The organism is Allobosea sp. WAO (assembly GCF_001509835.1).
Classification (GTDB): Bacteria; Pseudomonadota; Alphaproteobacteria; order Rhizobiales; family Beijerinckiaceae; genus Allobosea.
Genome location: NZ_JXTJ01000001.1, coordinates 1 through 54,662, shown reverse-complemented (window position 1 = coordinate 54,662; position 54,662 = coordinate 1). Strand labels below are relative to the sequence as shown.

The 54,662-nt window shown below is 67.4% G+C and carries 55 protein-coding genes and 1 pseudogene; 33 read left to right on the top strand and 23 right to left on the bottom strand.

Annotated elements, in window-relative coordinates; translation table 11 throughout:
* Positions 1–131: 131 nt before the first annotated feature.
* On the bottom strand, positions 132–2,495 hold the full coding sequence (locus DK26_RS00285) for a xanthine dehydrogenase family protein molybdopterin-binding subunit (protein WP_066467183.1): 2,364 nt from the start codon (positions 2,493–2,495) through the stop codon (positions 132–134).
* Positions 2,496–2,603: 108 nt separating this feature from the next.
* Entirely contained in the window at positions 2,604–3,104 is a 501-nt protein-coding gene (locus tag DK26_RS00280) for a (2Fe-2S)-binding protein (RefSeq protein ID WP_066467181.1), read from the bottom strand.
* Between the two features lie 331 nt (positions 3,105–3,435).
* Here DK26_RS00280 and DK26_RS28795 point away from each other — a divergent pair, with 331 nt between their 5' ends.
* Positions 3,436–4,779 (top strand): methyl-accepting chemotaxis protein, encoded by a 1,344-nt coding sequence (locus tag DK26_RS28795; protein WP_066467179.1) that lies wholly within the window; start codon positions 3,436–3,438, stop codon positions 4,777–4,779.
* A gap of 157 nt (positions 4,780–4,936) precedes the next feature.
* On the opposite strand, the gene DK26_RS00270 is transcribed toward DK26_RS28795, so the two are convergent.
* Positions 4,937–5,389, bottom strand: a complete 453-nt coding sequence (locus DK26_RS00270; RefSeq protein WP_066467177.1) for a carbon monoxide dehydrogenase subunit G — start codon at positions 5,387–5,389, stop codon at positions 4,937–4,939.
* A 214-nt stretch (positions 5,390–5,603) separates the two neighbouring features.
* On the opposite strand from DK26_RS00270, the gene pcaB reads away from it, so the two are divergent.
* Genes pcaB through pcaC form a run of 5 tightly spaced genes read left to right on the top strand, consistent with a single transcriptional unit; the run spans position 5,604 to position 9,843 of the window.
* Positions 5,604–6,977, top strand: a complete 1,374-nt coding sequence (gene pcaB, locus DK26_RS00265) for a 3-carboxy-cis,cis-muconate cycloisomerase (protein ID WP_066467172.1) — start codon at positions 5,604–5,606, stop codon at positions 6,975–6,977.
* A complete protein-coding gene (locus DK26_RS00260; protein WP_083532862.1) occupies positions 6,970–8,229 on the top strand; it encodes an aconitase X catalytic domain-containing protein in 1,260 nt (419 codons plus the stop codon). Before pcaB ends, DK26_RS00260 begins: the two co-directional genes overlap by 8 nt.
* 5 nt (positions 8,230–8,234) lie before the next feature.
* On the top strand, positions 8,235–8,651 hold the full coding sequence (locus DK26_RS00255; RefSeq protein ID WP_066467393.1) for a DUF126 domain-containing protein: 417 nt from the start codon (positions 8,235–8,237) through the stop codon (positions 8,649–8,651).
* A 13-nt stretch (positions 8,652–8,664) separates the two neighbouring features.
* Positions 8,665–9,444 (top strand): 3-oxoadipate enol-lactonase, encoded by a 780-nt coding sequence (pcaD, locus tag DK26_RS00250; RefSeq protein ID WP_066467171.1) that lies wholly within the window; start codon positions 8,665–8,667, stop codon positions 9,442–9,444.
* A 3-nt stretch (positions 9,445–9,447) separates the two neighbouring features.
* Positions 9,448–9,843 (top strand): 4-carboxymuconolactone decarboxylase, encoded by a 396-nt coding sequence (gene pcaC / locus DK26_RS00245; RefSeq protein ID WP_066467169.1) that lies wholly within the window; start codon positions 9,448–9,450, stop codon positions 9,841–9,843.
* Between the two features lie 2 nt (positions 9,844–9,845).
* Here pcaC and DK26_RS00240 read toward each other — a convergent pair whose 3' ends face one another.
* Entirely contained in the window at positions 9,846–10,361 is a 516-nt protein-coding gene (locus tag DK26_RS00240) for a flavin reductase (RefSeq protein ID WP_083532861.1), read from the bottom strand.
* Positions 10,362–10,504: 143 nt separating this feature from the next.
* Positions 10,505–11,197, bottom strand: coding sequence for a GntR family transcriptional regulator (locus DK26_RS00235; protein ID WP_066467167.1), 693 nt, complete (start codon positions 11,195–11,197; stop codon positions 10,505–10,507).
* Positions 11,198–11,490: 293 nt separating this feature from the next.
* Between DK26_RS00235 and DK26_RS00230 the strand changes: the two genes are divergently transcribed.
* From DK26_RS00230 to DK26_RS00205, 6 genes are all read left to right on the top strand, one after another.
* The gene (locus DK26_RS00230) at positions 11,491–11,817 is read left to right on the top strand and encodes a cupin domain-containing protein (protein WP_066467166.1); all 327 of its coding nucleotides are present in this window, start codon (positions 11,491–11,493) and stop codon (positions 11,815–11,817) included.
* Entirely contained in the window at positions 11,814–13,046 is a 1,233-nt protein-coding gene (locus DK26_RS00225; RefSeq protein ID WP_066467164.1) for an FAD-dependent oxidoreductase, read from the top strand. Before DK26_RS00230 ends, DK26_RS00225 begins: the two co-directional genes overlap by 4 nt.
* A 6-nt stretch (positions 13,047–13,052) precedes the next feature.
* A complete protein-coding gene (locus tag DK26_RS00220; RefSeq protein WP_083532860.1) occupies positions 13,053–13,655 on the top strand; it encodes an AAA family ATPase in 603 nt (200 codons plus the stop codon).
* Positions 13,652–14,059: a DUF3574 domain-containing protein gene (locus DK26_RS00215; protein WP_066467163.1), complete on the top strand. Its 408-nt coding sequence runs from the start codon at positions 13,652–13,654 to the stop codon at positions 14,057–14,059. The genes DK26_RS00220 and DK26_RS00215 overlap by 4 nt, the downstream gene beginning before the upstream one ends.
* Positions 14,060–14,068: 9 nt before the next feature.
* Positions 14,069–15,079, top strand: coding sequence for a 4-hydroxyproline epimerase (locus tag DK26_RS00210; RefSeq protein WP_066467158.1), 1,011 nt, complete (start codon positions 14,069–14,071; stop codon positions 15,077–15,079).
* 141 nt (positions 15,080–15,220) lie between these two features.
* Entirely contained in the window at positions 15,221–16,099 is an 879-nt protein-coding gene (locus tag DK26_RS00205) for a bile acid:sodium symporter family protein (protein WP_066467156.1), read from the top strand.
* A gap of 80 nt (positions 16,100–16,179) precedes the next feature.
* On the opposite strand, the gene DK26_RS00200 is transcribed toward DK26_RS00205, so the two are convergent.
* Entirely contained in the window at positions 16,180–17,427 is a 1,248-nt protein-coding gene (locus DK26_RS00200; RefSeq protein ID WP_066467155.1) for an FAD-binding oxidoreductase, read from the bottom strand.
* Between the two features lie 262 nt (positions 17,428–17,689).
* Here DK26_RS00200 and DK26_RS00195 point away from each other — a divergent pair, with 262 nt between their 5' ends.
* The 3 genes from DK26_RS00195 (at position 17,690) to rpe (ending at position 20,160) form a co-directional block, all read left to right on the top strand.
* Positions 17,690–18,658: a hypothetical protein gene (locus DK26_RS00195; RefSeq protein ID WP_066467154.1), complete on the top strand. Its 969-nt coding sequence runs from the start codon at positions 17,690–17,692 to the stop codon at positions 18,656–18,658.
* Positions 18,659–18,705: 47 nt separating this feature from the next.
* Positions 18,706–19,383: a glutathione S-transferase family protein gene (locus DK26_RS00190; RefSeq protein WP_210312444.1), complete on the top strand. Its 678-nt coding sequence runs from the start codon at positions 18,706–18,708 to the stop codon at positions 19,381–19,383.
* Between the two features lie 96 nt (positions 19,384–19,479).
* Positions 19,480–20,160: a ribulose-phosphate 3-epimerase gene (rpe, locus tag DK26_RS00185; RefSeq protein WP_066467151.1), complete on the top strand. Its 681-nt coding sequence runs from the start codon at positions 19,480–19,482 to the stop codon at positions 20,158–20,160.
* Between the two features lie 170 nt (positions 20,161–20,330).
* Here rpe and DK26_RS00180 read toward each other — a convergent pair whose 3' ends face one another.
* Complete coding sequence (locus DK26_RS00180) at positions 20,331–20,681, bottom strand: DUF1428 domain-containing protein (protein WP_066467149.1); 351 nt, start codon at positions 20,679–20,681, stop codon at positions 20,331–20,333.
* 178 nt (positions 20,682–20,859) lie between these two features.
* Between DK26_RS00180 and purB the strand changes: the two genes are divergently transcribed.
* From purB to DK26_RS00160, 4 genes are all read left to right on the top strand, one after another.
* The gene (purB, locus tag DK26_RS00175) at positions 20,860–22,167 is read left to right on the top strand and encodes an adenylosuccinate lyase (RefSeq protein WP_066467144.1); all 1,308 of its coding nucleotides are present in this window, start codon (positions 20,860–20,862) and stop codon (positions 22,165–22,167) included.
* A gap of 78 nt (positions 22,168–22,245) precedes the next feature.
* Positions 22,246–22,497 (top strand): type II toxin-antitoxin system prevent-host-death family antitoxin, encoded by a 252-nt coding sequence (locus DK26_RS00170; RefSeq protein ID WP_066467142.1) that lies wholly within the window; start codon positions 22,246–22,248, stop codon positions 22,495–22,497.
* Complete coding sequence (locus DK26_RS00165; protein WP_066467140.1) at positions 22,494–22,910, top strand: type II toxin-antitoxin system VapC family toxin; 417 nt, start codon at positions 22,494–22,496, stop codon at positions 22,908–22,910. Before DK26_RS00170 ends, DK26_RS00165 begins: the two co-directional genes overlap by 4 nt.
* Before the next feature lie 9 nt (positions 22,911–22,919).
* Positions 22,920–23,495 (top strand): alpha/beta hydrolase, encoded by a 576-nt coding sequence (locus tag DK26_RS00160; RefSeq protein WP_066467138.1) that lies wholly within the window; start codon positions 22,920–22,922, stop codon positions 23,493–23,495.
* On the opposite strand, the gene DK26_RS00155 is transcribed toward DK26_RS00160, so the two are convergent.
* The 8 genes from DK26_RS00155 to DK26_RS00120 form a co-directional block, all read right to left on the bottom strand.
* Positions 23,473–25,827 (bottom strand): DUF2235 domain-containing protein, encoded by a 2,355-nt coding sequence (locus tag DK26_RS00155; protein ID WP_066467136.1) that lies wholly within the window; start codon positions 25,825–25,827, stop codon positions 23,473–23,475. The two genes, DK26_RS00160 and DK26_RS00155, sit on opposite strands and share 23 nt — an antisense overlap.
* Positions 25,828–26,012: 185 nt before the next feature.
* Positions 26,013–26,678: a hypothetical protein gene (locus tag DK26_RS00150; RefSeq protein WP_066467133.1), complete on the bottom strand. Its 666-nt coding sequence runs from the start codon at positions 26,676–26,678 to the stop codon at positions 26,013–26,015.
* 267 nt (positions 26,679–26,945) lie between these two features.
* Positions 26,946–28,061, bottom strand: coding sequence for a branched-chain amino acid ABC transporter substrate-binding protein (locus DK26_RS00145; RefSeq protein WP_066467131.1), 1,116 nt, complete (start codon positions 28,059–28,061; stop codon positions 26,946–26,948).
* Between the two features lie 149 nt (positions 28,062–28,210).
* Complete coding sequence (locus tag DK26_RS00140) at positions 28,211–28,564, bottom strand: DUF6867 family protein (RefSeq protein WP_066467386.1); 354 nt, start codon at positions 28,562–28,564, stop codon at positions 28,211–28,213.
* 28 nt (positions 28,565–28,592) lie between these two features.
* Positions 28,593–29,324: an ABC transporter ATP-binding protein gene (locus DK26_RS00135; RefSeq protein ID WP_066467129.1), complete on the bottom strand. Its 732-nt coding sequence runs from the start codon at positions 29,322–29,324 to the stop codon at positions 28,593–28,595.
* On the bottom strand, positions 29,321–30,220 hold the full coding sequence (locus DK26_RS00130; RefSeq protein ID WP_066467127.1) for an ABC transporter ATP-binding protein: 900 nt from the start codon (positions 30,218–30,220) through the stop codon (positions 29,321–29,323). The genes DK26_RS00135 and DK26_RS00130 overlap by 4 nt, the downstream gene beginning before the upstream one ends.
* On the bottom strand, positions 30,220–31,602 hold the full coding sequence (livM, locus tag DK26_RS00125) for a high-affinity branched-chain amino acid ABC transporter permease LivM (protein WP_157089431.1): 1,383 nt from the start codon (positions 31,600–31,602) through the stop codon (positions 30,220–30,222). The genes DK26_RS00130 and livM overlap by 1 nt, the downstream gene beginning before the upstream one ends.
* A 4-nt stretch (positions 31,603–31,606) precedes the next feature.
* Positions 31,607–32,524 (bottom strand): branched-chain amino acid transporter permease subunit LivH, encoded by a 918-nt coding sequence (locus DK26_RS00120; protein WP_066467126.1) that lies wholly within the window; start codon positions 32,522–32,524, stop codon positions 31,607–31,609.
* A 384-nt stretch (positions 32,525–32,908) separates the two neighbouring features.
* On the opposite strand from DK26_RS00120, the gene DK26_RS00115 reads away from it, so the two are divergent.
* From DK26_RS00115 to DK26_RS00105, 3 genes are all read left to right on the top strand, one after another.
* On the top strand, positions 32,909–34,048 hold the full coding sequence (locus DK26_RS00115) for a dipeptidase (protein ID WP_066467125.1): 1,140 nt from the start codon (positions 32,909–32,911) through the stop codon (positions 34,046–34,048).
* Between the two features lie 134 nt (positions 34,049–34,182).
* Complete coding sequence (locus DK26_RS00110; RefSeq protein WP_066467124.1) at positions 34,183–34,986, top strand: RNA methyltransferase; 804 nt, start codon at positions 34,183–34,185, stop codon at positions 34,984–34,986.
* A 135-nt stretch (positions 34,987–35,121) separates the two neighbouring features.
* Positions 35,122–35,685 (top strand): NAD(P)H-dependent oxidoreductase, encoded by a 564-nt coding sequence (locus tag DK26_RS00105; protein WP_066467123.1) that lies wholly within the window; start codon positions 35,122–35,124, stop codon positions 35,683–35,685.
* Positions 35,686–35,756: 71 nt separating this feature from the next.
* Here the strand turns inward: DK26_RS00105 and DK26_RS00100 are convergent, their stop codons facing one another.
* Positions 35,757–38,057 (bottom strand): TonB-dependent hemoglobin/transferrin/lactoferrin family receptor, encoded by a 2,301-nt coding sequence (locus tag DK26_RS00100; protein WP_157089430.1) that lies wholly within the window; start codon positions 38,055–38,057, stop codon positions 35,757–35,759.
* A 441-nt stretch (positions 38,058–38,498) separates the two neighbouring features.
* Here DK26_RS00100 and DK26_RS00095 point away from each other — a divergent pair, with 441 nt between their 5' ends.
* On the top strand, positions 38,499–39,812 hold the full coding sequence (locus DK26_RS00095; RefSeq protein ID WP_066467120.1) for an NAD(P)/FAD-dependent oxidoreductase: 1,314 nt from the start codon (positions 38,499–38,501) through the stop codon (positions 39,810–39,812).
* Between the two features lie 21 nt (positions 39,813–39,833).
* Here the strand turns inward: DK26_RS00095 and DK26_RS00090 are convergent, their stop codons facing one another.
* Entirely contained in the window at positions 39,834–40,760 is a 927-nt protein-coding gene (locus tag DK26_RS00090; RefSeq protein ID WP_066467118.1) for a helix-turn-helix domain-containing GNAT family N-acetyltransferase, read from the bottom strand.
* Between the two features lie 141 nt (positions 40,761–40,901).
* Between DK26_RS00090 and murI the strand changes: the two genes are divergently transcribed.
* The 4 genes from murI to DK26_RS00070 all read left to right on the top strand — a co-directional run bounded on the left by murI (position 40,902) and on the right by DK26_RS00070 (position 43,960).
* Positions 40,902–41,759, top strand: a complete 858-nt coding sequence (gene murI / locus DK26_RS00085; RefSeq protein WP_066467116.1) for a glutamate racemase — start codon at positions 40,902–40,904, stop codon at positions 41,757–41,759.
* Between the two features lie 113 nt (positions 41,760–41,872).
* On the top strand, positions 41,873–42,103 hold the full coding sequence (locus DK26_RS00080) for a hypothetical protein (RefSeq protein ID WP_066467115.1): 231 nt from the start codon (positions 41,873–41,875) through the stop codon (positions 42,101–42,103).
* A gap of 196 nt (positions 42,104–42,299) precedes the next feature.
* Positions 42,300–42,917: a 30S ribosomal protein S4 gene (gene rpsD / locus DK26_RS00075; RefSeq protein ID WP_066467114.1), complete on the top strand. Its 618-nt coding sequence runs from the start codon at positions 42,300–42,302 to the stop codon at positions 42,915–42,917.
* Between the two features lie 353 nt (positions 42,918–43,270).
* Positions 43,271–43,960, top strand: a complete 690-nt coding sequence (locus DK26_RS00070; protein ID WP_066467112.1) for a hypothetical protein — start codon at positions 43,271–43,273, stop codon at positions 43,958–43,960.
* 114 nt (positions 43,961–44,074) lie between these two features.
* Here DK26_RS00070 and DK26_RS00065 read toward each other — a convergent pair whose 3' ends face one another.
* From DK26_RS00065 to DK26_RS00050, 4 genes are all read right to left on the bottom strand, one after another.
* A complete protein-coding gene (locus tag DK26_RS00065; protein WP_066467110.1) occupies positions 44,075–45,556 on the bottom strand; it encodes a serine protease in 1,482 nt (493 codons plus the stop codon).
* Between the two features lie 144 nt (positions 45,557–45,700).
* Positions 45,701–46,135 carry a hypothetical protein gene (locus DK26_RS29540; RefSeq protein ID WP_248309828.1) on the bottom strand — a complete coding sequence of 145 codons (435 nt, stop codon included), beginning with the start codon at positions 46,133–46,135 and terminating at the stop codon, positions 45,701–45,703.
* A gap of 172 nt (positions 46,136–46,307) precedes the next feature.
* On the bottom strand, positions 46,308–47,024 hold the full coding sequence (locus DK26_RS00055; protein WP_066467107.1) for an MgtC/SapB family protein: 717 nt from the start codon (positions 47,022–47,024) through the stop codon (positions 46,308–46,310).
* A 121-nt stretch (positions 47,025–47,145) separates the two neighbouring features.
* A complete protein-coding gene (locus DK26_RS00050; protein ID WP_066467105.1) occupies positions 47,146–47,811 on the bottom strand; it encodes a Spy/CpxP family protein refolding chaperone in 666 nt (221 codons plus the stop codon).
* A gap of 366 nt (positions 47,812–48,177) precedes the next feature.
* Here DK26_RS00050 and DK26_RS28790 point away from each other — a divergent pair, with 366 nt between their 5' ends.
* Positions 48,178–48,498 (top strand): hypothetical protein, encoded by a 321-nt coding sequence (locus tag DK26_RS28790; protein ID WP_066467104.1) that lies wholly within the window; start codon positions 48,178–48,180, stop codon positions 48,496–48,498.
* Positions 48,495–49,955, top strand: a complete 1,461-nt coding sequence (locus DK26_RS00040) for a methyl-accepting chemotaxis protein (RefSeq protein WP_066467103.1) — start codon at positions 48,495–48,497, stop codon at positions 49,953–49,955. The genes DK26_RS28790 and DK26_RS00040 overlap by 4 nt, the downstream gene beginning before the upstream one ends.
* Positions 49,956–50,021: 66 nt before the next feature.
* Here DK26_RS00040 and DK26_RS00035 read toward each other — a convergent pair whose 3' ends face one another.
* The gene (locus DK26_RS00035; RefSeq protein WP_066467102.1) at positions 50,022–50,279 is read right to left on the bottom strand and encodes a YjhX family toxin; all 258 of its coding nucleotides are present in this window, start codon (positions 50,277–50,279) and stop codon (positions 50,022–50,024) included.
* Between the two features lie 282 nt (positions 50,280–50,561).
* Between DK26_RS00035 and DK26_RS00030 the strand changes: the two genes are divergently transcribed.
* Together DK26_RS00030 and DK26_RS00025 are read left to right on the top strand one after the other, a co-directional pair.
* Entirely contained in the window at positions 50,562–51,350 is a 789-nt protein-coding gene (locus tag DK26_RS00030; RefSeq protein ID WP_066467381.1) for an ATP12 family protein, read from the top strand.
* Between the two features lie 5 nt (positions 51,351–51,355).
* Positions 51,356–51,745, top strand: a complete 390-nt coding sequence (locus DK26_RS00025) for a DUF1801 domain-containing protein (RefSeq protein ID WP_066467101.1) — start codon at positions 51,356–51,358, stop codon at positions 51,743–51,745.
* A gap of 39 nt (positions 51,746–51,784) precedes the next feature.
* Here DK26_RS00025 and DK26_RS00020 read toward each other — a convergent pair whose 3' ends face one another.
* Positions 51,785–52,381 (bottom strand): LysE family translocator, encoded by a 597-nt coding sequence (locus DK26_RS00020; protein ID WP_066467098.1) that lies wholly within the window; start codon positions 52,379–52,381, stop codon positions 51,785–51,787.
* A 77-nt stretch (positions 52,382–52,458) separates the two neighbouring features.
* Here DK26_RS00020 and DK26_RS00015 point away from each other — a divergent pair, with 77 nt between their 5' ends.
* Together DK26_RS00015 and DK26_RS28335 are read left to right on the top strand one after the other, a co-directional pair.
* Complete coding sequence (locus DK26_RS00015) at positions 52,459–53,847, top strand: PLP-dependent aminotransferase family protein (RefSeq protein WP_248309827.1); 1,389 nt, start codon at positions 52,459–52,461, stop codon at positions 53,845–53,847.
* 241 nt (positions 53,848–54,088) lie between these two features.
* A pseudogene (locus DK26_RS28335) lies at positions 54,089–54,662 on the top strand (carboxyl transferase domain-containing protein); the annotation flags it as partial.

The window sequence follows — 54,662 nt, the reverse complement described above, 5'->3', positions numbered from 1 at the left end:
GATCCCCTATTGAATTTCGTGGGCGTCATCCCGGCCGGAGCGAAGCGGAGAGCCGGGATCCATGCCTGAACCGTTCAGGAATGGATCCCGGATCGGCGCCGCTTCGCGGCTTGTCCGGGATGACCGCGAGATTATTCAGCAGCCATCCTAGAAAGCGTCTTCTGCGCCGCGCGCCAGACCGCCTGCGGCGTCGCCGGCATGGCGATGTCCTCATGGCCGAGCGCGTCGGTGATGGCGTTGATCACGGCGGGGGGCGAGGCGATGGCACCCGCCTCGCCGCAACCCTTGATGCCAAGCGGGTTGGACGGGCACGGCGTCACCGTCATGCCAACCTGGAAGGACGGCAGATCGTCGGCCCGCGGCATGCAGTAATCCATGAAGCTCGCGGTCACGAGCTGGCCATCGGCATTGTAGCGGGCGCCTTCGAGCAGCGCCTGGCCGACGCCCTGGGCGATGCCGCCATGGACCTGCCCCTCGACGATCATCGGGTTGATGACGTTGCCGAAATCATCGACCGCAGCCCAGCGCTCGATCCGGGTCACGCCGGTATCGGGATCGATCTCGAGCTCGCAGATATGGACGCCGGCCGGGAAGGTGAAATTGGTCGGGTCGTAGAACGCCCCTTCCTTCAGCCCCGGCTCGAGATCCTGGCCGTTGAACTTATGCGCGACATAGGCCTGCAGCGCACAGGAGCCGAAATCGAGCTTCCGGTCGGTGCCCTTGACCAGGAAATTGCCGTCCTTGAAGTCGATATCGGCCTCGTCGGCCTCCAGCACATAGGCGGCGACCTTCTTGCCCTTGGCGATCACCTTGTCGAGCGCCTTGGCGATCGCCGACATGCCGACGGCGCCGGAGCGCGAGCCATAGGTGCCCATGCCCATCTGGACCTTGTCGGTGTCGCCATGGACGATCGAGACGTTTTCCAGCGGCACGCCAAGCCGATCGGAGACGAGCTGGGCGAAGGTCGTCTCATGACCCTGGCCGTGGCTGTGCGAGCCGGTCAGCACCTCGATCGTGCCGATCGGATTGACCCTGACTTCCGCCGATTCCCACAGGCCGACGCCGGCGCCGAGCGAGCCGACCGCCGCCGAAGGCGCGATGCCGCAGGCCTCGATATAGGAGGAGAAGCCGATGCCGCGCAGCTTGCCGTTGCGGCCGGAATCGCGCTTGCGCTTGGCAAAACCCTTATAGTCGATCAGCTCCAGCGCCTTCTTCATCGAGGCGCCGTAATTGCCGGTGTCGTACATCATGATCACCGGCGTCTGATGCGGGAACTTCTTGATGTAGTTCTGCATCCGGAACTTGGCCGGGTCCTTGCCGAGCTGACGCGCCGTGACCTCGATCAGGCGCTCGACCACAAAGGTCGCCTCCGGCCGCCCGGCGCCGCGATAGGCGTCGACCGGCGCGGTGTTGGTGTAGACCGCGTCGACCTCGCAATAGATTGCCGGGATGTCGTACTGACCCGAGAGCAGCGGCGCGTAGAGATAGGTCGGCACCGAGGAGGAGAAGGTCGAGAGATAGGCGCCGAGATTGGCCGTCGTCTTGACCCTCATGCCGAGGATCTTGCCCTCGGCGTCGGTCGCAAGTTCGGCATGGGTGACGTGGTCGCGGCCATGCGCGTCGGAAAGGAAGGCCTCGGTGCGATCCGAGGTCCATTTCACGGGACGGCCGACCTTCTTCGCCGCCCAGACGCAGACCGTCTCCTCGGCATAGATGAAGATCTTCGAGCCGAAGCCGCCGCCGACATCCGGCGCGATGACTCGCAGCTTGTTCTCCGGCGCGATGCCGATGAAGGCCGAGAGCACGAGCCGCGCGACATGCGGGTTCTGGCTGGTGGTGTAGAGCGTGAAGGCGCCCTCGCCCTGGTCGTAATCGCCGACCGCGGCGCGCGGCTCCATCGCATTCGGCACCAGCCGGTTGTTGACGAGATCGAGCTTCGTCACATGCTTGGCGGCCTTGAAGGCCTTCTCGGTCGCGTCCTTGTCGCCTAGATGCCAGTTGAACACCGTGTTGCCCGGCGCCTCGGCATGGAGCTGTGTCTTGGCCTGCGCCGCCGTCGCGGTGTCGACCACCGCCGGCAGCACGCCATAGTCGACTTCGATCGCCTCGGCCGCATCGCGCGCCTGCGCCAGCGTCTCGGCCACCACGACCGCGACATGGTCGCCGACATAGCGGACCTTGCCTTGCGCCAGTGCCGGATGCGGCCCGGCCTTCATCGGCGAGCCGTCCTTGTTGTGGATCATCCAGCCGCAGATCAGCCCGCCGATCTTGTCGGCGGCGAGGTCGTCGCCGGTGAAGATGCCGAGCACGCCCGGCATCGCCGCGGCGGCTTTCGTGTCGATCTTCTTCAGCGTCGCATGCGCGTGCGGCGAGCGCAGGAAATAGGCATGGGCTTGGCCCGGCCGGTTGATGTCGTCGGTATAGCGGCCCTGGCCGGTGATGAAGCGATGATCTTCCTTGCGGCGGACGGGAGCGCCGATTCCGGTGGCGGACATGGATTCCTCCTGGCGTGGCGCCTCTTGGCGGGCGCTCTCAGCATGTTTCGGGGATCGCATTGGAAGAAGGCCGCGCCGGTCCTGCCGGTCCCGGCCTTCCGGAAACCGTTACTCGGCAGCCTGGCGAACCGGCGCGGCACCCTTGCCCATCGCCTCGGCGCCGGCAGCGACCGCCTTGACGATGTTGTGATAGCCGGTGCAGCGGCAGATATTGCCGTCGAGATCCTCGCGGATCGTCTTCTCGTCGAGCGCGTGGCCGCGGCGGTTCACCATGTCGACCGCCGACATGATCATGCCCGGCGTGCAGAAGCCGCACTGGAGGCCGTGATGCTCGCGGAATGCCTCCTGCATCGGGTGCAGCGCGCCGCCGCTGGCGAGCCCTTCGATAGTGGTGACCGACGCGCCTTCGCAGGCGAGCGCGAGCGTGGTGCAGGATTTCACCGCCTTGCCGTCGAGATGCACGACGCAGGCGCCGCACTGGCTGGTGTCGCAGCCGACATGCGTGCCGGTCAGCCGAAGATGTTCTCGCAGGAACTGCACCAGGAGGGTGCGCGGATCGACATTCGCGGTGACGGCTTTGCCGTTCACCGTCATGGTCACGTTGGCCATGGGGCACTCCCTCCAGAAGCCTGTTTTCGCAGCCTGGCGGAAGACAACTCGACCGCCGGCCCATTCGCGTTTCCGGCGCGTCTGCACCGAAGACGATTTTTCCTTGGAACAACTTCAAATTGAATGTGGACCCGGGATTTTCCGCGGTCAAGCGGGAGACGGGTCGCCGGGAGCCCCGTTTTCGCGACGTTTTCACGTCGTTTGGGCCCTATCGCGGAATTCCCCTCGCAAACTCGGTTAGAGCGGCTGTTTTTGGAGTTTCTTAACCTCGCCTGCGCAGGATCAGCTGTCGAACGACGACCTGAGATCGTCGCCATCACGGATCGTGCCATTGGCTACGCTTCTCGATCACGTCCAGCGCCGGCTCGGCGCGATCGGCTACGATGAGGCGCAGCGCAAGCGCCTGCGCCGCTATCGCGACATCGTCGAGCGCGTCATCGGCAAGGTCGTCGAGGAGGACTTCGACCGCGCGTTCTCGATCCATCCACGCCTGCGCGAAGGCGTCGAGCCGCTCTCGGCGGAACTCTACCTCGCCGAGGCCGATCATTTCCGCCTGACCTTCGACGGCGATTTCGACCAGCGCTATTGCGACTCGCTCGAGCGGCTGACCGTGCTGGAGCGCCGCGCCGGCGTCGGGGCCCGTGCCCGCGCCTCGATCGCCTTCACCCTGTTCCGGATCTTCCTGGAGGAGAGCCGGACAAGGCTCGTCTTCTCGCGCCGCGACATCCCGCGCGATCTCTTCATCATCGAGCGGGTGCTGACCTACGACGTCAACACCGCGATGTCGCTCGACCGCGAGTTCGAGGCGGCCGAGGCGCAGCGCCGTGGCGTGACGCTCGACGAGGTCGCGGCCACGCTGACCTCGCGGATCGGCAAGCTCGACACAAGGATCAGCGGCGCCGTCGAACAGTTCATGGCGACCGCCAGCGAGACCGCCGAGGCAAGCAGCTTCATCAAGAGCCAGGTCGGCTCAGTCGCCCGAACCTCGATGCTGGTCCGCGAGAAGGCGATGCAGACCGCCGCAGCCTCCGAGGAGATGGCGGTCAACATCGCCGAGATCGGCCAGCGCGCCCGCCAGAGCCTCGAGATCGCCAACCGCGCCGTGGCGGATGCCAGCGCGATGAACGAGGCGATCGCCAAGCTGCGCGAGGTCACCGGCAATATCGGCACCGTCGTCGGCATGATCGCCGACATCGCCGCACAGACCAACCTTCTGGCGCTCAACGCCACGATCGAGGCTGCGCGCGCCGGCGAGTCGGGCCGCGGCTTCGCCGTCGTCGCCGCCGAGGTGAAGACGCTGGCGACCCAGACCGCGAACGCGACGCAGGACATTTCCAGCCAGATTGCCCAGCTCACCGCCAGTGCCGCGGCCTGCAGCGAGAGGGCCGCCTCGATCGGCATGACGATCGGCGAGATCAAGGCCGATTCCGAGGCGATCTCGGAGGCCGTCGCCCAGCAGAGCTACGTCACCACCGGCATTTCGCGCGATGCCGCCGATGTCGCCAGCAGCTCCGACGAGGCGATCGGCAGCGCCAACCGCGTCAATGACAGCCTGGAGACGACCGAGAAGGCGCTCGGCCGCGCCAATGCAGCCGCCGCCGACATCGCCCAGCAGGTCGGCGCCGCCGAGGCGACGGTCAGCGAGGCGCTCGCCGCCCTGCGCAAGGCTTCGTAGCTCCCAGAAATACGCCCCCTCAAAGCCCTCATCCTGAGGAGCCGCGTGAGCGGCGTCTCGAAGGATGTTTCAGGAGGCTCGGGAGATCGCTGGAGCATCCTTCGAGACGCGCCTGCGGCGCTCCTCAGGATGAGGGCTGAGCAAATCGAAGACCGCTTCAGCCCTCGCTGACCGCCTTGGCGAAATTGGCGAAGAACTCGTCGGCCAGCTTCTTCGAGACCGAATCGATCAGGCGCGAGCCGAGCTGCATCAGCTTGCCGCCGACCTGCGCATCGACCTCGTAGCGCAGCAGCGTCTGGCCGCCCTCGGCATCCTCGAGCGTGACCTTGGCGCCGCCCTTGGCGAAGCCGGCGATGCCGCCCTCGCCCTCGCCGACGATCCGGTAGCCGTTCGGCGGGTCGAGATCCTGCAACTCGACCTTGCCCTTGAAGGTCGCCTTGACCGGACCGAGCTTGACCTTGACCACGGCCGAGAAATGCGTGTCGTCATCCTTGTTGAGCTGCTCGCAGCCGGGAATGGCGGCCTTCAGCACCTCGGGATCGTTGAGCTTTGCCCAGACGACCGCCTTGGCGGCCGGCAACAGCGCCTCTCCGTTCATGGTCATCGCCATGGCGTCACTCCCATTCTATTGCGCGCATACTCTTGGCCCGGCCAACGCCGCAACAGGTTGCGGCCGCCCTCGCCTCGGGTCTATCCAGAAACCAACGCCTCTTCCTTTACCGGAACGCCGGCATTCGCCAAGGCCGGAGGCGACAGAGGGAGGCTAAGGTTGCACGCCGTCAAGCACGCCCCGAACCACAGGCTGCTAACCCTCGCGGGCCGGCATGGCTGACCCCACCGGACTTTACGGCGAGCTCTTCGCCGACCAGGAATTCGTTGCCCTGTTCGACGACCGGGCGAGCCTGCAGGGCATGCTCGATTTCGAGGCGGCGCTCGCCAAGGCGCAGGCGCAGGTCGGTGTCATTCCCGCCGCGGCGGCCGACGCCATCGCGAAGGCCTGCGAGGCCGGGCTCTACGATGTCTACGCGATCGGCAAGGCCGCGACGCTCGCCGGCAATCCGGCCATCCCGCTGGTCAAGGCGCTAACCGCCCGCGTCGCCGCGGCCGACCCGGACGCCGCGAAATGGGTGCATTACGGCGCCACCAGCCAGGATGTGATCGATTCCGGCCAGGCCCAGCAATACCGCGCGGCCTGGGAACTGCTGCTGGAACGCTCCGCCCGTCTCGCCCACGCACTCGCCGGGCTGGTCCGCGAGCACCGCCGCACCCCGATGATCGGCCGCACCTTCCTCCAGCATGCGGTGCCGATCGCCTTCGGGCTCAAGGCCGCCAACTGGCTAAGCCCGATCATCGCCTTCCACGACGACTTCATGATCTGGGGGAAGTCCGCACACCAGCTCGGCGGCGCCGCCGGCAGCCTCGCCTCGCTCGGCGACAAGGCCGATGCGGTGTCGGAAGCCTTCGCCCGCAACATGTCCTCGATCGGCGCCGTGCGCGTGCCCTGGCACAGCGAGCGCCGGCGCCCGGCCATGATCGCGACCGAGCTCGGCCTGTTGCTCGGCCAGCTCGGCAAGATGGCTGGGGATATCGCGCTGATGGCCCAGACCGAGATCGCCGAGCTGGCCGAACCGGAAGCGCCCGGCAAGGGCGGCTCCTCGGCGATGCCGCACAAGCGCAACCCGGTGCTGTGCACGCTGATCCTCGCTGCCGCCAAGCGCGGGCCAGGCCTGGTCTCGACCATGCTCGCCGCGATGCCGCAGGAACATGAGCGGGCCATGGGCGGCTGGCACGCGGAATGGCTGACATTGCGCGAGCTCTTCCTGATCGCCGGCTCGGCGCTGAACCAGGCCGTGACGCTGATCGAGGGGCTCCAGGTCTTTCCGGAGCAGATGCAGTACAATCTCGATCTGACCAACGGGCTCGTCATGGCCGAACGCGTCTCGCTCGCGCTCGCGCAGACCATCGGCCGTGGCGAAGCCCATCATCTGCTCGAGGAGGCCAGCCGCGACTGCATCGCCAGCGGCCGCCATCTCAGGGACGTCCTCGCCGATCACCCGGCACTCGCCGGTAAGCTTTCGCCTGAAGAGCTGGACGACCTCTTCGATCCCACGACCTATCGCGGCGCCACCGACGCCATCATCGACCGCATCCTCGTGCTCTATGAGGAGGAGCGCGAATACATGAGCGGCAATGCCTGAGCTCTCGGCCGAGGAACATGCGATCGCGGGCGGCGCGCAGAGCGACGGCGCAGCCATGGCGATGCGCATCGTCGCCGAGGCGGCCCGCCTGATGAGCGCGCCCAGGCTGATCCCGATCGCCTCGGCCCATATCGACGGCGCGCTCTACCATGGCGATTCCGGCACGCTCTTCGCCGAGAGACTGGTCGCGGGCGGGGCCCGCGTCGCAGTGCGCGCCACCCTCAATGTCGGCGCGCTCACCCCGCATGGCTGCATCGCGACGCGCCTGCCGCCGGACCAGCACGCCATGGCGGCGCGGATGATGCGCGCCTATGAGGCGATGGGGTGCGAGCCGAGCTGGACCTGCGCGCCCTATCAGGCGGGTCATCGGCCGAGGCAGGGCACGGATGTCGCCTGGGGCGAATCCAATGCCGTCGTCTTCTGCAATTCGGTGCTCGGCGCCCGCACCAACCGCTATGGCGATTTCCTCGACATCGCCTGCGCCATCGCTGGACGCGCCCCCGACTACGGGCTGCACCGACAGGAGAACCGGCGCGCGACGCTGGTGATCGATGTCTCCGGCCTGTCGCAGGCGCTGCGCGGCGCGGAGGTGTTCTATCCCGTGCTCGGCGCCCTGCTCGGCCGCGAGGCCGGCAGCGAGATCGCGGTGATCGATGGGCTGCAGGGCCTCGCCGACGAGGACAAGCTCAAGGCGCTCGGCGCCGCGGCGGCCTCGGCCGGCGGCGTCGGCCTCTTCCATGTCGCCGGGATGACGCCGGAAGCATCTGACCTTGCGACCGCGCTCGGCGGGCTTGCCCCGGAACGCACGCTGTGCGTCACGCCGGAGCACGTCGCGGCCGAGCTGGCGCGGCTCTCCACCTCCGGCACCACGGACCAGGTCGACGCGGTCGCGATCGGCTCGCCGCATCTCTCGCTCGCCGAGATCGAGGCGCTCGAAAGGCGCCTCGCAGGGCGAAAGCTCACGCGGCCGCTCTATGCCAATACCGGCCGCCATGTCCTGAAGCCGCTGGAGGAACAGGGCCGGCGCCGCGCCCTCGAACAGGCGGGCGTCGTCTTCGTCGTCGACACCTGCGTGGTGGTGACCCCGATCCTGCCGGAGCTGAAAGGCGGGGTGCTGATGACCAATTCCGGCAAGTTCGCCCATTATGCCCCCGGCAATACCGGCTATGCCGTGACCTATGGCTCGCTCGCCGAATGCGTCGAGAGCGCCGTCGCCGGCCGGCTCGTCAGGGAGCCCAGAACATGGGCCTGACGAACATGGGCGTGAGGGCCGAAGTGCTGCTGCCGGGCGACGCGGTCACTGCGCCCTGCCTCGCCCTGACCGCCCCGATCAGCTTCTGGGGCGGCGTCGACCCACGCAGCGGCGAGATCATCGACGCCCGCCACCCGCAGCGCGGGCAGAGCGTCGCCGGCATGGTGCTGGCTCTGCCCGGCACGATCGGCTCCTCCTCCGCCTCGGCCGTGCTGCTCGAGCTCGTCCATGCCGGCAAGGCGCCCGCCGCGATCCTAATCGCCGAGCCGGATGCGATCCTGCTGCTCGGCCTTGTCGTAGCCCGCGAGATGGGCTGGCCGACGCCCCCTGCCCTGAAGCTTCCCGCCGCGCTCCAGGCCGACCTCGCCGGCAAGCGGCTTTCGATTGCCAAAGATGGTGCGATCAGCACCGCACATTCCTAGGAGAGGAACGCCGATGCCGATGCTGAAGGTCAGGGGCGAGGACTTCCATATCAGGATAGACGGCGATGAGGGCGCGCCCGTGCTGCTGCTCTCCAATTCGCTCGGCACCAATCTTTCGATGTGGGACCCGCAGATCCCGGAATGGTCGAAGCACTTCCGCGTCGTGCGCTATGACAGCCGCGGCCACGGCCTCTCTACGGCGCCGGACGAGCCCTATTCCATCGCCATGCTCGCCGATGACGCGCTCGCCATCCTCGATACGCTCGGCATCGACAAGGCGCATTGGTGCGGCCTCTCCAAGGGCGGCATGGTCGGCCAGTGGCTGGCGACACATCATGGCGAGCGGCTCGGGCGCGTCGTGCTGGCCAACACCGCCGCCCGGATGGGCCCGCCCGAACTCTGGGACGGCCGCATCGCGACCGTCCGCGCTCAGGGCATGAGCGTGCTGGTGCAGCCGACGCTGGAGCGCTGGTTCACCCCGGAGTTCCGCGAAGAAGCCAAGGCGACCGTCGCCAAGGTCAGCGAAATGCTCGCGACCACGCCGCCGCTCGGCTACGCCAATTGCTGCAGCGCGATCCGCGACATGGACCAGCGCGAGACGATCCGCGCCGTCCGCAACCCCGTGCTGGTGATCATCGGCGCGCGCGATCCGGCGACCCCGCCGGCGACCGGTTACGAAATCGCCGACGCCATCCCCGGCGCGCAGCGCATAGAGCTTGCCGCCGCGCATCTCTCCAATCTCGAACAGCCCGAGGCCTTCGGCCGGGCCGTCACCGATTTCCTGAAAGGCTGAACCATGGACGAGAAGACCCGCTACGAGAACGGCCTGAAGACCCGCCGCGCCGTGCTCGGCGACGCCCATGTCGATCGCGCTACTGCTGGCGTCACCGAGTTCAACCGGGATTTCCAGGAGTTCATCACCCGCACCGCCTGGAACGACATCTGGAACCGCCCCGGCCTCACCCGCCGCGAGCGCTCGCTGATCGTGCTCTCGATCACGGTGGCGCTCGGTGCCTGGGGCGAGTTCCGCCTGCATGTCCGCGCCGCCTTCAACAACGGGCTGACGCAGGAGGACATCAAGGAGTTGCTGATCCAGGCCGCCGTCTATGCCGGCGTGCCCGCCGCCAACCACGCCTTCAAGGAAGCCGCGAGCGTCATCTCCGAGATCGAGGCGGAGAAGGCGAAGGGCTGAACTCAGAAGCCGCCGAAGCGGCGCTTGCGATAGACCAGCCCCTCGCCGGCACCGCCGCCGCCGAGTGCCACGACCTCGCCGATCAGGACCTTGTGGGTCGCGACCGGATGGGCTGCGACCAGCCGGCAGTCGAAGGAGACGAGCGCGCTCTTCAGCACCGGAGCGCCGGTCGCCAGCGTGATCCATTCGCCCCTGGCGAAGCGGGCCTCGCCGGAGATGCCGGCGCGGCCGGAGAACACTCCGGCAAGCTCGTAATCCAGCGCCGACAGCGTGTTGACGCAGAAGAAGCCGCTCGCCTCGATCGCGGCGAGCGTACGGCTACCGGCCTCGATGCAGGCGAGCAGGGTCGGCGGCGCGTCGGACACCGAGGCAATCGCGGTCGCCGTCATCCCGGCCCGTCCGGAAGGGCCGCTGGTGGTGACGAGATGGGCAGCGCTCGCGACCTCGGCCATCGCATCGCGAAAGGCGGCCGCCTCGGGCACGGCGGCGGACATCGCCGCCTCAAGGATTTTGGTCATCGGCCCGTATCTGGCGAAGAAGCGTTCATGCCGCTCATTTACGGACTTTGCCGCGCCATGGCCAGATCGCTCCCGGCAAAGTGCGAGGTGTCAGGCGCAAGCATAGATATATCACGCCACTCCCACGCCCGACTCGCGATCGTTCACTCCCGCCCGAGAGTCGCCAGCAGCCCGGCGCGCAGATGGCGCATCAGCGCGTCGCAGGCCTCGAGTGCCGCCTCCGACCGGCCTGAGGCCAGAGCCTGAGCCAAAGCGACATGGTAGCCGGCGGCCGGCACCAGATCGTCTTGCCGCTCGAAGAAGTACCAGGCCCGGCGGATCAGCGCCTGCAGCGGCTCGGCCGCCCGCACCGCATAGGGGCTGCGCGCTGCCGCGGCGATCAGCGCATCGAATTCCTTGTCGAGCCGCATATAGGCGTCGACGTCGCCCTCTTCGGCCGCCTGCCGCATCGCCTTGGCCTTGCCGAGGATCGCAATGCGCTCGCCCGGCCCGGCCCGGCGCGCCGCCTCTGAGGCGATCAGGCGCTCCAGCACCTCGCGCGCATCAAGCGCCGCCATCACGTCGATGGCGTTGATGTCGGTGATCGCGATGCCCTTGCGCGGCAGGATCTCGACCAGGCCCTGCTGCGCCAGGCGGATCAGCGCCTCGCGCACCGGCGTGCGCCCGAGAGCGACGCGATCGATCATCTGCGCCTCGGTCAGGACCGCGCCCGGCCGCAGCGACAGCGTCACGATCGCCTCCTCCAGCCGGCCATAGGCGAGATCGGCGAGGCTCGCCGGAACCGAACGCTCGCCCCCCTCCTCGCCATCCGCCTGAGCGACGCCGGAACGGCTCATATCGACACTCCAGCGCGCGGGACACCGAGGTTTGACGCTGCTCGCCTCATTGATATATCAAATCCCCGAAACCCTGTCGAAAATGGCGGCTGCCGGCCATCTGCAGCCGAAAGCGCGTCGCGCGCAAGGAGGATCGCTGGACGATGGGACGACGGCGCCCGGTGCATTGCCGGCCCTCGCGCCACGATCTCGACGCCTTCTTGCCGCTGGGCCAACTTCAGGCGGTCGAACAGCGAGCGCCGGCCGACCGGCACGCGAGAGCGATACAGCCTGGTTGTCGAATTGGAGAAGACATGGCTTTCACCTGCACCATCCCTGCCGTCGCCACGCTGCAGCAGGATGACGAAGCGATCCGGATCACGCGCTGGGATTTCGAGCCCGGTGCCGTCACCGGCTGGCACAGCCATGGCTGGCCCTATTTCGTGATCATGCTGGTCGAAGGCACGCTGCGCATCCATGACGGGCAGAAGGAGACGGACGTGCCGCTGGCCCAGGGGCAGGCCTATATGCGCCAGGCCGGCATCCAGCATGACGTCATGAACGGCTCGCCCCACCCGATCGCCTTCATCGAGATCGAGGTGAAGCAGCCCGCCGCCCTGAAGCAGCTTGCCGCCGCATGAAGGTCGCGATCGTCGGAGCCGGCATCGTCGGCGTCGCCGCCGCCCACGCCCTGCTGGACGAGGGCCACGAGGTCCTGATCCTCGACAAGGAGGGGCCTGCCTTCGGCCCCTCGCGCGGCAATGCCGGCATCATCGCCCATACCGACATCCTGCCGATCGCCAGCCCCGGCATGCTGCGCAAGGTGCCGGGCTTCCTGCTCGATCCGCTCGGGCCGCTGGCGATCCGCCTCGGCTATCTCCCGCAAATGCTGCCCTGGCTGGCGCGCTTCCTGCTGGCGGCGCGCCCGGCTGCCTATGAGCGCTCGATCACCGGGCTCGTCGCCCTGCAGCAGCTCGCGCTGCCGGCCTGGCTGGCGCGCGCCGAAAGGGCCGGGATCGCCGGGTTCATCCACCGCCGCGGCGCGCTCTACGCCTATCGCAACGCGCGTGACACGGCCGATCTCGAAGCCCTCGCCCGGCGCCAGCGCGCCGCCGGCATCGCCGTCGACATGCTCGCGCCGCAGGAGTTGCGCCAGATGGAGCCGGCCCTGAAGGACCGCTTCGCCGGCGCCTCCTTCCATCCCGACGCCGCCCATATCAGCGACCCGCTCGCCCTCACCATGGCGCTCTTCGACACCGCGCTGGCGCGCGGCGCGACCTTCGAGAAGGCCGAGGTCGGCAACATCTCGCAGGGCGAGCGCCCTGCCCTGATCGGCCCGGCAGGCTGGCAGCGCGTCGTCGACCGCGTCGTCATCGCCGCCGGCGCCTGGTCGAAGCCGCTCGCCGCCGCCATGGGCGACAGCGTCCCGCTCGAGACCGAGCGCGGCTACAATGTCAGCTTTCCCGGCGTCACCGGCCTGACCAGCCGTCCGGTCGGTTTCAAGGATGACGGCTTCGTCATGACCCCGCTCGAAAGCGGCCTGCGCATTGGCGGCGCGGTCGAGCTCGGCGGCCTTGAGGCGCCGCCCAACCATGCCCGCACCAGGGCGCTCTACGACAAGGCGACGACGCTGGTCGACGGCCTGCCCGCCTTCGACAGCGGCCGGCTCTGGATGGGTTTCCGCCCCTCTTTGCCGGATTCGCTTCCCGTGATCGGCCGGGCGAGCCGGAACCGCAACGTGCTCTACGCCTTCGGCCACGGCCACTACGGCATGACCCAGTCGACCGCGACGGCAGGCCTGATCGCCGATCTCGTCGCCGAGCGGGAGCCGGCGATCGATCTTGGCCATTTCAGCCCGCAGCGCTTCTGAACGACGATGGCGAGCGGCGGCCTGATCATCCACATCAATGGCTGGCCGGGCGTCGGCAAGCTGACCATCGCCCGTGAGCTGGCCGGGCTGATGGATGCGCGCCTGCTCGACAACCACACCATCATCAACCCGGCCGAGGCGCTTTTCGAGCGCCGCGACCCGCTCAACCGTTCGCTCCGCAGGGCCCTGCGCACCGCGATCTTCGACCATGTCGCGCGGATGCAGCCGGGCGTGCTGATCCTGACCGACGCGATCTCCGACGACGCCTTCGACAGCGCGGTCTTCGACGAGTATCGCGAGCTGGCGCAAAGACGCGGCGCCCGTCTCGTCGCAGTCGTTCTCGACTGCGCCCCCGAGATCAATGCGCAGCGCCTCGCCGCCGCCGGACGGGCGGAGAAGCGCAAGCTCACCGATACTTCCATCCTCGCCTCGCTGCGCGCCGATCACCGGCTGCTGCGAGCGCAAGGCGTGCCGCTGATCGAGCTCGACGTCGGCGCACTCTCGCCGCGCGAGGCGGCGGCACATCTCGCCCGTCATTGCCGGGCCGTACTTGAATCGGATTCTCAGCCGACTGAATCACATCCTCAGCCGGACGCCCCAAGGCCATGATCCGGCTCGGCTTTCTTGGCGCCCTTGCAGGCCTTCTGGCGAGCTGTGCCACCCTGCCGCCGCTCGCCTGCAGTCCCGGCCAGGAGGCGGTGCTCACCGCCGAGCTGCTCTTCGGCCGCAAGATCGGCGAGCGTCTCGGCGTCAGCGAAGCCGCCTTCCGCCGCTTTATCGACGAGGAGGTGACGCCACGCTTTCCGGACGGGCTGACCGTCCTCGACGCGAGCGGCCAGTATCGCGACGCCGACAGCAGGCTGATCCGCGAGCCGAGCAAGCTCCTGCTCATCGCGCTGAAGGACGAACCAGAAGGCCGCGCCCGGCTCGCCGCCATCGCCCAGGCCTACAAGACCCGCTTCCACCAGCAATCGGTCGGCACCATCCTGCGCCCGGCCTGTGTTTCGTTCTGAGGATCAGCCATGGCGACCCACACCTTCTTCTGCGTCGACGGCCACACCTGCGGCAATCCGGTGCGACTGGTCGCCGGCGGCGGCCCGCGGCTCGAAGGCGCCAACATGGTCGAGAAGCGGGCGCATTTCCTCGCCGAGTTCGACTGGATCCGCACCGGGCTGATGTTCGAGCCGCGCGGCCACGACATGATGTCCGGCGCGATCCTCTACCCGCCGACTCGCCCGGATGCCGACATCGCCCTCCTGTTCATCGAGACATCCGGCTGCCTGCCGATGTGCGGCCACGGCACGATCGGAACCGTCACCATGGCGCTCGAGCGCGGGCTGGTGACGCCGAAGACGCCGGGTGTGCTGAAGATCGACACGCCCGCCGGGCTGGTGACCGCGACCTATGTCCAGAACGGCCCCTATGTCGACAGCGTGCGCATCACCAACATCGCCTCCTATCTGCATGCCACCGGGCTGAGCGCCGAGGTCGAAGGCCTCGGCGAGGTCACGGTCGACGTCGCCTATGGCGGCAATTTCTACGCGATCGTCGACCCTCAGAAGGCGATTCGCGACATCGCCGAGGTCAACCCGTCCGACCTGCTGCGCTGGAGCCCGAAGCTGCGCGCCGCCCTCAACGCCAAGTACCAGTTCATCCATCCGGAGAACCCGGCGATCAACGGGCTCAGCCACATCCTGTGGACGGGGGCTCCGACCAAGCCGGACGCCCATGCCCGCAACGCCGTGTTCTACGGCGACAAGGCGCTCGACCGCTCGCCCTGCGGCACCGGCACCTCCTCGCGCATGGCGCAATGGGCCGTACAGGGCAAGCTCAAGGTCGGCGACGACTTCGTTCATGAGAGCATCATCGGGACGCTGTTCCGCGGCCGGGTCGAGGCCGCGGCCAAGGTCGGCCCGCATGATGCGATCATTCCCTCGATCGAAGGCTGGGCCAGGATGACCGGCTACAACACCATCTTCATCGATGATCGCGACCCGCTCGCGCATGGTTTCCAGCTCGCGGACAAGAATTAAGGGTTTCGCAACGAATCGGCGTGCATCGGGCGCCACTTTTCCGTGTAGTTTGACTTGAACGGAACAATTGATCAGTAGCGTATCGTGGATATTGCGTAGTAGCCTGACCTCAAGGCGGTAACGCCAAGGGGGGAACGTATTATGCAGGCTTCGATCCTGACGGATCTGCTTTTGCCGCTTTCCATCGGCATCATCATGTTCGGCCTGGGATTGAGCCTGACCCTCGACGACTTCCGCCGCGTCGCGCGCTATCCGCTCGCGGTCGGCTCAGGCCTCACGCTCCAGGTCGTGATCCTCCCCCTCGGGGCGCTGGCGATCGCGCTGGCGCTCAAGCTCTCGCCCGATCATGCGGTCGGGCTGATGCTGCTCGCAGCGGCACCGGGCGGCGCCACCGCCAACATCTACAGCCACCTCGCCCGCGGCGATGTGGCCCTCAACATCACCCTGACGGCAGTCAACAGCCTGCTCTGCCTGGTGACGCTGCCGATCGTGCTCGACCTCTCGCTCGGCTTCTTCCTGGGAACGGAGCAATATGTGCCGCCGCCGCACCGCAAGGTCATCGAGGTCGGCGCCATCATCCTGATTCCGGTTACGCTCGGCATGCTGGTGCGCGCCCGGGCCGAGAGCTTCGCCCTGCGGGCCGAGAAGCCGATCAAGCTGTTCGCGATCCTGGTGCTGGCGGCGCTGATCGCCATCGCGATCTACATGGAGCGCAAGGCGCTGCTGCCGAGCCTCGTCGCGGTCGGCACCGCCTGCCTCGCCTTCAACCTGCTCAGCATGTTCTCGGGCTATCTCGCGCCGCTCGCCTTGCGCCTGCCGCGCAGCCAGGCCGTGGCGATCTCCATGGAGATCGGCATCCACAATGCCGCGCTGGCGATCTACATCGCGCTGAACGTGCTGAAAAACCCCGCCGCCGCCGTCGTGCCGGGCATCTACAGCCTGATCATGTATGTCACCGCGACGCTCTTCGTGCTGTTCCTGCTGCGCAGGCGACGCGCGGCAGCGAGCGCGCAAGGCTGAACGGCGACCCTATTGCCCTCATCCTTCGAGACGCAGCCTTCGGCTGCGCTTCAGGATGAGGGCCTTGAGAGGCAGAGCTGCTACCCGAACCGCGCCGCCGTGAAGGGCGTCGGATCGACGAAGACCTTCTGTCCCGTCACCATCTCGGCGATCATGCGGCCGGTGACGGCGGCGAGCGTCAGGCCGTGATGGGCGTGGCCGAAGGAGAACCAGAGGTTCTTGTGCTTCGGCGCCGGCCCGATGATCGGCATCATGTCCGGCGTGCAGGGCCGGCAGCCCATCCAGGGCTCGGCATCGAGGCGCTCGCCGAGCGGGAACAGCGTCTTGGCGATCGGCTCGGCCCGGGCAAGCTGCACCGGCGTCTTCGGCGCATCGCGATTGGCGAACTCGGCCCCGGTGGTCAGCCGCACGCCCTGGCGCATCGGCGCCAGGAAATACCCGCGCTCGGTATCGAGCACGGGGTGGTTGAGCACGGCATTGCCCAGCGGCTTGTAGTGCATGTGGTAGCCGCGCTTCACCGCCAGCGGCAGGCGATAGCCGAGCCGGTTGGTCAGCACGTCGGCCCAGGGGCCGAGCGCCACCACGGCGTCGCGCGCCTCGGCCTTGCCGCCATTGGCCAGCGCCACGCTCCAGAGCTCGCCATTCTGGCTGAGCGTGCCGGCATCGCCCTGCGCGAGCTGGCCGCCGAGCTTCTCGAACAATGCGACATAGGCTTTGGAGAGACCGAGCGGGTCGATCACCGTCACCGGGTCGGTCCATTGCAGGCCGCCGATCAGGCTCTGGTCGAGATGCGGCTCCTCGGCGCGTAACGTCGACGCGTCGAGGGCACGGTGGTTCAAGCCGTAATCGCGCTTCCAGCGCGCCGCCTCCGCCAGCCGCGTCTCCTGCTCGCGCACCGTGCGGAAGACCTTCATCCAGCCCTTGCGACGCAGGAGATCGGTCGCGCCGGCCTCCTGCGCCAGCGCGTCGTGCTCGCTGACGCAATGCTCGATCAGGGTCGCATATTTGTGCGCGATCGCCTCGTGCTGCGAGGCCCGCGAATGCATCCAGTACGACCACAGGAAGGGCGCGAGCTTGGGCATCGCGTTCCAATGGTAATGCGCGTCGATGGTATTGTTCATCGCATAGCGGATCAGCGCCCCGAAATCATGCGGGAAGCCATAGGGATAGACGCCTTCGCGCTGGATCAGGCCGGCATTGCCGTAGCTGGTCTCGCCGCCGGGCTGGCCGCGATCGACCAAGAGCACCGAGCGGCCCGCCTTTTGCAGGTGCAGCGCGACCGCAATCCCGACGATTCCCGCCCCGAGAACGATAGTATCCGTGCGCATCGCGCCAACTCCGCCAGCCCTTCCCAGCCGCCAACAATAACGCCCGCGCCGGGCCTGTCAGCACGAATGCGTAATTTTGCGCATATCCGGCTTATTTTTCGTAGTTTTTGCGCCTATCGAGAATTTTGATTCATTTCTGCGATCCAACAGCGCGATATCTCGCAACTTCCTGCCTCACGCATCGCGGCAATGCGGCGCCACGAGATGACGGGCGCGCGGCGATCGGCCAGTGTGGCGCCCCGCCCTGCTGTCCCGGCCGTCAATGCTCGCTTATCTTGCCTCCGCCCTCGCCCTGCTCGGCCGCTACGGCACGCAAGGGTTCGCATTGTCGATCTTCCTCGGCCTGGCCCTGCCGCAGTTCTCAGCGGCCGCCCGTCCGCTGCTGCCGGTCACGATCTTCTGCTTCACCACGGTCGTTTTCATGCGGGCGGATTTTGGCGTGATCGCCGGGCTGGTGCGTCGGCCGGCAAAGCTCGTCGCAACCTGTCTCTGGCTGCTCTTCGTCCCCGCCTTGCTGATCGCCGGCGCCCTTGTCCTGCTCGGCCGCGAGGCGCTCGACCCCGGCCTCCTGCTCGGCATCGCGATCATGGGGGCGGCACCGCCGATCATGTCCTCGCCCGCCGTTGCGATCCTCTACGGCTTCGAGCCGTCGCTGATCATCGCCGGCGTCATCCTCACGACCATCGTCAGCCCGCTGGTCGCGCCGCTGCTTGTCGATTTCCTGGCCGGCGCCGCCGTCCCGCTCGACCGGATGGCGCTGACCTTGCGGCTCGTCCTGTTCATCGGCGGCGGCATCGTGGTCGCTGCCGCCATCAGGCGCTGGCTCGGGGCGGCGCGCATCCGCGAGCTCAAGCCCAATCTCGATGGTTTCGGCGTGCTGATGTACTTCGTATTCGCCATCGCCGCGATGGACGGCGTCACCAGGGCGGCGATGGAACGGCCGGGCCAGGTCGCGCTCTTCCTCGCCGTCGCCTTCCTCATCTCGGCGATTGGCCTCGCCAGCGCCTGGCTCGCCCTGCGCCGCTTCCCGCGCTCGGAACGCTTCATGATCGGCTACGGCACCGGACAGCGGAACATGGGGCTGCTCGTCGCCGCGCTCGGTGCCGGGGTTCCGCCGACGACCTATCTCTTCTTCGCCCTCGCCCAGTTCCCGATCTATCTGCTGCCCTGGCTGCTGCGCGGCATCGCGGCACGGATCAGGCGGCGCGAGACATCTGCTGACTCCGCCTGACCGGAAGTAATGGGACAGTCGCTCCAAGAAAGATTGGAGCGACGACCATGATCACCCTCTATTCGGGGCCTCTGAGCCTGTTTTCGCGCAAGATCGAGATCGCATTGCGCGAGAAGGCGCTGCCCTTCGAGCGGATCATGGTGCCGTTCAACCAGACGACGGGCTACGACCCCAAGCATCCCGAAGTCGTCGCGATCAACCCGAAGCAGCAGGTCCCGGTGCTGAACGATGACGGGATCGTGCTCTACGATTCCACCGTCATCCTCGAATACCTCGAAGACGCTTACCCTGAGCCGCCGCTCTTTCCGTTCTGCCCCGGGGCCCGCGCCCGCTGCCGACTTGACGAGCTCTATGCCGACGAGATCATGCTGCAGGCGTTGAAGCCGCTTATGCACCGCACCAGCCCGCCCGCGACCGACCAGACCAGACGCTTCGCCCAGGAGGCTGACGCGCTGATCGCCGAGCAGGCGCTGGAGAAGCACTATGCGGTGCTCGAGGACCGGCTCGCCGGCCGCGAATTCTTCGGCGACGCCGTCTCGGTCGCCGATATCGCCCTGTTCATGAGCGTGCTGTTCTCGCTGCGCCTAGGCGGCCCTTTGCTCGCGCCGTTCGATGGTCTGTCGCGCTGGTTCGAGCGGCTGAAGCTGCGGCCCGCCTTCGCCCAGGCTGCGGTCGAGATCGCCGAGGCCGACCGGCGCCTGTCGTTTCCGCTGAAGCGGGCGTGAGGATTAGCAGCACCGAGCTTCGGCGACCGCACTCAGGCCCGCGGAATGTCGAAGTGGTGGTTCCGTGCGGACACGAAACAGGCTAAACGCCGCCGCATGAGCACGATCCGCATCGCCCCCTCCATCCTCTCTGCCGACTTCTCCAAGCTCGGCGAGGAGGTCCGCGCCATCGACGAAGCCGGGGCCGACTGGATCCATTGCGACGTGATGGACGGGCATTTCGTGCCCAACATCACCTTCGGCCCCGACGTGCTGAAGGCGATCCGGCCGCACACGAAGAAGTTCTTCGACGTCCACCTGATGATTGCGCCGGTCGACCCTTATGTCGAAGCCTTCGCCAAGGCCGGCGCCGACCTGATCTCCTTCCATGTCGAGGCGGGCCCGCACCCGCACCGGACAATCCAGGCAATCAAGGCGCAGGGCAAGCAGGCCGGCATCGTGCTCAATCCCGGCACGCCGGCGAGCGCCGTCGAGCCGCTGCTCGACGACCTCGACCTCATCCTCTTGATGACGGTCAATCCGGGCTTCGGCGGCCAGAGCTTCATCCATTCGGTCGTCGACAAGATCGCCCGCATCCGCGCCCTGATCGGCGAGAGGCCGATCGCGCTCGAGATCGATGGTGGCGCGACGCCCGAGACGGCACCGCTTGCAGCCAAGGCCGGCGCCAATGTGCTGGTCGCCGGCTCGGCCGTGTTCAAGGGCGGCCCCTCGGCCTATGCCGGCAACATCGCCGCGATCCGCAAGGCGGCGGAAGCGGCTCGCGGCGACTGGGTCTAGTTTCCTTCGGCCCCCCTCATCCTGAGGAGCCATTCCCAAGGGGACTGGCGTCTCGAAGGATGCTTCAGGAGGCTCCAGAACCATCTGGACCATCCTTCGAGACGGCCGCTGACGCGGCCTCCTCAGGATGAGGCCGTTGTGCTCCAGTCAGCCTCCCAAGCGTCGGACGTTCAAAGCTCGATCTGCGCGAAGCCGCCATAGATCAGGCGCTTTCCGTCGAAGGGCATCGGGTTCGCGCCGGGCTGCATGCGCGGATCGGCCATGATCTTTTCCCAGCCGGCATCGCGCGCCGCCTTGCTCGGCCATTCCACCCAGGAGAAGACGACGACCTCGTCCTCCTTCGCCTCGACGGCGCGGAAGAAATCGGTCTGCTTGCCGCGCGGGACATCGTCGCCCCAGTATTCGGCGACTTTCGTCGCGCCATATTCCTTGAACAGCGGCGCGGCCTTGCGGGCATGCTCTGCATAGGCCTCGCGATTGGCGGCCGGCACGGCCGCGACGAAACCATCGACATAGGACATCGGCGTTCTCCTTTGGGTCTGCGGGCGCCCTCGGGGGAAGAGCGCCCCGCCCAGCCGGCGCGGACGCTAGGCAAGGCGATGGTCCGAAGCTGTCAGCAGCCGTCCCCGGCATTCCGTCTGCGGCCCGCACGTGCTAGCGAGCGCGAAAGGAAACCTCTGTCCAGTTGCGAGCCCGCCGATGATCCCCCGCTATTCCCGCCCCGAAATGGTCGCGATCTGGGAGCCGCAGGCGCGCTTCCGCATCTGGTTCGAGATCGAGGCCCACGCCACCGATAAACTCGCCGAGCTCGGCGTCGTTCCCAAGGAGGCCGCGGCAACGATCTGGGCCAAGGCGAAGGATGCCACCTTCGACGTCGCCCGCATCGACGAGATCGAGCGCGTCACCAAGCACGACGTCATCGCCTTCCTGACCCATCTCGCCGAGATCGTCGGCCCCGAGGCCCGCTTCGTCCACCAGGGCATGACCTCCTCGGACGTGCTCGACACCACGCTCGCCGTGCAGCTCGCCCGCGCCGCCGACATCCTGATCGCCGATGTCGACGCGCTGCTCGCCGCCATCAAGCGCCGCGCCTTCGAGCACAAGCTGACCCCGACCATCGGCCGCTCGCACGGCATCCACGCCGAGCCGGTGACCTTCGGCCTGAAGCTCGCCCAGGCCTATGCCGAGTTTGACCGCTGCCGCGCCCGGCTCATTGCCGCGCGCGCCGAGATCGCGACCTGCGCCATCTCCGGCGCCGTCGGCACCTTCGCCAACATCGACCCGCAGGTGGAGGAGCATGTCGCGGCCAAGATGGGCCTGACCGTCGAGCCAGTCTCGACCCAGGTGATCCCGCGCGACCGCCACGCCATGTTCTTCGCCACGCTCGGCGTCGTCGCCTCCTGCGTCGAGCGCCTCGCGACCGAGATCCGGCATCTCCAGCGCACCGAGGTCTACGAGGCCGAGGAGTATTTCTCGCCGGGCCAGAAGGGTTCCTCGGCGATGCCGCACAAGCGCAACCCGGTGCTGACCGAGAACCTGACCGGCCTCGCCCGGCTGGTGCGCGGCATGGTCACCCCGGCGCTCGAGAACGTCGCCCTCTGGCATGAGCGCGACATCTCGCACTCCTCGGTCGAGCGCATGATCGGCCCCGACGCCACGGTGACGCTCGACTTCGCGCTCGCCCGCCTCACCGGCGTCGTCGACAAGCTGCTGATCTACCCGCAGAACATGAGGAAGAACCTCGACCGGCTCGGCGGCCTGCACAATTCGCAGCGCGTCCTGCTCGCGCTGACCCAGGCCGGTGCCAGCCGCGAGGAGAGCTACACCCTGGTCCAGCGCAATGCGATGCGCACCTGGGAGCATGGCGAGGACTTCCTCACCAATCTCAAGGCCGACAAGGACGTGACCGCGCGGCTCTCCGCCGCCGAACTCGAGGCGATGTTCGACGAGGGCTACCACTTCAAGCACGTCGACACGATCTTCCGCCGGGTGTTCGGCGAGGCTTGAGCCATCATGGGACGTGGCCCGGCGCTCGTGCTCCGGGCCGCGCTTGAACCGACTGGTTGACCAGTTTAAATTGCGGTCATGATCACCGTCGGCGCCTTCGAGGCCAAGACCAAGCTCTCCGAACTCCTCGACCGCGTCGAGCGCGGCGAGGAGGTCGTGATCACTCGCCATGGCAAGCCGGTGGCCAGACTCGTCTCCCAGGCGCCGGCATCCGCCGGTGCGCGGGATATTCGGGAAGAGATCATGGCCCTGCGTGAAAAACTCCGGGCTGAAGGCGTCTCGTTCCCGCGCGAGGAGATTATCGCCTTGCGCGATATGGGGCGCCGTTGAGCGCCTTGATCCTCGACAGCTCCTGCGCGGTGGCGATCATCTCGCCGGACGAGCAGAATGACGCCGTGCTCGCGCTACTGGACCGGATCATCGCATATGGCGCGTTCGCGCCCGCGCTCTGGCTATACGAGACCGCGAACGCTGCGCGCTTCAAATGGGCGAAGGACGAGATCACCGCCGCGACAGCCCGCGACGCGATCGAGAAACTGCATGCCCTGCCGATCGAAACCGTCGACATGGAGCCTGCCGTAATCCGCGGGGGCATCCTGACCCTGGCACAAAGGCATAATCTCACTATCTACGATGCGAGCTACCTGCATCTCGCCGTGATGCTTTCGCTTCCACTCGCAACCTTCGACAAGCAATTGATCGCCTCCGCCCCGAAAGAGGGCGTCGAACTCGTGAAGATCTGATCCTTATCCATGAAAACCTCCGACGCCGACATTCTCATCATCCCCGGCTGGTCGGGCTCCGGGCCCGACCATTGGCAGAGCCGTTGGGTCGCCAAGCTCTCCAGCGCGCGTCTCGTCGAGCAGGAGGACTGGTACAAGCCGGCCCGCGACGCTTGGGCGAACCGCATCGTCGCGGCGGTGCGTGCCGCGACCAAGCCGGTCGTCCTCGTCGCTCATTCAGCCGGCGTCAGCGCGGTTGCGCATGCGGCCGAGCATCTGAAGCCACATGAGGTCATGGGCGCCTTCCTGGTCGCCCCGGCCTCCGAGCGGGCCAAGCGTGCCATCCCCGGCATGGCGGCCGACTTCATTCCGCTGCCGCATAAGCCCCTGCCCTTCCGCTCGGTGCTGATCGCCAGCACCAACGACAGCTACTGCACTCCCGAGGAGGCAAAGGCGCTGGCGGAAGCCTGGGGCTCCGAATTCGTCGATGCCGGCGAGAGCGGCCATCTCAACACCGAATCCGGCCACGGCCCCTGGCCGGACGGCTTGCTGCGCTTCGCCGGCTTCATGCGCAGCCTGAGCGTCATTTCAACGGCGTCACAGTGACCTTCGCCGTGCCGCGGTTGTTGGCATAGAAGAGCTGGTAGAGGCCCAGCGGCAGGATCGCATCGTTGACGAAGAGAAAGAGCTCGCCCGTCCGCTTGGCCGTGATCTCCGCCGTCATCTCGCCGCGCCACGGTCCCGGCCTGCTCCAGTCGTTCGGATAGAGCGGATACTCGTCCCAGCCGAATGCGCCGATCCGGGCGATCGGCATGAACCAGAACTGGTCTAGCTTCCTTCGGAACAGCACGAAGGGCCGCAGATGCCAGGGGAACCGCTCGGCCTCGAAGCCCAGCAGATCGGCCTTGAAGGGGTCCGCCTCGGCGTCTGGCGGCGGCGGCTCTCCGTCACGCCAATCATGTTCGATCTTCAGCGTGATCGCGTAGCGCCGGCCCTTCTCCAAGGCGATTGCGCTCGCCCAGCAGACCGAGTTCGAGGTGAAATCGACCCTTCTCACCACCGCGTCAGTCGGGCGCAGATTTGCGTCCGTCGGCACGCAGTAGCCGCCCAGCGTCGAGGTCATCGTGACACCGATCCGGCTGACCATCGCCACGATCAGGAACAGCGCCGCGAGCCCGGCCAGGGTCGGCGTGATGTTCCGCTTCAGGATGCCCATCGCGGCCTGGTACGGTTTCGCCATCCGCAGCCGGTAGAGCGGACTTTCCTTGACGTCGCGCTCGCCGCTGCGCAGCGGCCTCAGCGTCGCCTTGGTCAGGTCGCGCCAGCGCGGTCGCATCGCGTCGCCGATCCTGGTCTGCAGCACACCGCCGACGAAAAGCAGGCCGCCGAAAATCAGCAGCAGCACCGCGAACGTCGCCGGATGGGTTCGCCAGCTCGCCAGCCAGAATTGCATGAAACCGGGTAGGAAGGAGGCGACCCCGTCGATCGCCGGCTGCAGGAAGCAGGCCGGCCCGGTGCAGGTTTCGGCTGCCGGCTTGATCACCGGCAGGGCGGCGACGGCGAGCAGCACGATGATGCTGGAGAAGTAGAACACCCGGCGGCGCCAGACATGGTTCCAGACCCATTCCTGGTCGTATGCACGCCACTGCGCCTGTGCGCTGTCCTCCATCGGATAGGGCAGCGGGATCGGCTTGTGGCCCGGCGCAGGTAGCTCGGTGATGCTGCCGTCCCGGCCGACCACGGCATAGCGATCCGGCAGCACGATCGGCGCATAGCCGGTCGCGCAGCTGCCGATCCTGCGCAGGACGCTCTCATGGATCTTGATCCGGTCGATCTTGACGAAGTTCCGGCCGATCTGCCGAGCGCCACGGGCGCCGAAGCTGTCGCGCGCGAGCAAGGCGAGCTTGCGCGGCTGGTAGCGATAGGAACCACCGAGGCCGCGCCTCGAATCGGCCATCGGCGCATCGTGGTCGGCGAGCTGCCTGACCCTGTCGACCTCGTCCCTCCTGAAGCGCAGGCCGCCCGTGCCGAGCGGCCCGTTCAGGCGGACCTGGTCCATCATCCACTCGAGCGAGACATAGGCGAGACCGTCGAGCGGATAGCCGCCGCCGACATTGGAGTGCATCCCGGCGAACCAGACCTGGCTGATCCGCTCCTCGTCGATATGGGTGGGCGGCGCCGCCTTCCGGTCACGCTGGTTCAGCCGGACCGCCTCGTTCCACAAAACCGGATGAAAGGTGTTGCGCTCGTCGTCGAGCGCCAATGCGTGACAGGCCCGCTCGACATGCTCGTGCAGGTTCCGGTCGGGCACCGAGAGCGGAAAGAAGACATCCCAGGCCCGCGTCAGTTCATCGATCGGCAGGCCATAGGCCGAGACCGTATCCCAGACGCCCATGAAAGCGATTCTGAGATCATCGGGCGGAAGCCTGGGCAGGCGCTCCACTCCTCGCAGCTTGTCGAGCCCCCGCAGCCCGAGATCGCGGACCGCGCGCGCCGTGCTCAGGATGCCGCTGAAGAACGCGCTCCGCGGCTTGAACCGGGTCCGGTACTTGCGAAAGGCGTCGTAGGCATCGAGCTCCATCTGCGCGTCGGAGCCCTTCCGCACCAGCCCCTCCCGGAGGACGAGCCCGGCGAGGATCCGCGCGGTGAAGGCCCCGCGGCTGAAGCCGAACAGGTAGATCCTGTCGCCTTCCTCATAGGTCCGGCTGAGCTGGAGGTAGAGATCGATGACGTTGCGCTTCAGGCCAAGGCCGAAGGCGCCACCCAGCATCGCCAGCGGCCGGAAGGTCGAGGTGCCGACGCCGTCATCGTAGAAGGCGATCTGGTCGGGGTTCGCCAGGTCGACAGCTTGATAGAGCCGAAAGACATTGGTCTTGAACAAGGCCGCCGCGCTGTTGCCCGTGCCATCCGAGAACAGGATGATCTTCTTGCCCGTCATCGCGCGCACCGGCTGGTTAGCTGACCAACACAACCACAGTGAGGCAGCGGGCACGAAATGCAACCGCGAAAGGCTCAGCGGCAGAACAGCATGGTTAAAAAGGCCCGCCCCGGATCGCCCGGAAGCGGGCTCGACCGCAGAATAGTGGCTGGCACGCCGCTCTCAGCCGCCTGTCATGGACCGTCTCAGTTGGCGGCGAAGCAGTAGAGCAGCCCGGCGCCGCCGGTGCTCCTGAGGGCGTCCTGACTGCAGCCGCCGCGCGACAGATGCGACATGTTCCAGGATTTCGAGGGTGGCGTGTCGTCGAGCCCCGAGCGGTCATGGTGACCGAGCATCACGGCGCCCTCGCTCCCGCTCCTGGTGTAGTTGCCGCAGGTCCGATCCTCGCCCGGGCCGAAGGCCGTGCCGTCGGCCTGCGAGCCGGTCAGGATATCGTGCTGGTTGGGCGTGTCGCCGCGACCGTTGACGACCTCGCCTTTCTCGGTGAGCGCGGTCTGCTTGGTGAGGCTTGCGGCGGCGCCATGCAGATCGGCGACGCTGCTCGCGATCACCGTGCCCTTGGCGTTGCGCCAGGGCCCGGCGCCGATCCGGTCGCGCGCATTGACCGCCGCCGCCCCGTCCGCCGCCTGCGTCGAAAGATAGGCCCGCCAGGTCCTGGCGCCGGCCCCCGCCGCTTGGGCGAGACGCTGGCAGATCGCATCGGCGCCTGCGAGCCCGCCGAGATCGGCCCCCTTGCCGGAGCCGGCGCTCGTCACGAAGAAGGTCATCTCGGCTGTCTGGGCCCGGCCGGCATTCGCCGTCAGCGCCAGCAGGCCAGCGGCAGCGACGAGTTCGATACATCTGACACGCATCGTTCGGCTCTCCTGTCCTGTTCCGCGTTCCGGGACGCGTCGCGCAGGGCAGCCCGCCCATGCTCAGCGACAGACCCAGCGACCGGCCCTCGCCCAGTCTAGCATGGCCTCGGCCTTGCTGCGGAATCGACGCCCGGCCCGAGAGCCTCTCACCGAACTCGGAGCTGGCGATGCCGAAATCGCGACAGATATCCGCCAAAAGAAAACCCGCCCCGGATCGCTCCGGGGCGGGCTCGTTTCAGGCCTGACGAAGATCAGCCGTCGAGATCAGTTCTCGACATAGGTGACCTTGCCGTCGGCACCCTTCTTCCAGGTGTAGATCGTGTAGTCCGGGCGGGTGATGTCGCCCTTCTTGTCGAAGCCGAGCTTGCCGATCACCGTGTCCACCGGCGCGCCGCCCTGCAGGGCCGCAGCGATCTTCTTCGGGTCGGTCGAGTTCGCGCGCTTGGCGCCTTCGGCCATGATCTGCACGGCGGCGTAGCTGTACAGCGTGTAGGCTTCCGGCTTGAACTTGCGCGCCTCGAACTTCTTGAGGACGGCAGCCGCCTCCGGACGCTTCTGCGGATCCGGCGGGAAGGTCATCAGCGTGCCCTCGACGCCGGGACCGCCGATCGTGGCGAACTCGTCGGTGGTGATGCCGTCGCCCGAGATCAGCACGGTCTTCAGGCCCTGGTCGCGCATCTGGCGCACGATCAGGCCGCCTTCGGTGTGCAGGCCGCCCCAGTACAGGTAGTCCGCACCGACTGCCTTGATCTTGGAGATCAGGGCCGAGAAGTCCTTCTCGCCGGCGTTGACGCCTTCATAGAGCACGTCCTTGACGCCCGCCTTGGTCAGGCCCTTGCGGGTCTCGTCGGCAAGGCCCTGGCCATAGGTCGTCTTGTCGTGGACGATCGCGATCTTCTTGTCCTTCAGCGTCTTGGCGATGTACTCCGCCGCGACACCGCCCTGCTGGTCGTCACGGCCGCAGGTGCGGAAGACGTTCCAGAGGCCGCGCTCGGTGATCTTCGGGTTGGTCGCCGAAGGGCTGATCATCAGGATGCCGTTCTCGGCATAGACTTCGGACGCCGGCATGGTGACGCCGGAGTTGAAGTGGCCGAGCACCCATTTGACGCCGTCGCCGACGAACTTGTTGGCGACCGAGACGCCCTGCTTCGGATCCGACACGTCATCGCCGAGCGAGATCGTGATCTTCTGGCCGAGCACGCCGCCGGCCGCGTTGATGTCCTCCACCGCCTGCTCGGCGCCGTTCTTCAGCTGCGCCCCGAAGGCCGCGTTCGGGCCGGTCAGCGGGCCGCCGACGCCAAGCTTGATCTGTGCATTCGCCACGCCGGAAAAGGCGAGGACCGCGCCAAGGGCGATTCCGCCCAAGAGCAGCTTCTTCATGTCTCGTGACTCCCCTGTTTAGCTATTTAACGGGTCGGCCGGGGCCGGCCCGTCTCGGCGCGTGGTGCCACCGTGGAGCGCAGTCTTGCGCTTTTTCAGGATGCTGTCACGCGGCAAGGACGTGAACTTTCGTGGTGTTTTTGAGCCTTTCAGGCGCTTTCCCGGGCCTTCCAGGTGAAGGGGCCGGTGCGCTCGTAGAGCCAGCGATATTGCGTCGTCATCTGCCGCGTGCGGTTGTAGCGCCAGCCCGCAAGGCCGAAGGCGAACAGCACCAGCGTGTCGACCAGGTAATAGTGGAGCGTGAGCAAGGTCGCCTCGAACAGGGCGAAATGGATGAAGCGGATCACCAGGCCCAGAACCAGCGTGTAGATCACCAGTTGCAGGAGCGGGCGCCAGGTGATCGCAACTGCCCGCCCCGTCATCCAGGCGGCCCAGCCACCCATCACCACCGTGACGAGAAGGAACAGCCAGATCGTCGGCTCTTCGTAGAGGATGCCCTGCATCATCGTGCTCCCATCCAGCCCGCCGCCATCAGTGCCGGCCGCCTTCGAGATAGGCAGCGCGCACCTGCGGATTGGCCAAAAGCTCCTTGCCGGAACCGCTCATGGTGATGACGCCGTTGACCATGACATAGCCGCGATGGGCGAGCTTCAGCGCATGGAAGGCGTTCTGCTCGACCAGGAAGACGGTGAGCCCCTGGCTGCGGTTGAGCTCGGCGATCGCCTCGAAGATCTGCTTGACGATCAGCGGCGCAAGGCCGAGCGAGGGCTCGTCGAGCAGGAGCAGCTTCGGCCGCGCCATCAGCGCACGCGCGATCGCCACCATCTGCTGCTCGCCGCCGGATAGAGTGCCGCCGCGCTGCTGCAGGCGCTCCTTCACCCGCGGGAAGAGCGTGCACATCTTCTCGAGGTCTTCCTCGAAATGCTGGAGCCCGGCGACGGAGGCCCCCATCTGCAGGTTCTCCAGCACGGTCATGCGCGGGAAGATCCGCCGCCCTTCCGGCGACTGGGCGATGCCGAGGCGGGCGATCTCGTGGCTCGGCATCCTGGTGATGTCGCGCCCGTCATAGGTCACCGTGCCCTCGCGGGCCTGCGGATTGCCGAAGATCGTCATCATCAGCGTCGACTTGCCGGCACCGTTGGCGCCGATCATCGTGACGATCTCGCCTTGGTTGACGTCGATATCGACGCCCTTCAGCGCGATGATCTTGCCGTAGAAGGTCTTGACGCCGCGAACGCGCAGCAACGGCTGTGCCTCGCTCATAGGCCGACCTCCGCTTCCACGGCCGCGACCTCTTCGTCGTCGACCCCGAGATAGGCGGCGATGACCTTCGGGTCCGCCTGGATTTCCTGCGGCGTGCCGTCGGCGATCTTGGTGCCGTAGTCGAGCACCACGACATGGTCCGAGATTTCCATCACCACCGACATGTCGTGTTCGATCAGGAGCAGCGCCGTGCCGAGATCCCTGCGGATCGACAGCAGGAGGTTGTTGAGCTCGAGGCTTTCGCGCGGGTTGAGGCCAGCTGCCGGCTCGTCGAGGCAGAGCAGCACCGGGTCGGTGCACATGGCGCGGGCGATCTCGAGCCGACGCTGGTCGCCATAGGGCAGATCGCCGGCAGGGTCGTCGGCCCGGTCGATCAGATTGATCTTCTCGAGCCAGAACTTGGCCTTCTCGATCGCCTGCTTCTCGCGGGCCTTGTAGCCGCCGATGCCGAGCACCCCGAGGAAGGTGAAGCCCGAGGCGATCATCAGCGGGTTGTGCTGCGCGACCAGCAGGTTCTCCAGCACCGTCATGCCGCTGAACAGGCGGATGTTCTGGAAGGTGCGGGCGATCTTCGCTTCCCAGGCGATGCGGAAATCCGGCATCCGCTCGAGCAGGTGGACGGAGGCCCGGTTGATCGAGGAGACGCCGCGCTGGGTCGTGTCGGCGATCAGCTGATCGGTGTCGGGCAAGGGATGGATCAGCGCCATCCGCCCCTCGGTCGGCTTGTAGAAGCCGGTGATGCAGTTGAACACCGTCGTCTTGCCGGCACCGTTCGGCCCGATAAGCGCGGTGATCTCGCCGGTGCGCGCCTCGAAGGAGAGGTCGTTGACGGCGGTCAAGCCGCCGAAGCGCATCGTCAGGTGCTCGACCTTGAGCAGGGTGATCGCCTCGCTCATCAGCCGTGACCTTCCTGGACCATGTCGGCCGAGATCGCCTTCTTCTCCTTCAGGAAGGCCGTCGGTTCGCGCGTCGAGATCAGCCCGCGCGGCTTCCAAATCATGATCACCACCATGGCGAGGCCGAAGATCAGCATGCGGTACTTGGTCGGGTCGAAATCATTACCGAAGACCTGCTTCAGGAAGTCGAGCTCGCGCAGAAGCTCGGTGCCGCCGATCATCGCGGTCGCCGCGATGGCGCAGCCCCAGAGCGAGCCCATGCCGCCGAGCACGACGATGGCGAGAATGATCGCCGATTCCATGAAGACGAAGGATTCAGGTGAGATGAAGCCCTGCCGCGCCGCGAAGAAGGAGCCGGCGAAGCCGCCGAACATCGCGCCGAGCGAGAACGCCGTCAGCTTGGTGTTGGTGGTGTTGATGCCGAGCGAGCGGCAGGCGATCTCGTCCTCGCGCAGCGCCTCCCAGGCCCGCCCGACCGGCAGACGCCGGAGCCTCAGGCTGACGAAGGCGGTGAGCAGCGCGAGACACAGGATGACGTAGTAGAGGAAGATCGTCCGGTAGAGCGGCGTGAATTCCAGCCCGAACACCGCGGCAAAGCCGTTATCCGCCGCGGTGAACGGGATGCCGAAGAAGGTCGGCCGTGGAATGCCGGAGATGCCGGCATAGCCGTTCGAGAAATCCGTCCAGTTGACCAGGACGAGGCGGATGATCTCGCCGAAGGCCAGGGTCACGATGGCGAGATAGTCGCCGCGCAGACGCAGGACCGGGAAGCCGAGCAGCATGCCCCAGAAGGCGGCGAGGATCCCCGAGAGCGGCAGCAGGATCCAGAAGGACAGGCCGAAATTCTTGGCCAAGAGCGCGTAGGAATAGGCGCCGACCGCGTAAAAGGCGACATAGCCGAGATCGAGCAGGCCGGCGAGGCCGACGACGATATTCAGCCCCCAGCCGAGCATCACATAGATCAGGATCTGGACGCCGAAATTGTCGATCCATTTCAGCGCGCCGCCCCAGCCGGCGAGCGTGATCGCAATGATCGGGAAGACCAGCAGGAAGCCGAGACCGAACAGCGAGAACAGCCCGGAATGGCGCTGGAAGAAGCCGATCGTGCCGTGCGGCAGAAGCCGGACCGCCGGCTTGTTCGGATCGCGCGTCTGCTGGCGCAGCGCCATCAGGAAGCGCCCGACGAAGACGATCGCCACGGCCCAGGCGACCGTGTCCCAGCGCGGATCGAGAACGAGCTGGTTCTCGATGTTCTGGCGGGTGCCCCAGGAAATGATCGGGATGCACAGGCCCAGCGTGATCAGGCCGGCGAAGGCCGCCTCCTTCAGGGCCGCCATCATGTCGGCCTGGCGCTTGGCCGGCGTCGTTGCGTCCATGGCCATCGCGTCAGACCTTCTCGACTTCGGGCCGGCCGAGGATGCCGGAAGGCATGAACACGAGCACGACCGCCAGGATGCAGAAGGCCGCGACGTCCTTGTAGTCGATGGTGAAATAGGCCGACCACATCACCTCGATGAGGCCGATCAGGAGCCCGCCGAGCACCGCCCCGGGCAGTGAGCCGATGCCGCCGAGCACCGCCGCGGTGAAGGCCTTCACGCCGGGCACGAAGCCGTCATGGAAGGAGACGACGCCGTAGAGCACGAGGTACATCACGCCGGCGACGGCGGCGAGCGCAGCGCCCATCACGAAGGTGATCGAGATCGTCCGGTCGACGTCGATGCCGAGCAGGGACGCCATCTTGCGGTCCTGCTCGCAGGCCCGCTGGGCCCGGCCGAGCGAGGTCTTCTGCACGATGAACCAGAAGGCGGCGAGCAGCACCACGGTCGAGACGATGATGATGATCTGCTTGTAGGAGATCGAGACCGGGTAGGTCGCGCTGTCGATCAGGAGGATCGACTTGTTCAGCATCGGCGGGATCGGCTTGTTGCGCGGGCCCTGCACGACCTGGACGAAGTTCATCAGGAAGATCGACATGCCGATCGCCGAGATCAGCGGCGCAAGGCGGAAGGAGCCGCGCAGGGGCCGGTACGCCACCCGCTCGATCGTCCAGTTCCACAGCGAGGTGAAGAACATCGCGAGGATCAGCACGAAGAACAGCGCCAGCACGATCAGGCCGGCCCCGAGCCAGGCCGAGATCAGCATGAAGAAGATCAGCGCGATGAAGGCCGAGAGCATGAAGACGTCGCCATGGGCGAAGTTCACCATGCCGATGATGCCGAAGACCATCGTGTAGCCGATGGCGATGAGGCCGTAGATCGACCCCAGGGTCAGCCCATTGATGAGCTGCTGGACGAAGACTTCCATTGACGACGCCTGTCCCCTCGAATCAGCCCGTTCTTAGGAGTCGACATGACGTCGACGCATGCGGGATACGATCACGACGCAGAGCTACCAACCGCCTGCGTTGCCGACAATCCACCCGGGCCACATTTCTGTCAAAAGCAATCTGCGCCCCTTTGCATATGCAATTACCGGACGAATTTGCGGCCCCGCGAGCCTCTCCCGCAAGATAATTGCGCGCCCTGCGAGGCAAAATACGACCATGGTTGAGGCATACGAAACGCAGGGAAACGCATAGCGCGCGGAAAGCCCCCGAAATCGATGGCTGCCAGACGGTTTTCGCACTCGCGCCTCAGGTCCGCTCCTGCCACCATCGGCCATCGCGATTCCTGCCTTCGAAGGTAAGCCATGGCCCTCGCCTCGCCCCCCATCGCCGACGCCGCGCAGGCGCAGGCGCTCACGCTCCTGGAGCATGTCGCCCTGATCGACGGGCATAACGACATGCCCTACGTCCTGCGGCTTGACGCCGCGGCCAAGGGCGACGTCGCCGCCTATGATCTCGGGCGGGTCCATGCCGAAACCGACACCGACATTCCGCGCATGAAGCAGGGCCGACTCGCCGGCCAGTTCTTCGCGGCCTATGTCCCGCCGAACCAGAAGAATCCGGCCGGCTTCGCCCTGGCGCAGATCGCGCTGATGCGCGAGGTCACCGCCCGCCATGCCGACGTCTTCCGCCCCGGCCTCGCAGCAGAAGACGTCGCCGCAGCCAAGGCCGAGGGCAAGATCGCCCTGTTCATGACGATCGAGAACGGCTCGGCCGTCGACGGCGAGCTCGACGCGCTCGACGCCTATTACGGCCTCGGCGTGCGCCTGATGACGCTCTGCCACAACGGCACCCATGACTGGTGCGATTCGGCCACCGACGCGCCGCGCCACAACGGGCTTTCGGCCTTCGGCAAGGCGGTGATCGGCCGGATGAATCGGCTCGGCATGGTCGTCGACCTCGCCCATGTCGCGCCGAAGGCGATGCATGACGTGCTCGACGTCACCACCGCGCCGGTGGTCTGGTCGCACTCCAACGCCTTCTCGCTCTGCGACCACCCGCGCAACGTGCCCGACGACGTGCTCGACCGCGTCGCCGGCAATGGCGGCGTCGTCATGGCGACCTTCGTGCCCGACTTCATCAGCCAGGCCTCGCGCGACTGGCACCGCCCGGCCAAGGACCAGTACGGCAAGACGCCGGACGGGCTCGACTACAAGGCGGCCGAGGCCGAGATCGTCAGGAAGTCCGGTCCGCGCCCCAAGGCGACGCTCGCGGAGTATTGCGACCACCTCGACTATCTCGCGCAGCGCATCGGCCATGACCATGTCGGCATCGGCTCGGACTTCTTCGGCGGCGCCGTGCCAGAAGGGCTCGAGGACGTCTCGACCTTCCCGAACGTGATCGCCGAACTGCTGCGCCGCGGCTGGTCGGAGGCGAACCTCGCCAAGCTCGCCTCGGGTAACACGCTGCGGGTGATGCGGGCCGTGGAAGCTGCGGCCGGCTGAGCGGCCGGCCAGCGACGGAGCACGCAGAAAACAGGGGAAACGCCGGTGATTTCCGGCGTCCCCGTGCCCCCTGCCCGGTTGACGGCGCGCGGGCGGCAGGCGCAAAGCTGCGCCCGCTTCAGGAAACTCCGCGCATGACCGGCTCCGGCACCGACCGCACCCGCCCTCCCGTCACGGGGCAAGCTCCCATCGTGATCCTGGTCGAGCCGCAGCTCGCCGAGAACATCGGCATGTGCGCCCGCGCCATGGCGAATTTCGGCCTGTCCGAGATGCGGCTCGTCGCGCCACGCGACGGCTGGCCGACCGGCGGCGGGCTGAAGAAGGGCGCGACCTCGGCCGCCTCGGGCGCGACCCATATCCTCGACAATGCCAGGCTCTATCCGGACACCGCCTCGGCCATCGCCGATCTCAACCATGTGCTGGCGACGACGGCGCGCGAGCGCGGCCAGATGAAGCGGGTCTACACCCCGGCCGAGGCGATGGCCGGCCTCGGCGAGCGGATCGGCGGCGGCGAGCGCGTCGGCATCCTGTTCGGGCGCGAGCGCATCGGCCTGACCAATGAGGAGATTAGCTTCGCCGATGCGATCCTGACCTTCCCGGTCAACCCGGCCTTCGCCTCGCTCAACCTCGCCCAGGCGGTGCTGCTCTGCGGCTATGAGTGGTTCAAGACATCAGGTGGCGAGCCGGTCTTCCGCGAGAACAACCCCTCCCCGCCCGCGACACGCGCGACCGTGCTCTCGATGTTCGACTATGTCGAAGCCGAGCTCGACCAGTGCGGCTTCTTCCCACCGGGCAAGAAGGCGATCATGAGCGCCAATCTGCGCGACATCCTGCACCGGCTGGCAATGACCGAGCAGGAGGCCCGCACGCTGCGCGGCGTCTTCAAGTCCCTGACAGAAGGCCCACGCCGGCGGCGGCCCGAAGAGCCGGCAGCCTAGGACATCTTCGAGCGAAGTCGGTACCGGTTCGCGTGGAGAAAATGCGGACAAGCCCCAGGCTGGCGCCAGCGTGCGAGGCCGCTAAGCTCACTCCCGGCATGGCGGCTTTTGCTGCCCCAGCTCCAGGAGAACCGCATGACGCTTCGGCTGCACACCATCATCGCCAGCACCCGCCCAGGCCGTGTCGGCCCGGCGGTCGCGAACTGGTTTCACGGGGTCGCGCAGGCCGATCCCGGCTTCGACGCCCATCTCGTCGACCTCGCCGATTTCGCGCTGCCGGTCTATGACGAGCCGAAGCATCCGCGCCTGCGCGACTACGTCCACGAGCACACCAGGCGCTGGAGCGCCAGCGTGGACGCGGCCGATGCCTATGTCTTCGTCACGCCTGAATACAATTTCGGCCCGACGCCTGCGCTCGTGAACGCGCTGAACTACGTCTACACCGAATGGACCTACAAGCCGTGCGCCTTCGTCAGCTATGGCGGCGTCTCGGGCGGGCTGCGCGCCGTGCAGCTGACCAAGCAGACCGTCACCTCGCTGAAGATGATGCCGATCGTCGAGGCCGTCACGGTCCCGATGGTCGGCCAGCTGATCAAGGATGGCGTCTTCGCCGCCAACGACCTGCATCGCCAGAGCGCTGCCGCCCTGCTCGGCGAGCTCGCCAAATGGGCCGGAGCGCTGAAGCCGCTGCGCGGCTAAGACGCCTTCGCAAACGCAAAGAGGCCGGCGTCCAGGACGCCGACCTCTGTCTGTTCAAGGAGCGCTTTCGCTCAGAACTGGTACTTCAGTGTCGCCTTCACGGTACGGCCCGGCTCGGCGTAGTAGTCACGCGCCTGCACCAGAGCACCGGTCGGGACCGAGACCGCGTCGAAATAGGTACGGTCGAAGATGTTGTAGACGCCGACCTGCAGCTCGATGTCGTAGAGAGTCGTCGGGCGCCACCAGGCGCTGGCGTTGAACACCGCATAGCCTGGGGCCTTGAAGCCGGCGTTCGCGCCGCGCTCGACGTCGTCGCGCGGGCCGGCGAGCTTGGTCGAGACCTCCGCCCCCCAGACATCGGTGCCGTAGGCGACGGCGACGATGCCCTGCATCGGCGGGATCGAGTTCAGGAAGGTATCGGCGTCCTTGTTGACCCCGCGGATATAGGAGAACGAGCCGCGCACCAGCCAGTTCGGAGCGAAGGCGTACTGCCCGTTCGCCTCGAAGCCCTGGATCTCGGCGCGGGCGATGTTCCGATAGGAGGTGACACCGAACGGATAGAGCGCGCTGGCACCCTGCGGAACAGTCTGCACGACCTCGATGAAGTTGCGGTAGTTGGTATGGAAATAGGTCAGCGAGCCGCCGAAGGCCTTGTCGCCGAACTTCAGGCCGACATCGATGCCGTTGCTGGTCTCGGGCCGCAGATCGGGATTGCCGGTGCGCAGATAGGTCCCCACCGCCCCGAACGTAGCGTAGAGTTCGCCGACGGTCGGAGCGCGGAAGCCCTTCGACCACTGTCCGAAGATGGTGACGTCCTTGAACCAGGGCGTATTCTTCAGGATATCGTATTCGAGGCGAATACGCGGGGACCAGGCGGAGTCGCTGGATGCAGGCGGAAGTGTCGTCGGCCGCGCCCCGCCGCTGAAATAGGCCGCCGTGTACTGCGGCTTCTCCTCATACCAGTCGAAGCGCAAGCCGGGCGTCACCCGAAGGCGGTTGTCGAGCATGCCGATCTCGTCATGCAGGTAGAAGCCGGCCATGCGGCCGTCGACCTTCGGCGTGTCGGCCTGGTTGCTATGCAGGTTGTTGCAGGCGGCGAAAGCCCCGGTATAGGGCTGCCGGCAGCGGTCGAAGCCCTTCGAATACTGGTCCATGGTGGACATGCGCAGCTCGGTTCCGAGCGTCACGCCATGGGTCAGCGCGCCCGTCTGGAAGCGCTTCAGGATATGGCCGTTGAAGCCGAAGGCCTCCTCGTCGATCTCGTTGTCGCGGGCGAAGGGACCGACGACGCTGGTGTAGCGATAGGTCCGCGTCAGGCCATTGCGGGTCGTGTTCTGCCAGTAGAGGTTCGCCGAGGCCTCGTCGAGGAAGCCGCCGGGCAGCTTGTAGTCATAGGTCAGCGAGACGCGCTTGCGCTCGACGTCGTCGCCCGTGGTGTTGTTCCAGGGGCGGATGTTGCCGGTCAGCGAAACGCCGGTGCCGGTCAGCAGGTTGACCCGGTCCTGACGGCGGAAGTACTCGCCCGTGATGCCGAAGCGGTGCACGTCGTCGACATAGTGGTGGACCTTGCCGAGGAAGCCGACCTGCGTGAAATCGGTCGGATTCGGCGCGGTCCGCGTCACGCCGATCGTCTTGATGTCGCCGTTGTTGTTGGTCTCGTGGCCGTCGCGGAAGCTGCCCTGCAACAGGACGTAGGTGTTCTGGTAGCGGCCGGCGACTGCGCTGCTGCCGAACCAGGCACGGTCCGTGCTGTCATAGCCGGTCTTGGCGAGGACGCCGAAATTCTGGCCGGGCTTGATCAGGTCCTTCGGATCGAGCGTGCGCACCGCCAGCGCACCGCCCAGCACGCCGCCGCCCAGCGTCGCGCCACCGCTATTGCCGCGCAGCAGGTCGAGCGTCGAGAGCGCCTCGAAGTCGAACGCGGTCGTGGTGCCCTGGCTCAGGCGATTGTCGGTCACGAAGGTCTGGCGGATGCCGTCGACCGTCGTCAGCACGCGCGCGCCGTCGAGGCCGCGAATGTTCACGCTGCCATTGGCCCGGTTGAAGCTGATGCCGGCTTCGACACGGTTCGACAGATCGGTGATGCTCTGGATCTGCTGCCGGTCGAGCTCGGCGCGGGTGGTGGTGGTCGTCGTCGGCCCCTGGAGCAGCGGCGCGGCGACCGCGGCGTCGCCCTGCACGACGATCGCGTCGAGCGTCACCGGCTGATCGCCGCTCGTGCTTTGCGCCGGCCTCTGTTGCGCAACGGCCGGAGCCGCCATCGCCAGCATCAAAGTCCCAAGCGCAACGCCATATCGCAGCCTGCCGGAATAATCGCCCATCGCCCTGATCCCGTACTTGCCGGAAAGCTTCACAATGAAGTCATTCGGCACTTTGTAATCGTTTTAAACTAAGGACATCGCCTCAATTTCAACATCAGCGATTATTAAAATGATCTTTGACTGTCAAACGATTCCCAATACTGAAACGACTTACATATTTACTCTAATTCTAATCTGAGAATGGACAACTGGCACACCGTCACTCGGGCATGTGCAACAGTCTTGGAATCTGTTCGTCGCGTCCGGACCTCGCGGCGGTCCGCCGCTGTCCCGACAGAAGGCCCGCCTCAAGAGGCCAGCAGCACGCGCGACCACATGCATGGCTCTCCGGTCCGGCACGAAAGGCGTCGACCTTCCCCGTGAGCCAATTGACCAGCCCTCGCCCCCTCCCCATCTCGTGATCGGCCAGGCGCACTCCTCACCCGTTTGCGTCTTGTCGCGACGCGACCGGGTGGCATGATGCAGTGCAAGATGCGGAGAGACGCTCACACCATGCTCGACCGCCGGAAACTGCTGATCGGCTCGGCGGCTGTCGCCGCCGCCTCGGCCAGTTCCGGGCGGGCGCACGCCCGCGACCATGACGTCGTGGTCATCGGTGCCGGCGCAGCCGGCATCGCCGCCGCGCGGCAATTGCAGGCGGCAGGCCGCGCCGTGCTCGTGCTCGAGGGCCGCGATCGCCTGGGCGGGCGCACCTTCACCGATTCCTCGCTCGGCCCCTCCTATGATGCCGGCGCGATGTTCATTCACTGGGCCGAGCGCAACCCCTGGACCACCATCGCCCAGGAACTCGGCATCCCCACCCCCAACGAGAGCTGGGGCGGCGGCTTCCAGCTGTTCCAGAACGGCCAGCCGATGTCGCAGGGCGACCGCCAGCGCCGGCGCGGCGCCTTCGGCCAGATCGACCGCCGGCTCGAAACCGCCGATCTCAAGGCCCGCGACATGTCGATCGCCGAGCTCCTCGGCCATCTCGGTCCCGATCTCGCGCCGATCGCCTCCTCAGGCCTGCTGCTCTCGATCGGCGAGGAGGCCACCCGGATTTCGGCGCGCGACTATCAGCGCCTCTGGGCCGGCGAGGACTATGTCGTGCCCAGCGGCTACGGCAATCTGGTGGCGCGCTACGGCGCCGGGCTCGACATCCGCCTCAACCAGACCGTCACCGCGATTCGCTGGGACGGTCCGGGCGTCGCGATCACCACGGCCTCCGGCACGCTCAATGCCCGCGCCTGCATCGTCACCGTCCCGGTCGGCGTGCTCAAGGCAGGCGCCATCCGCTTCACGCCGGCACTGCCGGTCCGCACGCAAGGCGCGCTCGCCGGCATCGGCATGGGCGCGCTGACCAAGATCGCGCTCAAGGTCGAGGGCAACCGCTTCGGCATCGCGCCCGGCACCAGCTATTTCGAGGCCGGCGCCAATGGCCGGCTGATGAACTTCGACATCTTTCCCGGCGACCAGGACATCATCGTCGGCTTCTGCGGCGGCGACTATGCCCGCGAGCTTTCGGAATCGGGTCCCGAGGCGGCCCGCGCCCATATCGTCGACCTGCTCGCGAACATGATCGGCCCCGAATTCCGCAAGGCCGCCGGCCCGGTCTCCTTCCCGGCCTGGTGGACCGACCCGTTCGCGCGCGGCTCCTATTCGGTCTGTCTGCCCGGCCATGCCGGCGCCCGCGAGGTGCTCGCCGAGCCGATCGGCGGACGCCTCTGGCTCGCCGGCGAAGCGACGGCGGGAGGCGGCGCGATGACGGCCGGCGGCGCAACCCTGGCCGGGCGCATGGCGGCCGCGGCGGTGGCGCGGCTCAAGGCCTGAGCGCGACCGGCGGTATTGGGCCTAGAGGTCGAGCTCCCAGTTCTGCCCGACCAGATCCTGCCCGAAGGAGTGGTGCTTCTCCTCCGCCACCAGCCGGAAGCCCTCGGCCACATAGATCGCCCGCGCCGCATGCAGGATGTCGTTGGTCCAGAGCACCATCCGGTGGTAACCGGCAGCGCGCGCGAATCCGACCGCCTCCCGCACCAGCTTCTTGCCGAGGCCAAAGCCCTGGGCCTGCTTCTCGACCAGCACCAGCCTGAGCTTGGCGACCTCCTCGCTCTCCTGCACGACGAAGGCCGAGCCTGCCGGCTCCCCCTCCAGCTCGGCGATGAAGCAGCGTTCCTTGCCCGGCCTGAACTCGCGCAGGAACTTTGCGGCGATCTCGGCAACCAGCGCCTCGAAGCTGATGTCCCAGCCATAGTCCTGCGCATAGAGCCGTCCATGGGCGGAGATCACCCAGCCGATATCGCCCGGCCGATGCTCGCGGATCAGCGGCACGGGCCGCGCCGTCGGCACGCCGGACAGCAGAACCTGCGCCCGGTCGAGCGCCGTGACCAGCGCGGTGCGCTCGCCCTCCCCGAGCCGGGTCAGGATCGCGCCCGCCTGCCGGCGCGAAGCCTCGTCGAGCGGGGCGAAGGCCGCATGGCCGGCCGCCGTCAGCTTCAACTCGAAGGCGCGGCCATCACCTTGCGCCCTGCCCCGCTCCAGCCAGCCGAACCCGGCGAAGCGCTTGAGCAGCCGCGAAAGATAAGCCGGATCGAGACCGAGCTCGCGCGCCAACTCGCCGGCGCGCCAGCCGTCGCGCTGCGCCAGTTCATAAAGCACCCGCGCCTCGGTCAGGCCGAAGCCCGAACCGTGCAGATCCCCGCCCAGCGCCCCGACCCAGCGGGTGTGGAAGCGGTTGAAACGGCGAATGGCGGCGACGGCCGGGGGGTCGATGACTGACATGGCGCTTCTCCCTGTTGGGAGAAAAGCCAATTAATGGACAGAGTCAACTAAATTATCCCCGCCCTCCTCGCGCCTCGTTCACCCTCTCTTAACAGCGCCGGCGCCCAATCGAGGTTTGCCGGCCCCTCCTGGTACACTCCCATGCAAGTCGATCTTCTCGCCGGAACCAGCCATCGCCCCCCGATGATGCCGGAGCGCCGGCCGACCCTGCTTCTCTTCGATTCCGGCCTCGGCGGCCTCACCGTGCTGAGCGAGGTCGTCCGCTCCCGGCCCGATGCCGACATCGTCTACGTCGCCGACGACGCCGCCTTTCCCTATGGCCGGCTGAGCGAGGCCGCGCTGGTCGAGCGCGTGCTCGCGGTGATGGAGCGGCTGGTCGCGCGCTTCCATCCCGATCTCGTGGTCATCGCCTGCAACACCGCCTCGACGCTGGTGCTGCCGGCCCTGCGCGCCCGCTTCTCGATTCCCTTCGTCGGCACCGTGCCGGCGGTGAAGCCTGCGGCCGAGCGCACCAGGAGCGGCCTCGTCTCGGTGCTGGCGACGCCGGGCACCGTGGCGCGCGACTACACGCGCGGCCTGATCAAAAGCTATGCCGGCGGTTGCGAGGTGACGCTGGTCGGCGCGACCGGGCTCGCCGGACTCGCCGAGGCGGCGCTGAAGGGCGAGGCGATCGACGATGGCGCGGTCCTCGCCGAGATCGCGCCCTGCTTCGTCGAGCGCGAAGGACGGCGCACCGATGTGGTGACGCTCGCCTGCACCCATTATCCCCTGCTGCTGGCGCGGCTGCGGCGGCTCGCCCCCTGGTCCGTCGACTGGATCGACCCCGCCCCGGCGATCGCGCGGCGCGTCGCGGCGCTGCTCGGCCCGGCCCGCGAGCGGCCCGATGCCGGCGAGGCGCGCGCCGTCTTCACCGCAGGCACGCGGCTGAGCGGCCCGGCCAGGATAGCGCTCGCCGGCTTCGGCCTGGCGCAGGTCGAGATCGAGGCGATGCCGGCCTGAAGCAGCCTGCCGGGCTCCCTTCCCGGAACCGCCCGGCCGCGCCGCGCGTTCTGCTGCCACACCGTCGCTAAACCGGGAGTAGCGGCACGATCGACGACGCAAGGGAGGCGATCATGAAGAAGCTCACGCTGATGGTCGCATTGGCTTTCGGCTTCGCGCTCGCCGGTTTCGGCGGCGCCGGGGATGCGCAGGCCAAGCCGAAAGGCTGGCACAAGGCCAAGGGCCATCACCACGGCTACAGCCACGGTCCGCGCCGGCATTATGGCTGGAATCGCGGCCGCCATCTCGGCTGGTACAAGCACCCTCGCCACCGGAACGCCTACTGGCGCTACGAGCGCTGGTGAGGGCTTGGTGCGCCGGCGCATTGACTTCCCGCGCCAATTCCCGCATAGGCACCGGCGTCGCGCGGCTCCTCACGGGGCCGCGTGGCTTTTTCCGCACCCGTGATCCGCTCGTCTTCTCGAGCCGGATCTGTCGCCCCGGCAACGGGGAGAAGGAGGGCGCGGTCCTCAACTCGCGAACCACAAGAGGACACGCGACATGTCGAAGCGCCATGAGGCGAAGTACAAGATTGACCGCCGCCTCGGTCAGAACATCTGGGGCCGCCCGAAGTCCCCGGTCAACCGCCGTGAGTACGGCCCCGGCCAGCACGGCCAGCGCCGCAAGGGCAAGCCGTCCGACTTCGGCACGCAGCTGCGCGCCAAGCAGAAGCTCAAGGGCTACTACGGCTCGATCTCCGAGAAGCAGTTCCGCCGCTACTACGCCGAGGCGATCCGCCTGAAGGGCGACTCGGGCGAGAACCTGGTCGGCCTGCTCGAGCGCCGTCTCGACGCGGTGATCTACCGCGCCAAGTTCGTCCCGACCGTCTTCGCCGCCCGCCAGTTCGTCAACCACGGCCACATCACCGTGAACGGCAAGCGCGTCAACATCGCGTCCTACCAGGTCAAGCCGGGCGACGTGATCGCGATCAAGGAGAGCTCGCGCCAGCTCGCCATCGTCATCGAGTCGGCCGCCCTCGCCGAGCGCGACGTGCCTGACTACATCGACGCCGACCACAACAAGTCGACCGCCACCTTCACCCGCACCCCGACCCTGTCGGACGTGCCCTACGCGGTGCAGATGGAACCGAACCTGGTCATCGAGTTCTACTCGCGCTGATCCGATTTCTCAGCCGGCGGCCACAAGCCTCTGGCGAGAATCGAACAAATCAAATCAGGAAAGGGCGGCTCTTCGGAGCCGCCCTTTTCGTTTTGGAGCAGGGTTGCAGCCGCCCTGTTCGGCTTGGTCGCTTTGCGTTCCTCTTCCGCACGTTTTTGTGGTGCTTGCTCGGCCTGCCTGTTGAGCCTTCGCCCCGGCCCGCCTAGGCTCCCGGCGTGACCGCTATTCCTCCCGCCTGGGCTCATCTTGAGCCAGCCTCCCTCAAGGCGCTTCTGGAGCCGCCCGGCAAACTTCCGCGGGCACTCCGCCTCACGCCCGACAACGTTCCCGTGGAGCCCGCCCTTCAGGTCCCCATGGTCCACGCTGCTCGGCTTCTGCTCGAACGTGCGGTCGAGAAGGGCGGCCTCGTCCTGACGCCTGCCGGAGCCCTCAAACGGGTCGATGTCCGGCACGTCTTCGACCAGACAGAATGGCCGGGATACGACAAGGCCACCACGCTCGCGATGAACAAGGTCATCAACGAGCATGATGCCTATGGTGTTCTCTTCACGAGGATCGCCTTGCAGGCCGCGGGGCTCCTGCGGAAGCGCTCAGGCGTCCTGAGGGCGAGCAAGGCGGGCAAGGCCATGCTCGCCCCTGAAGCCGCTCCTGCCTTGCTGGCTGCGCTGTTCGAGGCAGTGTTCTGGAAGATGAATCTTCAGGACTTCGACCGGAACCCGATCGAGTTCTGGCCGCAGCACCATATGGGCGTGATCCTCTGGAGCCTGTCGGTGACCGCGCATGAATGGTCGAGCGCCGAGACGCTGATGGAGGCCTGCACGGTCATGGAGACCCTGCTCGAGGTTCCCGCCCATGACCTGCCGGAGTTCGCCATGGTGTCGCGGGTCCTGCGCCCCCTGACATGGCTGGGGCTTCTGGAAAGCCGGAAGCGGGAGGCGCAGGCCGGCTGGGGTTTCGACGAGGACTTCAGGACGATGCCGCTGTTCCGACAGCTGGTGGCGTTCGAGGTGGAGATGCAAGGGGCGGAAGCGGCGCGGCATTGATCGGCCCCGCCGGCGTTCACTCTGCCTCTCAGCTGCAGACCGCAAGCCTCTGGATGGAATCGAGAAGGGCAGGTCTCTGAGCCGCCTTTGCGTTGGCGGACTGCCCTCCCCCTTTTAACGACAGGTGATGAACGCGCTCGCCTTCTTCGCACGCTCGGCGAGGTCGGCCGGGTCGAGCTTCTCGCCGGGCGCTCCGGTCTCGTAGGCGATCTGGTTGGCGTCGAGGAAGCTGCCGGCGAGCGAGGCCTTGACCGCGAAGTTGATGTTCTGCGGCAGGTCGCCACGTTCGGAGGCCATCTTGATCGCGTCGAGCTTGGCCGAGACCACGCCGACGACATTGCCGGCGCCGTCGAGCAGCGGCCCGCCGGAATTTCCGGGCTGGACCGGGGCCGAAACCTGCAGGTAACGGCTGTCGTCCTTCAGTCCCGCCAGGGCGGTGACGTTGCCGAGGGTGAAATTCCCCGCCGTCGCCAGGAGATCGCTGTGCGGGAAGCCGAAAGCGGCGATGCCCTCGCCCAGCCGCACGCTCGGGCGGAGCGGCAGCGTGCGCTCGGCCGGACCGGCGATCTTCAGCACCGCGAGATCGTTGATCGCGTCCCGGGCGAGAACCTGCGCCGGCACGCCGACCGCCCCGTCCGGCCGCACCGTGATTGTCGCGCAATCCTGCACGACATGGGCGTTGGTCAGGAGATGCCCCGCCTTCGAGACGAAGAAGCCGGAACCCGAGGATGATTTCGGCTTCGGCGGCTCTTTCGGCGCAGCGGCTGGCGTCGTCGCCGGGGGCGCCGGAGGCGGCGTTCGCGGTGCATTGGCGACCTCGGCATCGCCGCCCTCCCAGGGGAAACGCACGCGCTTCGCCTCAGGGAAGGGCGCGCCGGTCATCGTCGCCCAGAGCGAGCCGGAGATCACCGTCACCAGCCGGCTGCCATAGACCGGTGCGTCGTCATCCGACCACGACATGTCGAAGCCGAGGATGCCGCTGCCATCGGCGTGGTAGCGGACATAGCGGCTGAAGCGCCCCTGATTGCCGGTGATGACGAAGAAATCGGGCTTCAGGGTCTTGAAGTTGATCCTGTCGCCGCTGCCGAGCATTTCCTGCAGCGTAACCGCATAGGCGCTGCCGACATCGACCGAGGCGTAGTAGTTGAACTGCAGGCGGAAGCGGTTGCCGGGCTCGCGCATCTCGACGCCGGCGTCGGTTCGCTTCGCCTGCAGGTCGAGCCCCATCGGCACCCAGAGCTGCCGGCCGCGCGCCGGATGCGGCACCCAGCGCAGCCGCCAGCCATTCATGACCTCGGTGCCCGATTGCAGGATGCGCTCGACCTGGAGCTTCGTCAGGACCCCGGTCGGCGCTTCGCCGCGCGAACGCTGGAACTGCTTGGTCGCCTCGAAGAGCCGGCGCGAATAGCCGATATTGGGCACCGCGGGCCAGTGCCCGGCGCTGGTCAGCACCAGCTGGAACCACAGGCGCGTATCGGGCTTCAGGCCTAGGAAGACCTCCTGCGCGCGCACGAAATACGGATCCTGCTGCGCCTGGGCCAGCCCGGGAGAAAGCGCCCCGACGAGCACCAACGCAACCGCACGCAAATGCATCATTCCCCCGCCGCCTCTGGAAAACACGGTAGGGGCGGCCCGGGGCAAGTCAATCGCCGGCGGCGCAAGGCCGCAGCCAGCCAATGCAAGACGCCCGGCCTTCCGGCCGGGCGTCCATCGTTTCGGCATGTCGGATGAAGCTTTCGCTCAGCGCGGGCACCAGTCCCAGAAGCCATGGGTGCGGGCCCGGTTGGTGTAGTACCAGCAATAGCCCGAGCGCGGCGGCGGGCCGGCCCAGGAGGCAGCGGAAGCCCCGGCTATGAAGCCGATCGCCGCGCCCGCCGCGACCGCGCCGCCGCGGTTCCAGTTCCGGCGCGGATGCACCACGACGATGTTGTTGCGCGAATGGTGCCGGACATTATGGCGCGGCCGATGATGCGGGGCGCGCGTCACGTGCCGGTGCTGCGGGCGCGTATGCGGGCGATGATGCGGGCGCGCATGCGGCCGGTTCACATTCTGGCGGTGGACGTTCTGGCGCCCGCTCTGGGCCTGCGCCGCCGTCACCGTCACGAGCGGCGCGACGAAGCCGGCGAAAAGCGCGGCCAGCAGGACCAGCGATTTGAGCTTCAGATAGCGATACAAGGCGATCTCCTCTTCCTTGGTCCGTCCGGCACAGGCCAGGCGAAGCGGCGGCCCGGCATCTGCGCCTGCGATGCGCGGATCGGCCGTCTTCCCAATGTCCAGCCGATCTGCTCGGCTGACCCATCCGTAGCGGCCCGGGCCAGTGACGCAAGGGTAGATTGCGACGGACCGCTCAGTCGGCCGTGCTGCTCTCCCAGGTCGCGTGCTTGACGCCGGGCACCCGCTCGAGCCGCTCGACGACCTGGTCGAGTTCCTTGCGCTCGACGGCGGTGCTGATCAGGACCGCGACGATCTCGACAGCCCCCTCGCCGCGTTCCACCGTCTTGACGTCGCGGGTCGGATATTTCGCCGCCTCGAGATGCTCGACCAGCGCCTCGCGTACCGCCGGCAGCGAGACCTCGTTGGTCGTCAGCACGACCTCGTAGGTCGCTTCCGATGCGCGCTCGTTGATCGGGATTCGGTTGATCGCGTTGACCAGCGGCCGCAGCAGGGTGTTGCCGGCCAGCACGAAGATGGTGACCAGCACGCCCTCCGCCAGCATGTCCGCCCCGGTGCAGGCCCCGACCGCCGCCGCGCACCACAAGGTCGCGGCGGTGTTGAGGCCGCGGACATTCATGCCCTCCTTCATGATCACGCCGGCACCCAGAAAGCCGATGCCGGAGACCACATAGGAGACGACGCGGACCGCCTCATGCGCGCCCGACATCCGCATGGCGAGATCGACGAAGGCGGCGGCACCGACCGCAACCAGGACTGTCGTGCGCAGGCCCGCCGTGCGCTGGCGGTACTGGCGCTCGGCCCCGATCAGCGAGCCGAGGATGAAGGCCGCCGCGAGGCTGACGACGGAATCGAGGAAGGGATAGAGTTCGAAGGTCTGAACGAAGCGCAACCGTCTGCTCCCGCCAAGCGAGCCGGCTATAACTGGCGCAACGTGACGGAACAATGAAAACGGCCGGGCATTGGCCCGGCCGTCGAAATCTCAGTGCTGTCGGCTGTGCCGCAGGCGAACCTCAGAAGCGATCGCCGTCGTCGCGGTCCCGGTCGTGATCATGGCCGCGATCGCGCCAGCGGCGCGAGCCGCGATCGTCGTCGCGCCGATCGTCGTCACGGTCGCGCATGCGCCGATGCATCTCCATCATCCGGCCGCGGCTGTCCGCCATCACCTCGCGCACGGCGCGGCGCGCCACGGTCTTCTGCTCGTCGGAGAGCGTGGTCCAGAGCGGGCGCACGGCATCGGCCATTTCCTTGGAGCGCGCGGCGCGCTCGCCCTGGCGGGTCGCCATCATGTCGAGCCGCTCCATGATGTCGGCGTCGCGATAGAGCTCGCGCTGCTCGCGCATCTGCCCCATGCGCTCGCGGCGCTGCTCGGCATTGCGCTTGAGCAGCGCCTCGACCTTCTCGAAGGCCGCAACCTGCTCGGGCTTCAGCTTGAGGTCGGTACGCAGCTTGGCGAGCCGCTCATTGAGCCGCGCCGCGGCGCGCTCGGCCTGGCGTTGGCGCCATTCCTCGCGGCGGTCCCCGCGCTCGCCGCGTTCGGCACGCTCGCCTTCGGCGCCGACGCGCTGCTGCGACTGCTGGCTGCCCGGCGCAGGCGGGATCGGCTGCGGCTGCGCGACCGCCAGACCGGTCGCCAGAATGGCGGCACCGGAGACGGCGATAAGGGCGATGCGTTTCATGAAAAGCTCTCCGTTCGTTCACATACGGTTCGCTGTCTCGGGTCTCGAAGCCGGCAGACGATGAGTGCAGCCTGAGCGAGCCCTCCTCACGCCGCGATGGCGCGATGATGACAAGATCGTAATGTCCGAAGGACGCTCCGGCGAGCGCGAAGTTCCAACGCGCCGGGCCGGAGAGCGCGAATGCCCGCCGCCGTTCACATCCGCGTGTCAATGACGTCATAGCGGCCTGAATGCCGGGCGCGCCTCCGACGCCGCAAGGATTGCGCAACCATTCGGGCTTAAATTTTAGAACGGTCTTGGGGAGCGAAACACGCCCCTCGGCCCGCGGCGTCTGCCGGCGCCAGCTCACCGGTTTTGGGGGGCACGATGCGCGAACTGCTCTTCGGTCTCATCGTCGGTCCGCTGATGGCGCTGGCGCTCCTGCTCCTGGCCGGCCAGCCGGTCCAAGGCCGTCCTGTGGTGGCCCTGTTTCCGCCCGGCTCCGGCGAGGCCGCGATGATCGCCGCAATCGCCGCCTCCGGCGGCGCCATCCTGGCACTGAGTTCCAGCCGGCCGATCGCGGTCAGCACGGCCGAGACGATGGACTATGCCGGCAAGCTCTATGCCGCCGGCGCCTGGCTCGTGCTCGATGCCAGCCTGGCCAAGCTCTGCATGGATATCCGCTTCGTCTCCGGGAGCAGCCGATGAATCTGGTCGAACAGTTCCGCCGGCGCTTCGGCTATCTGCTCACCACCCTCCTCTGGCTCCAATTTTTGCTGATCGCGGCCTGCGTCCAGGCCTTCGGCCTGCCGGGCTCGAATCTCACACTCGGCTCGCTCGTTCTCGCAGCAATCCCGACAATTCTCTGGCGATTGCGCGGGCCTGACTGGGTGACCCGCCAGTTCAGTTCGCTGGCGCTGGTCGGCCAGGTCATGCTCTTGGTCTACGTCACCGCGGGCCATCCCTATCAGCCCGATATCCATATGGCCTTCTTCGCCGCGCTCGCGATCGCCGCCGGATGGCTCGACTGGCGGATCTTCGTCACCACGGCGGTCGCCATCGCGGTGCATCACGCCGGCCTGAACCTGATCTATCCGGAAGGCGTCTTTCCCGGCGGCAGTGACGGCCGCCGCGTGCTGCTCCATGCGGTGATCGTGGTCGCGCAGAACGGCGCGCTGATCTGGATCGTGATCACGCTGCGCGCCGCCTTCATCAACGCGGAAGCGGAAAGCGAGCGCGCGAATGCGGCGCGCCGCGTCGCCGAACAGGCCGAGCGCGATCTTGCCCGGACGACGCTGCAGGCGGCTCTCGAACGGCAGGCCCTGGTATTGGAGATCGCCGACGATCTCGAAGTCGAGGTGGCCGGCATCGCCGGCGAGGTCTTCGCCTCGGTCGAGCCGCTGCGCATGGCCGCCTCCCAGATGTCGGAAGGCGCGCGCCGGGTCCAGGAAGGCGCGCACGCCGCGGCCGCCTCTTCCGACCATGCCTCCTCGGCCGTCACCGCCGCGACAATCGCCACCAGCGGGCTCGCCAGCGCGATCGGCGAGATCCGCGAGCAGGTCGGCGCCACGAGCCGGGTCGTCGAGTTCACGACGAACAGCGCCCACAACGTGCTGAGCACCGTCCACCATCTCTCGCTGAAGGCGGAGGATATCGGCCAGATCGTCCAGCTGATCTCGACCATTGCCGAGCGCACCAATCTTCTGGCCCTCAACGCCTCGATCGAGGCGGCCCGCTTCGGCGTGCAGGGACAGGGCTTCGCGGTGGTGGCGCAGGAGGTCAAGGCGCTCGCCAGCCAGACCTCGCAGGCCACGGCCGACATCCAGAAGCGGATCGCCGCCATCCACGCATCCGGCTCCGAGGCCGTGCGCGCGATCGAGGTGATGGGCGGCTCGATCAATTCGCTGAACGACGTCTCGGCTTCGGTCGCCGCCGCCATCGCCCAGCAGGACCAGGCGACCGCCGGCATCGCCGAGAATATCGGCAGCACGGCCCGGGACGCCGAGATCGCCTCGGACACGATCCGCCGCGTCATGGGCATCGCCAACGAGACGGGCTCCGCCGCCGGCAGCGTTTCCGAGGCTGCAGAGAAGCTCGCTGCGCAGGCGGCGCAGCTCGACAGCCAGGTCCGCACCTTCCTGCAGCGCATCCGCCAGGCGGCCTGAAGCGCCGGTCCTGGCAACTTTCATCGCGACGGAGTGGCGGGAGGGCCTACGCCCTCCCGCCCGTCGTCACCGATTATCGGCCTGCGAGCGGACCGCGAGCCGCCCTTGCCGCGAAATGCGGTAGGGCGCGCCCTGCCGCGACTCGATCAGTCGCTTTCGCTTGAGGCCGGCGAAGATGGCGAGCGTGCAATCACTCAGGAGATAGCCTTCGTGAGTGAAGCAATCGATGTGGTGAATGCGGCCATTGTCGCCGCGAAGATGGCGGATCTGTCCGCCACGGGCCAGCACGTGCAGCACGCGCTGCTCGTCCCGAGAAACGTTCATGATGATAGAGCCTGTGCATGGAACCATGACAAGCGCCTCGGCGAAAGCCGACCCTGTGGTCTGGATCTTTCACCCGGCGCTGGATCAGGTTTCGCCTCAGCGAAACCTCACCGGGTTCCCGCACTCTCCAACACGATGCCCTCTCGCATGTTTCGCGGACGCAGCTCGCGTCCGGGGAGAAGGCGTTTAGCCCCCGGCTCCGCAAGGGTCAACGCCGGCAGCACGCGGGCACGGGCACGAAGTCGTTTCGCGCGGGGTCGCGGATGCGCTATGGACGCTGCCATGTCGACCGATGATTTCCTCGCGCGCTTCGGCTCCCCCGGCCAGCGCCAGCCCGACCCCGTCGCCGCCGCGCAGCAGGCGATGCGCAACCCCTTGCCGAAGCGCTTCTACGAGAAGGCGGAGGCACTGGAGCACGACGGCCTCTTCCATGTCGCCCTCGACGGCCGCACCGCCCGCACGCCGGCCCGCAAGCCGCTGGCGGTCGCCTCGCGCGCGGTCGCGCAGGCGCTCGCCGCAGAATGGCAGGCGCAGGAGGGAGAGATCGACCCGGCAAGGATGCCGATGACCCGGCTGGTCAACTCCGCGCTCGACGGCGTCGCCGACCAGCACGAGGCCGTCCGCGCCGAGATCGTCCGCTATGCCGGCAGCGATGCGCTCTGCTACCGCGCCGGCGAGCCGCACGAACTGGTGGAGCGCCAGGACCAGATCTGGAACCCGCTGATCGCTGCGCTTGAAGAGCGCATCGGCGGCCGTTTCGTCATGGCGCAGGGCGTGGTCTTCGCCGAGCAGCCGCAGACCGTGCTCGACGCGGTAGGAAAACGCGTCGCGGCGATCCCCTCTCCCGTCGCCCTCGCCGGCGCCCACAACGTCATGACCCTGACCGGCTCGACCATCCTGACGCTCGCCCTCGCCGAAGGCCTGATCGATGCCGAAGCCGCCTGGGCCGCCGCCCATCTCGACGAGGACTACCAGATCGGGATCTGGGGCCAGGACGAGGAAGCGGCCGAGCGGCGGGTGCTGCGGCGCAAGGAATACGACGCCGCCGTGCTGCTGCTGATGCAGGGCTAGAGCCGATGCAGCCGGGCGCGCCAAAGGCAGACAACCCGGCCGAGTATCTCGCCCAGCTCGATGGCTGGCGCCTCGCGACGGTCGAGGCTCTGCGCAAGGCGGTGACGACCGCCGCTCCGCTCGACGAGCGGATCAAATGGACGCATCTGGTCTATTTCGCGAACGGCCCCGTGCTTCTGATCCGCGCCGAAGCCACGCGCGTGCTCTTCGGCTTCTGGCGCGGCAAGCGCCTGCGCCATATCGAGCCGCGCCTGAAGCCGGGTGGCAAGTTCGAACTCGCCACCATGATCCTGCGCGAGGGCGATGTGGTCGATCCGGCCATCGCCGCCGAACTCGCACGCGCCGCGGTCGCGCTCAATCGCGAGCTCGGCGATCCGAGCAAGCCGAGCGGCTGATCCGGGCAGCGCGCGCCGAGCGCAGCATCGTCCGCCCCTTCAACCCTTCAGGATCGGATAGAGCGACACCACGAGCAGCAGCGCCATCACGATGTTGAAGACGCGCTGGCGCATCGGATCGGCGAGAAGGCCGCGTAGCAGCGTGCCGCCGATCGCCCAGATGGCGATGCAGGGTCCGTTGACCAGGGCATAGACGATCACGACGAGCGCGAGGTTGAGGAAGTAGCCCTCGGTCGGCGTGTAGGCCGCGACCGCCCCGACCGCCATGATCCAGGCCTTGGGATTGACCCATTGGAAGGCCGCGGCAGCCGGGAAGCTGAGCGGCGGCGCCGCCTCGGCTCCGGGCTCCAGCGGCGCCGAGCGCGCGATCTTCCAGGCGAGATAGAGAAGATAGGCGCTGCCGCCATAGCGCAGGACATCGTGCAGGGCCGGCATGGCGGTGAACAGGCCGCCCAGGCCGAGGCCGACCGCCAGGACGAGCCCGCAGAAGCCGAGATTGATCCCGAACAGCAGCGGCAGGCTGGCGCGAAAGCCGTGATTGGCGCCCGATGCCAGCAAGAGCGTGTTGTTCGGCCCGGGCGTGATCGAGGTCACGAAGGCATAGCCGATGAAGGCGAGCAGGAGTTGCAGGGTCATGTCCGGTCCGGCGTTGGCGAGCGACGCGGCCGGAGATTGCTCATGTGACACTTCTTGCCTAGTCTAAAAAGTGTACCGTGACACAATTGCGAGGCGGCATGCTGCTGGCATCACCCTGGACGCCTCGCCTGACCGCTGGCGCGGGCTCTCCCGGCGCGCGGCTGGTCGAGACCCTCGCCCGTGACATCGCCGACGGCTCGTTGCCGCCGGGCGCGCGTTTGCCTGCCCATCGCCCCCTCGCCTGGCAGCTCGGCATCGGCCTCGGCACGGTGACCAAAGCCTATGCCCAGCTCGAACGCCGCGGCCTCGTCCGCAGCGTCCGAGGGCGCGGCATGTTCGTCGCCGGCGTCTCGCAGATGACAAGCCGGATGGTCGATCTCAGTATCAACGTGCCGCCGCAAGCGTTGAGCGACCGGCTGCTCGCTTCCTGCCTCGGCGATCTCGCGAGGCGCCTCGACGCCGACAGTTTTGGCACCTATGCCGCGCCCGCCGGCCGCCTCGAGCACCGCGCCTTGCTGGCGCGCTGGCTGGCGAAGACCGGCGTCCCCGCTGCGCCCGAGCGGCTGCTGATCTGCAATGGCGCCCAGCATGCGCTCGCCATCGCGCTGGCCATCACCTGCGGGCCGGACACCGAATTGCTGACCGAGGCGCTGAGCTACCCCGGTGCCATCGCCCTCGCCCGCCGGCGCGGATTGCGGCTGACCGGGCTTGCCATCGACGACGAGGGCCTCGTGCCGCGGGCGCTCGAACAAGCCTTGCATCAGGAGGCCGCGGCGGGCCGGCGCGCCGTGCTCTATGTCACGCCGACCCTGCACAACCCGACCACGGCGACGATGGGCGAGGCGCGCCGCCGCGAGATCGCGAACCTCTGCCGCGCCCATGACGCGGTGATCGTCGAGGACGATATCCACGCCGCCCTGGCCGAGCCGGGCACGATCCCGATCGCCAGCCTCGCACCGGAACGTACGCTGCACGTTTCGGGTCTGTCGAAGGTGCTGAGCCCGGGCCTGCGCATCGGCACCCTGCTCGTCCCCGAAGCATGGCTCGAACCGGCCCTCGCCGAGCTCGCAGCGACCTGCACCACCGCGCCGCTGCTCTCCTGCCTGGTCATGGAGCGCTGGCTGACCGATGGCACGGCGGCCTCGGTCACCCGCTCGATCCGCGAGGAAGCCGGCCGCCGCGTCGCCCTGGCGCGCGAGCTCCTGCCGCCCGGGACCGCGACGCGATCGGGCGGCGGCTTCCATCTCTGGCTGCCGATGGCACCGGGGCGGGCAAAAAACCTGCCGGCGCGCGCCGCCGCCTCCGGCATCCTGCTGCCGCCTCCCGAGGCCTTCCTCGCCGATTTTCAGGCCCCCTCCTGGGGCGTGCGGCTCAGCCTGGGCGGCCCGCGGATCGACGCGCTCGCCGATGCGCTCGCGAGCCTGCGCGCTCTGCTGCTCGACATCGGCGGCGGCGCGCGCATCTAGGGCGACCTTCGACCTGAATGGAGCGCCTCCCCCGTCTTTCCGGGACGCTGCGCAGCAGCGAGCCCGGAACCCAGAACCCGGTTCTGGGTTCCGGGCTCAGGCCTCTCGGCCTGCCCCGGAATGACGGACGGCGTCATAACCAGAGCGAAGGCCGCGATGGACTTCGCCCCCGGCGCCGCCTAAGCCGGAGGCAGGACCTTTGAAGCAAGACCTTTGAAGACTGCGCCCCGGGAGGCTCTTGATGAAGGACATTCTCGAACAGCTCGAGTCCCGTCGCGCGGGAGCCCGGCTCGGTGGCGGCGAGCGGCGGATTTCGGCGCAGCACGGCAGAGGCAAGCTCACCGCGCGCGAGCGCATCGAGCTCCTGCTCGACAAGGACTCCTTCGAGGAGTTCGACATGTTCGTGCAGCACCGCGCCGTCGATTTCGGCATGGACAAGGCCGAGAAGATCCCCGGCGACGGCGTCGTCACCGGCTGGGGCACGGTCAATGGCCGCACCGTCTTCGTCTTCTCCAAGGATTTCACCGTCTTCGGCGGCTCGCTCTCCGAGACCCATGCCCAGAAGATCATCCGTCACCAACGAGACCGTGACTGCCGAGGAACTCGGCGGCGCCAGGGTCCACACCTCGAAGTCCTCCGTGGCCGACGGCTCCTTCGAGAACGATGTCGAGGCGCTGCTGCAGGTGCGCCGGCTGATCGACTTCCTGCCGGCCAACAACACGGCCGGCGTGCCGGAATGGCCGAGCTTCGATGTGCCCGACCGGGTCGACACCAGCCTCGACACGCTGGTGCCAGACAATCCGAACAAGCCCTAT

What these genes read in the sequence shown, in the direction of transcription:
- DK26_RS00285 (WP_066467183.1), bottom strand. Translation starts at nt 2,495, where the DNA reads ATGTCCGCCACCGGAATCGGCGCTCCCGTCCGCCGCAAGGAAGATCAT.
- DK26_RS00280 (WP_066467181.1), bottom strand. Translation starts at nt 3,104, where the DNA reads ATGGCCAACGTGACCATGACGGTGAACGGCAAAGCCGTCACCGCGAAT.
- DK26_RS00270 (WP_066467177.1), bottom strand. Translation starts at nt 5,389, where the DNA reads ATGGCGATGACCATGAACGGAGAGGCGCTGTTGCCGGCCGCCAAGGCG.
- pcaB (WP_066467172.1), top strand. Translation starts at nt 5,604, where the DNA reads ATGGCTGACCCCACCGGACTTTACGGCGAGCTCTTCGCCGACCAGGAA.
- DK26_RS00260 (WP_083532862.1), top strand. Translation starts at nt 6,970, where the DNA reads ATGCCTGAGCTCTCGGCCGAGGAACATGCGATCGCGGGCGGCGCGCAG.
- DK26_RS00255 (WP_066467393.1), top strand. Translation starts at nt 8,235, where the DNA reads ATGGGCGTGAGGGCCGAAGTGCTGCTGCCGGGCGACGCGGTCACTGCG.
- pcaD (WP_066467171.1), top strand. Translation starts at nt 8,665, where the DNA reads ATGCCGATGCTGAAGGTCAGGGGCGAGGACTTCCATATCAGGATAGAC.
- pcaC (WP_066467169.1), top strand. Translation starts at nt 9,448, where the DNA reads ATGGACGAGAAGACCCGCTACGAGAACGGCCTGAAGACCCGCCGCGCC.
- DK26_RS00240 (WP_083532861.1), bottom strand. Translation starts at nt 10,361, where the DNA reads ATGACCAAAATCCTTGAGGCGGCGATGTCCGCCGCCGTGCCCGAGGCG.
- DK26_RS00235 (WP_066467167.1), bottom strand. Translation starts at nt 11,197, where the DNA reads ATGAGCCGTTCCGGCGTCGCTCAGGCGGATGGCGAGGAGGGGGGCGAG.
- DK26_RS00230 (WP_066467166.1), top strand. Translation starts at nt 11,491, where the DNA reads ATGGCTTTCACCTGCACCATCCCTGCCGTCGCCACGCTGCAGCAGGAT.
- DK26_RS00225 (WP_066467164.1), top strand. Translation starts at nt 11,814, where the DNA reads ATGAAGGTCGCGATCGTCGGAGCCGGCATCGTCGGCGTCGCCGCCGCC.
- DK26_RS00220 (WP_083532860.1), top strand. Translation starts at nt 13,053, where the DNA reads ATGGCGAGCGGCGGCCTGATCATCCACATCAATGGCTGGCCGGGCGTC.
- DK26_RS00215 (WP_066467163.1), top strand. Translation starts at nt 13,652, where the DNA reads ATGATCCGGCTCGGCTTTCTTGGCGCCCTTGCAGGCCTTCTGGCGAGC.
- DK26_RS00210 (WP_066467158.1), top strand. Translation starts at nt 14,069, where the DNA reads ATGGCGACCCACACCTTCTTCTGCGTCGACGGCCACACCTGCGGCAAT.
- DK26_RS00205 (WP_066467156.1), top strand. Translation starts at nt 15,221, where the DNA reads ATGCAGGCTTCGATCCTGACGGATCTGCTTTTGCCGCTTTCCATCGGC.
- DK26_RS00200 (WP_066467155.1), bottom strand. Translation starts at nt 17,427, where the DNA reads ATGCGCACGGATACTATCGTTCTCGGGGCGGGAATCGTCGGGATTGCG.
- DK26_RS00195 (WP_066467154.1), top strand. Translation starts at nt 17,690, where the DNA reads ATGCTCGCTTATCTTGCCTCCGCCCTCGCCCTGCTCGGCCGCTACGGC.
- DK26_RS00190 (WP_210312444.1), top strand. Translation starts at nt 18,706, where the DNA reads ATGATCACCCTCTATTCGGGGCCTCTGAGCCTGTTTTCGCGCAAGATC.
- rpe (WP_066467151.1), top strand. Translation starts at nt 19,480, where the DNA reads ATGAGCACGATCCGCATCGCCCCCTCCATCCTCTCTGCCGACTTCTCC.
- DK26_RS00180 (WP_066467149.1), bottom strand. Translation starts at nt 20,681, where the DNA reads ATGTCCTATGTCGATGGTTTCGTCGCGGCCGTGCCGGCCGCCAATCGC.
- purB (WP_066467144.1), top strand. Translation starts at nt 20,860, where the DNA reads ATGATCCCCCGCTATTCCCGCCCCGAAATGGTCGCGATCTGGGAGCCG.
- DK26_RS00170 (WP_066467142.1), top strand. Translation starts at nt 22,246, where the DNA reads ATGATCACCGTCGGCGCCTTCGAGGCCAAGACCAAGCTCTCCGAACTC.
- DK26_RS00160 (WP_066467138.1), top strand. Translation starts at nt 22,920, where the DNA reads ATGAAAACCTCCGACGCCGACATTCTCATCATCCCCGGCTGGTCGGGC.
- DK26_RS00155 (WP_066467136.1), bottom strand. Translation starts at nt 25,827, where the DNA reads ATGACGGGCAAGAAGATCATCCTGTTCTCGGATGGCACGGGCAACAGC.
- DK26_RS00150 (WP_066467133.1), bottom strand. Translation starts at nt 26,678, where the DNA reads ATGCGTGTCAGATGTATCGAACTCGTCGCTGCCGCTGGCCTGCTGGCG.
- DK26_RS00145 (WP_066467131.1), bottom strand. Translation starts at nt 28,061, where the DNA reads ATGAAGAAGCTGCTCTTGGGCGGAATCGCCCTTGGCGCGGTCCTCGCC.
- DK26_RS00140 (WP_066467386.1), bottom strand. Translation starts at nt 28,564, where the DNA reads ATGCAGGGCATCCTCTACGAAGAGCCGACGATCTGGCTGTTCCTTCTC.
- DK26_RS00135 (WP_066467129.1), bottom strand. Translation starts at nt 29,324, where the DNA reads ATGAGCGAGGCACAGCCGTTGCTGCGCGTTCGCGGCGTCAAGACCTTC.
- DK26_RS00130 (WP_066467127.1), bottom strand. Translation starts at nt 30,220, where the DNA reads ATGAGCGAGGCGATCACCCTGCTCAAGGTCGAGCACCTGACGATGCGC.
- livM (WP_157089431.1), bottom strand. Translation starts at nt 31,602, where the DNA reads ATGGCCATGGACGCAACGACGCCGGCCAAGCGCCAGGCCGACATGATG.
- DK26_RS00120 (WP_066467126.1), bottom strand. Translation starts at nt 32,524, where the DNA reads ATGGAAGTCTTCGTCCAGCAGCTCATCAATGGGCTGACCCTGGGGTCG.
- DK26_RS00115 (WP_066467125.1), top strand. Translation starts at nt 32,909, where the DNA reads ATGGCCCTCGCCTCGCCCCCCATCGCCGACGCCGCGCAGGCGCAGGCG.
- DK26_RS00110 (WP_066467124.1), top strand. Translation starts at nt 34,183, where the DNA reads ATGACCGGCTCCGGCACCGACCGCACCCGCCCTCCCGTCACGGGGCAA.
- DK26_RS00105 (WP_066467123.1), top strand. Translation starts at nt 35,122, where the DNA reads ATGACGCTTCGGCTGCACACCATCATCGCCAGCACCCGCCCAGGCCGT.
- DK26_RS00095 (WP_066467120.1), top strand. Translation starts at nt 38,499, where the DNA reads ATGCTCGACCGCCGGAAACTGCTGATCGGCTCGGCGGCTGTCGCCGCC.
- DK26_RS00090 (WP_066467118.1), bottom strand. Translation starts at nt 40,760, where the DNA reads ATGTCAGTCATCGACCCCCCGGCCGTCGCCGCCATTCGCCGTTTCAAC.
- murI (WP_066467116.1), top strand. Translation starts at nt 40,902, where the DNA reads ATGCAAGTCGATCTTCTCGCCGGAACCAGCCATCGCCCCCCGATGATG.
- DK26_RS00080 (WP_066467115.1), top strand. Translation starts at nt 41,873, where the DNA reads ATGAAGAAGCTCACGCTGATGGTCGCATTGGCTTTCGGCTTCGCGCTC.
- rpsD (WP_066467114.1), top strand. Translation starts at nt 42,300, where the DNA reads ATGTCGAAGCGCCATGAGGCGAAGTACAAGATTGACCGCCGCCTCGGT.
- DK26_RS00070 (WP_066467112.1), top strand. Translation starts at nt 43,271, where the DNA reads ATGGTCCACGCTGCTCGGCTTCTGCTCGAACGTGCGGTCGAGAAGGGC.
- DK26_RS00065 (WP_066467110.1), bottom strand. Translation starts at nt 45,556, where the DNA reads ATGATGCATTTGCGTGCGGTTGCGTTGGTGCTCGTCGGGGCGCTTTCT.
- DK26_RS00050 (WP_066467105.1), bottom strand. Translation starts at nt 47,811, where the DNA reads ATGAAACGCATCGCCCTTATCGCCGTCTCCGGTGCCGCCATTCTGGCG.
- DK26_RS28790 (WP_066467104.1), top strand. Translation starts at nt 48,178, where the DNA reads ATGCGCGAACTGCTCTTCGGTCTCATCGTCGGTCCGCTGATGGCGCTG.
- DK26_RS00040 (WP_066467103.1), top strand. Translation starts at nt 48,495, where the DNA reads ATGAATCTGGTCGAACAGTTCCGCCGGCGCTTCGGCTATCTGCTCACC.
- DK26_RS00035 (WP_066467102.1), bottom strand. Translation starts at nt 50,279, where the DNA reads ATGAACGTTTCTCGGGACGAGCAGCGCGTGCTGCACGTGCTGGCCCGT.
- DK26_RS00030 (WP_066467381.1), top strand. Translation starts at nt 50,562, where the DNA reads ATGTCGACCGATGATTTCCTCGCGCGCTTCGGCTCCCCCGGCCAGCGC.
- DK26_RS00025 (WP_066467101.1), top strand. Translation starts at nt 51,356, where the DNA reads ATGCAGCCGGGCGCGCCAAAGGCAGACAACCCGGCCGAGTATCTCGCC.
- DK26_RS00020 (WP_066467098.1), bottom strand. Translation starts at nt 52,381, where the DNA reads ATGACCCTGCAACTCCTGCTCGCCTTCATCGGCTATGCCTTCGTGACC.